General features: G+C 46.1%; 43 protein-coding genes (1 of these 43 running past the window's edge). 14 read left to right on the top strand and 29 right to left on the bottom strand.

Translation table 11 applies throughout. The features are described from left to right. Nucleotides 1-313, bottom strand: partial view of an aminodeoxychorismate/anthranilate synthase component II gene (locus Q1A08_RS13400; protein ID WP_299773726.1) — the 5' portion only. The gene continues 266 nt to the left of window position 1, outside the view; the window shows 313 of its 579 coding nt (coding positions 1-313); the start codon lies at nt 311-313; its stop codon lies beyond the left edge, outside the window. Between the two features lie 316 nt (nt 314-629). Here Q1A08_RS13400 and Q1A08_RS13395 point away from each other — a divergent pair, with 316 nt between their 5' ends. Then, nucleotides 630-1,049 carry a DUF6515 family protein gene (locus Q1A08_RS13395; protein WP_299773724.1) on the top strand — a complete coding sequence of 140 codons (420 nt, stop codon included), beginning with the start codon at nt 630-632 and terminating at the stop codon, nt 1,047-1,049. Nucleotides 1,050-1,173: 124 nt separating this feature from the next. Here the strand turns inward: Q1A08_RS13395 and Q1A08_RS13390 are convergent, their stop codons facing one another. The 5 genes from Q1A08_RS13390 to Q1A08_RS13370 all read right to left on the bottom strand — a co-directional run bounded on the left by Q1A08_RS13390 (nt 1,174) and on the right by Q1A08_RS13370 (nt 7,404). Then, on the bottom strand, nt 1,174-1,935 hold the full coding sequence (locus tag Q1A08_RS13390; RefSeq protein ID WP_299773722.1) for a hypothetical protein: 762 nt from the start codon (nt 1,933-1,935) through the stop codon (nt 1,174-1,176). A gap of 335 nt (nt 1,936-2,270) precedes the next feature. Beyond that, nucleotides 2,271-2,993, bottom strand: a complete 723-nt coding sequence (locus tag Q1A08_RS13385; RefSeq protein WP_299773720.1) for a CpsB/CapC family capsule biosynthesis tyrosine phosphatase — start codon at nt 2,991-2,993, stop codon at nt 2,271-2,273. Continuing rightward, nucleotides 2,990-5,278: a polysaccharide biosynthesis tyrosine autokinase gene (locus Q1A08_RS13380; protein ID WP_299773718.1), complete on the bottom strand. Its 2,289-nt coding sequence runs from the start codon at nt 5,276-5,278 to the stop codon at nt 2,990-2,992. Before Q1A08_RS13380 ends, Q1A08_RS13385 begins: the two co-directional genes overlap by 4 nt. Nucleotides 5,279-5,338: 60 nt before the next feature. After that, nucleotides 5,339-5,923, bottom strand: coding sequence for a polysaccharide biosynthesis/export family protein (locus Q1A08_RS13375; RefSeq protein WP_299773716.1), 585 nt, complete (start codon nt 5,921-5,923; stop codon nt 5,339-5,341). Nucleotides 5,924-6,177: 254 nt separating this feature from the next. After that, nucleotides 6,178-7,404, bottom strand: a complete 1,227-nt coding sequence (locus Q1A08_RS13370; protein WP_299773714.1) for an outer membrane beta-barrel protein — start codon at nt 7,402-7,404, stop codon at nt 6,178-6,180. Between the two features lie 630 nt (nt 7,405-8,034). On the opposite strand from Q1A08_RS13370, the gene galU reads away from it, so the two are divergent. From galU to Q1A08_RS13350, 4 genes are all read left to right on the top strand, one after another. Continuing rightward, nucleotides 8,035-8,949, top strand: coding sequence for a UTP--glucose-1-phosphate uridylyltransferase GalU (gene galU, locus Q1A08_RS13365; protein WP_299773712.1), 915 nt, complete (start codon nt 8,035-8,037; stop codon nt 8,947-8,949). Between the two features lie 39 nt (nt 8,950-8,988). Continuing rightward, on the top strand, nt 8,989-10,638 hold the full coding sequence (gene pgi, locus Q1A08_RS13360; RefSeq protein ID WP_299773711.1) for a glucose-6-phosphate isomerase: 1,650 nt from the start codon (nt 8,989-8,991) through the stop codon (nt 10,636-10,638). A gap of 122 nt (nt 10,639-10,760) precedes the next feature. Next, nucleotides 10,761-12,053: a nucleotide sugar dehydrogenase gene (locus Q1A08_RS13355; RefSeq protein ID WP_299773709.1), complete on the top strand. Its 1,293-nt coding sequence runs from the start codon at nt 10,761-10,763 to the stop codon at nt 12,051-12,053. Nucleotides 12,054-12,275: 222 nt separating this feature from the next. Then, on the top strand, nt 12,276-12,842 hold the full coding sequence (locus Q1A08_RS13350; RefSeq protein ID WP_299773707.1) for a UPF0149 family protein: 567 nt from the start codon (nt 12,276-12,278) through the stop codon (nt 12,840-12,842). A gap of 118 nt (nt 12,843-12,960) precedes the next feature. On the opposite strand, the gene Q1A08_RS13345 is transcribed toward Q1A08_RS13350, so the two are convergent. The 9 genes from Q1A08_RS13345 to Q1A08_RS13305 all read right to left on the bottom strand — a co-directional run bounded on the left by Q1A08_RS13345 (nt 12,961) and on the right by Q1A08_RS13305 (nt 25,057). Continuing rightward, nucleotides 12,961-13,695, bottom strand: a complete 735-nt coding sequence (locus tag Q1A08_RS13345; RefSeq protein ID WP_299773705.1) for a WecB/TagA/CpsF family glycosyltransferase — start codon at nt 13,693-13,695, stop codon at nt 12,961-12,963. Beyond that, entirely contained in the window at nt 13,682-14,860 is a 1,179-nt protein-coding gene (locus Q1A08_RS13340) for a hypothetical protein (RefSeq protein ID WP_299773703.1), read from the bottom strand. Before Q1A08_RS13340 ends, Q1A08_RS13345 begins: the two co-directional genes overlap by 14 nt. A gap of 2 nt (nt 14,861-14,862) precedes the next feature. Continuing rightward, the gene (locus Q1A08_RS13335; RefSeq protein WP_299773701.1) at nt 14,863-17,034 is read right to left on the bottom strand and encodes a bi-domain-containing oxidoreductase; all 2,172 of its coding nucleotides are present in this window, start codon (nt 17,032-17,034) and stop codon (nt 14,863-14,865) included. Between the two features lie 26 nt (nt 17,035-17,060). Further along, a complete protein-coding gene (locus Q1A08_RS13330) occupies nt 17,061-18,131 on the bottom strand; it encodes an acyltransferase (protein ID WP_299773699.1) in 1,071 nt (356 codons plus the stop codon). Further along, entirely contained in the window at nt 18,128-19,375 is a 1,248-nt protein-coding gene (locus Q1A08_RS13325; protein WP_299773697.1) for a hypothetical protein, read from the bottom strand. The genes Q1A08_RS13330 and Q1A08_RS13325 overlap by 4 nt, the downstream gene beginning before the upstream one ends. Continuing rightward, nucleotides 19,369-20,574: a hypothetical protein gene (locus Q1A08_RS13320; protein ID WP_299773695.1), complete on the bottom strand. Its 1,206-nt coding sequence runs from the start codon at nt 20,572-20,574 to the stop codon at nt 19,369-19,371. The genes Q1A08_RS13325 and Q1A08_RS13320 overlap by 7 nt, the downstream gene beginning before the upstream one ends. Nucleotides 20,575-20,723: 149 nt before the next feature. Next, nucleotides 20,724-21,971: a UDP-N-acetyl-D-mannosamine dehydrogenase gene (gene wecC, locus Q1A08_RS13315; RefSeq protein WP_299773693.1), complete on the bottom strand. Its 1,248-nt coding sequence runs from the start codon at nt 21,969-21,971 to the stop codon at nt 20,724-20,726. Then, entirely contained in the window at nt 21,968-23,107 is a 1,140-nt protein-coding gene (wecB, locus tag Q1A08_RS13310) for a UDP-N-acetylglucosamine 2-epimerase (non-hydrolyzing) (RefSeq protein ID WP_299773691.1), read from the bottom strand. The genes wecC and wecB overlap by 4 nt, the downstream gene beginning before the upstream one ends. Before the next feature lie 15 nt (nt 23,108-23,122). Next, nucleotides 23,123-25,057 carry an exopolysaccharide biosynthesis polyprenyl glycosylphosphotransferase gene (locus Q1A08_RS13305; protein ID WP_299773689.1) on the bottom strand — a complete coding sequence of 645 codons (1,935 nt, stop codon included), beginning with the start codon at nt 25,055-25,057 and terminating at the stop codon, nt 23,123-23,125. Nucleotides 25,058-26,198: 1,141 nt separating this feature from the next. On the opposite strand from Q1A08_RS13305, the gene Q1A08_RS13300 reads away from it, so the two are divergent. Further along, complete coding sequence (locus tag Q1A08_RS13300; protein ID WP_299773687.1) at nt 26,199-26,660, top strand: hypothetical protein; 462 nt, start codon at nt 26,199-26,201, stop codon at nt 26,658-26,660. 69 nt (nt 26,661-26,729) lie between these two features. Further along, the gene (locus Q1A08_RS13295) at nt 26,730-28,109 is read left to right on the top strand and encodes an O-antigen ligase family protein (RefSeq protein ID WP_299773685.1); all 1,380 of its coding nucleotides are present in this window, start codon (nt 26,730-26,732) and stop codon (nt 28,107-28,109) included. A gap of 183 nt (nt 28,110-28,292) precedes the next feature. Here the strand turns inward: Q1A08_RS13295 and Q1A08_RS13290 are convergent, their stop codons facing one another. The 7 genes from Q1A08_RS13290 to Q1A08_RS13260 all read right to left on the bottom strand — a co-directional run bounded on the left by Q1A08_RS13290 (nt 28,293) and on the right by Q1A08_RS13260 (nt 39,003). Further along, on the bottom strand, nt 28,293-29,756 hold the full coding sequence (locus Q1A08_RS13290; protein WP_299773683.1) for an SH3 domain-containing protein: 1,464 nt from the start codon (nt 29,754-29,756) through the stop codon (nt 28,293-28,295). A gap of 96 nt (nt 29,757-29,852) precedes the next feature. Continuing rightward, nucleotides 29,853-31,271, bottom strand: coding sequence for a mannose-1-phosphate guanylyltransferase/mannose-6-phosphate isomerase (locus Q1A08_RS13285; RefSeq protein ID WP_299773681.1), 1,419 nt, complete (start codon nt 31,269-31,271; stop codon nt 29,853-29,855). A 351-nt stretch (nt 31,272-31,622) separates the two neighbouring features. Beyond that, nucleotides 31,623-32,204 carry a transposase gene (locus tag Q1A08_RS13280; RefSeq protein WP_299773679.1) on the bottom strand — a complete coding sequence of 194 codons (582 nt, stop codon included), beginning with the start codon at nt 32,202-32,204 and terminating at the stop codon, nt 31,623-31,625. Between the two features lie 836 nt (nt 32,205-33,040). Beyond that, complete coding sequence (aceF, locus tag Q1A08_RS13275) at nt 33,041-34,690, bottom strand: dihydrolipoyllysine-residue acetyltransferase (RefSeq protein WP_299773677.1); 1,650 nt, start codon at nt 34,688-34,690, stop codon at nt 33,041-33,043. 12 nt (nt 34,691-34,702) lie between these two features. Next, nucleotides 34,703-37,366 (bottom strand): pyruvate dehydrogenase (acetyl-transferring), homodimeric type, encoded by a 2,664-nt coding sequence (gene aceE / locus Q1A08_RS13270; RefSeq protein ID WP_299773675.1) that lies wholly within the window; start codon nt 37,364-37,366, stop codon nt 34,703-34,705. A 270-nt stretch (nt 37,367-37,636) separates the two neighbouring features. Next, nucleotides 37,637-38,713, bottom strand: a complete 1,077-nt coding sequence (locus tag Q1A08_RS13265; protein WP_299773673.1) for an AI-2E family transporter — start codon at nt 38,711-38,713, stop codon at nt 37,637-37,639. Nucleotides 38,714-38,757: 44 nt separating this feature from the next. Beyond that, nucleotides 38,758-39,003, bottom strand: a complete 246-nt coding sequence (locus Q1A08_RS13260) for a sulfurtransferase TusA family protein (RefSeq protein ID WP_363323535.1) — start codon at nt 39,001-39,003, stop codon at nt 38,758-38,760. 256 nt (nt 39,004-39,259) lie between these two features. Here Q1A08_RS13260 and Q1A08_RS13255 point away from each other — a divergent pair, with 256 nt between their 5' ends. Beyond that, entirely contained in the window at nt 39,260-40,714 is a 1,455-nt protein-coding gene (locus Q1A08_RS13255; RefSeq protein ID WP_299773671.1) for a M48 family metalloprotease, read from the top strand. A gap of 65 nt (nt 40,715-40,779) precedes the next feature. Here Q1A08_RS13255 and Q1A08_RS13250 read toward each other — a convergent pair whose 3' ends face one another. Together Q1A08_RS13250 and Q1A08_RS13245 are read right to left on the bottom strand one after the other, a co-directional pair. Beyond that, the gene (locus Q1A08_RS13250; protein WP_299773669.1) at nt 40,780-41,025 is read right to left on the bottom strand and encodes a SlyX family protein; all 246 of its coding nucleotides are present in this window, start codon (nt 41,023-41,025) and stop codon (nt 40,780-40,782) included. A 55-nt stretch (nt 41,026-41,080) separates the two neighbouring features. Further along, nucleotides 41,081-42,220, bottom strand: coding sequence for a serine hydrolase domain-containing protein (locus tag Q1A08_RS13245; protein ID WP_299773667.1), 1,140 nt, complete (start codon nt 42,218-42,220; stop codon nt 41,081-41,083). A gap of 241 nt (nt 42,221-42,461) precedes the next feature. On the opposite strand from Q1A08_RS13245, the gene Q1A08_RS13240 reads away from it, so the two are divergent. Further along, nucleotides 42,462-43,286: a UDP-2,3-diacylglucosamine diphosphatase gene (locus Q1A08_RS13240; protein WP_299773665.1), complete on the top strand. Its 825-nt coding sequence runs from the start codon at nt 42,462-42,464 to the stop codon at nt 43,284-43,286. Nucleotides 43,287-43,577: 291 nt separating this feature from the next. On the opposite strand, the gene Q1A08_RS13235 is transcribed toward Q1A08_RS13240, so the two are convergent. Further along, the gene (locus tag Q1A08_RS13235) at nt 43,578-44,435 is read right to left on the bottom strand and encodes an ion transporter (RefSeq protein WP_299773663.1); all 858 of its coding nucleotides are present in this window, start codon (nt 44,433-44,435) and stop codon (nt 43,578-43,580) included. A 195-nt stretch (nt 44,436-44,630) separates the two neighbouring features. On the opposite strand from Q1A08_RS13235, the gene Q1A08_RS13230 reads away from it, so the two are divergent. Genes Q1A08_RS13230 through lnt form a run of 3 tightly spaced genes read left to right on the top strand, consistent with a single transcriptional unit; the run spans nt 44,631 to nt 46,830 of the window. Continuing rightward, a complete protein-coding gene (locus Q1A08_RS13230) occupies nt 44,631-44,978 on the top strand; it encodes a hypothetical protein (protein ID WP_299773661.1) in 348 nt (115 codons plus the stop codon). After that, on the top strand, nt 44,971-45,294 hold the full coding sequence (yciH, locus tag Q1A08_RS13225; protein WP_363323534.1) for a stress response translation initiation inhibitor YciH: 324 nt from the start codon (nt 44,971-44,973) through the stop codon (nt 45,292-45,294). The genes Q1A08_RS13230 and yciH overlap by 8 nt, the downstream gene beginning before the upstream one ends. A gap of 6 nt (nt 45,295-45,300) precedes the next feature. Further along, nucleotides 45,301-46,830 (top strand): apolipoprotein N-acyltransferase, encoded by a 1,530-nt coding sequence (lnt, locus tag Q1A08_RS13220; protein ID WP_299773659.1) that lies wholly within the window; start codon nt 45,301-45,303, stop codon nt 46,828-46,830. On the opposite strand, the gene Q1A08_RS13215 is transcribed toward lnt, so the two are convergent. Beyond that, nucleotides 46,813-47,208, bottom strand: coding sequence for a hypothetical protein (locus tag Q1A08_RS13215; protein ID WP_299773657.1), 396 nt, complete (start codon nt 47,206-47,208; stop codon nt 46,813-46,815). The genes lnt and Q1A08_RS13215 overlap by 18 nt on opposite strands. Nucleotides 47,209-47,535: 327 nt before the next feature. Between Q1A08_RS13215 and Q1A08_RS13210 the strand changes: the two genes are divergently transcribed. Continuing rightward, nucleotides 47,536-48,384, top strand: a complete 849-nt coding sequence (locus Q1A08_RS13210) for a DUF6279 family lipoprotein (protein WP_299773655.1) — start codon at nt 47,536-47,538, stop codon at nt 48,382-48,384. Nucleotides 48,385-48,386: 2 nt separating this feature from the next. Here Q1A08_RS13210 and Q1A08_RS13205 read toward each other — a convergent pair whose 3' ends face one another. Genes Q1A08_RS13205 through Q1A08_RS13195 form a run of 3 tightly spaced genes read right to left on the bottom strand, consistent with a single transcriptional unit; the run spans nt 48,387 to nt 51,286 of the window. Continuing rightward, the gene (locus Q1A08_RS13205; protein WP_299773653.1) at nt 48,387-49,022 is read right to left on the bottom strand and encodes a TetR/AcrR family transcriptional regulator; all 636 of its coding nucleotides are present in this window, start codon (nt 49,020-49,022) and stop codon (nt 48,387-48,389) included. A 41-nt stretch (nt 49,023-49,063) separates the two neighbouring features. Then, nucleotides 49,064-49,657, bottom strand: a complete 594-nt coding sequence (locus Q1A08_RS13200) for a 1-acyl-sn-glycerol-3-phosphate acyltransferase (protein ID WP_299773651.1) — start codon at nt 49,655-49,657, stop codon at nt 49,064-49,066. A gap of 42 nt (nt 49,658-49,699) precedes the next feature. Beyond that, complete coding sequence (locus Q1A08_RS13195; protein WP_299773649.1) at nt 49,700-51,286, bottom strand: peptide chain release factor 3; 1,587 nt, start codon at nt 51,284-51,286, stop codon at nt 49,700-49,702. Nucleotides 51,287-51,667: 381 nt separating this feature from the next. Here Q1A08_RS13195 and Q1A08_RS13190 point away from each other — a divergent pair, with 381 nt between their 5' ends. Further along, entirely contained in the window at nt 51,668-57,262 is a 5,595-nt protein-coding gene (locus Q1A08_RS13190; protein WP_299773647.1) for an AAA family ATPase, read from the top strand. Nucleotides 57,263-57,671 lie beyond the last annotated feature (409 nt).

The raw sequence follows: 57,671 nt of genomic DNA, 5'->3' as shown, positions 1-57,671 counted from the left end.
AGGTTTTGCCGTGCATCACTTGGGCTGCACGGACAACATCGCCACCAAAGACCTGACCGATGCTCTGATGCCCTAAGCAAATGCCTAAAATCGGCAATTTACCCTGAAAGTGCTCGATAACCGGCATAGATACGCCCGCTTCGTTAGGGGTACAAGGGCCCGGTGAGATAACGATTTTCTCGGGGTTTAGCGCTTCGATACCCGCAATATCCACCTCATCATTGCGCAGCACCTTCACATCCGCCTTTAACTCGCCCAAATATTGAACAATGTTATAGGTAAATGAATCGTAATTATCGATCATCAAAATCATGGCTAGTGCTGCATCCTATCTAAGACTGTTTAGCTATTGGCTTGTGTGGGCCTGGGCGCCCTATTATCAGGGGCGCTATTTTCCCCCGAAACGGCCTAGGAATAAAGAGGCATAAGCTTATAAAGATCCGCCCAGAACCGGGGTCAGATCCCTAGGGATCTGACCCCACACAAACAAAGGGGTCAGGTCCCACGGGACCTGACCCCGGCTCGGAGCCGAGATCTACCCACCACAACCCCTTTCCACAATTCCTACACACTCACTCCACAATCCCCCCTTAAGGTAGACCATGACTAAAACAACAGGAGATAGCCCCATGAAGCCATCATCCAAAGCTAAACTAGCCGTTGTAGCATCTGCCTTTGCGCTAAGCCTCGGCCTAAGCCAGCAGAGTATCGCCCATAAAGCCAAAACCGTTACGGTGCATAAACACAAGGCGCACCATCACCACCACTTGCCTAAGGCTCACCATAAATTCACTTGGAATGGCCTAAGTTATTTTGTAGCAAGCGGTTTGTTTTATCGATTTGTTGATGATCACTACACCGTAGTTGCAACCCCACATGGCGCAAGGCTTAAAGTCTTGCCAGGAAAAGCAAAGGTGGTGGTAGTCAATAAAAAACACTATCACATAGTGAATGGCCACTATTACCGATACAGCAAGAAGCACCATGACTATGTATTGGTAAAACAACCACACAAGCATAAGCACGTAAAAGTAGTAGCACACTTCTAGACCCTGCCGGGCACAACCGGGGTCAGAACCCTAGGGTTCTGCCCCCTTCTTTTTACATAGAATTGCGGCACTAGGGGTCAGACCCCATGGGGTCTGACCCCGGCTTCGAAGCCGAGATGCTCACTCACCCGCACACAGTTTTATACTGCTTAAATTCCCTAGAAAGATGAGCACAAATAGAATAGCGATGCGGGCTTTGTTTTAAGTTTCTAGCAATAACCTTTGCATTACGACGAATGCCGCGATTGTAGTTTTCTATGATGGTTGCTTTGAGTTTTTTGGCTTCGATACTGGGGTCAGAACCCTCTGGGTTCTGACCCCGGCTTTGCAACTCTGGCCAAACAATCTGCCCTACCAAAGCGAGCTGAATATTCACTGTATTCTCCCAAGGCCCAAAGCGCGCAGCTTGCAGCAGCGCTTGTTCGAACTCTTGATCAAACTTCTGTTGATAAGCTTTCATCAAGGCAATACCAGACCAACTATAAGGCCATCGCGGGCGCAGCTCGATGGCGGTTTTATGTAAGTCTATTGCCTGCTGAGCAAGAGAGTTAATACGTGCTTGGCTTTCTGATTGCGGCTCTCGTTGTTCTTTCAAAATAGCTAGCCATAAAAAGTAGGCTTTTAAATCGTGGTATTCGGCGTGATAAGGATTCCAGCTGCGAGCACTTTCGGCTTCTTCTAAAGCTTTATCTAGTTCTTCTTTGGTGGGCAAGCGATCTTCTTTAAACCAACGATCAGATGCGTAGCGTGCAGGGTATGAAGCCGCATCTGCCATAGCGAAACGAAAGGCAAAAATGATAACCACAAGAATAATAAGCACCATTGGCACAAACCAAAGCCAATGCTTATTAAAATTTGATGCTGTACTAGCTGAAAAATCGCCCATTAAAAAACACCAAAACCAAACTAAACAAAGGGGCCACAACCTGGGGTCAGATCCCCTGGGATCTGACCCCGACATCGGAGCCGGGATCTAAACCGCAACTACCCAAGCAATAAACGGCAACACCTAAAAGATCATCTAAACCAAATACACCGTGCCCTAACAAGGGGTCAGATCCCTTGGGATCTGACCCCGATATCGGAGCCGGGGTTTAAATCGCAACTACCCAAGCAATAAACGGCAACACCTAAAAGATCACCTAAATCAAAAACATCGTGCCTTAACATGGGGTCAGATCCCTTGGGATCTGACCCCGGTATCGGAGCCGGCCTTGGTCGCTAGCCGCTTAGGCCTGCAATTCTTCCCGGGTTTGCGACAAACAACTGCTCTGCCATCTCATCCCCATAACGCTCAGCCACCGCAGCAAACGCTTCCGATAAAATCGGCGGTCGCGACTCACAATTATGAGCATCACTCGCAACAATCGTCGCCCACCCTTGTTCTAGAATAGTATGTGCTGTCTCGTACGCATAATCACCAAAGCGATCACAAATACTCATTGCGGTTAACTGCAACAAACACCCCATTTCTAAAAACGGATACAAGCGGCTAATATCCGCTGCTATGCCTTTGTTCCTCTCTGGGTGCGCAATCATCGGCAACACCCCCCGATCAATCAGCCACTTGGCTAACTTATCGCTCCCCGGCGGCACATTACCGTGGGGCAACTCCAGCAACATTACCTGCTTACCTTCCCATTCACCCAAATACGGTAAGGCTTGGTTAGCAAACAAGGCTAACACCTCAGCTGACAAACGCACCTCACCCGCCATGGCTAAACTCAAGGGAATATTTTCTGCCACTAACTGAGATTGCAAATGCTCAAAAACAGGCTGAATAGATTGGCGAGTATTTTCCCAGCGGCCTGGGTGAATATGAGGAGTGGCGGTCATATGGCGAATGCCATCAGCTGCCGCCATTTTGCATAGCGCTAAGGCATCTTCAAGATCGCGGGCACCGTCATCGATGCCCGGTAAAATATGGCAGTGTAAATCAATCATGCCGCCCGAATTTTCTGCTCTTCTTTTTGGTTTTTATTGGCCTTAGCCGTTTCTGCTGCGTAGCCGTAACTATCATAATAGCCCGCATAATAATCGGAGCCGTAATAACGTGAAGTTTTATCCAAATCTACTTGATTCAAAATTACGCCAACCAGCGGCGCATTAATATCGCGCAAACGCTTTAAGCCAGCTTTTACTTGGGTTGCCGAGGTAGAATCAGCTTTTACTACATAAACCATCGCACCCACCAAAGGCGCAATCGCCAAAGCATCACTCACCGCCTGACACGGCGGCAAATCAATAACGATACGATCGTATTTATCCTCAAGTACTTTCAAAGCCTGAGCAAAACGTCTTGAGGATAACAACTCTAAAGGATTCGGTGGAATCATACCGGCCAGCATCACATCCACATCGCCTTCTTCATAACGCTGAATACAGTCACTGAGATCAGCCGTACCAGCTACGAGTGCAGACAAGCCTGGCTTGGCACGATCTAAGCCCAATACTTTACCAATGGATGGGCGGCGCATATCGGCATCGATCAATAAGGTGTTTTCCATTTGCGATAATGCGCAGGCAAGGCTGATGGATGTCGATGTTTTACCTTCTGAAGGTACTGTAGAGGTTACAGAAATTGTTTTTTCTGGCGAATCCAAAGAGGACAATACAATACCTGTACGTATTGTTCGCACAGCTTCACCAAAGCCTATATCCTCACCCTCAACAAAAGCACGATAACTCTTGATGGCTTTGTCTTTGCCCTTAGACTTAATAAGCGGCAGTAAGCCCAACATGGTGCTTTGTAATTTCTGTTCAATATCTTCCGTTGTTTTGATAGTGTTATTTAGGGCTTCCAGCAAGAAAGCACACATCACCGCAAACATACCGCTCACCACCATAGCCAATACGGCAATCAAGCCTTTCTTTGGTTTAGCGGGTAAAACAGGAACAACCGCCGGATCTACAATACGAGCATTAGCCGTATTCAAGTCACCCGTTGCACTGGTTTCATTAATACGCTGTAAAAAGGTATTGTAAATAGCGCGCTTGGTTTCTACGTTTTGCTCTAACTCGCGCAATTTAAAACGCTTGCGACTTAAGCTTTGCAAATTGCCTTTTGTTCCTGCCAGTGCATTATCTAAACTACGCTCGCTAGCCACGGCTGCACGATAATCTGATTCAATACCTTTGGCTACAGAAACCACCTGCGCATCTAAAGCCGCTTTAGCTCTTAAAACCTCCGATTCTACAGCAATCATTTTGGGGTGCTTATAACCATAGCGCTTTGCTAACTCAGAACGCTTTAGCTCTACCTCTAACAGCGATTCTTTATAGTTTTGCACAGACTTATCACGTAGAACGCCAGAAATACGCTGCAAGCCCTCACTATTGTTGCTACCAACTGTGCGTATCTGCTGATACACACCCTCTAAGGCCAAGCGCTCTTTGCGGGCATCAACCAATTTATCTGCGACCAAATCGACTTCTTTATTCGCGATATCCGTGCCGCCCTGCTTACCTACAAGACCTTCTTTATCTTTATATTGCTGCAAGGCCAACTCTGACGCGTTTAGCTCAGCCTTAATATTACCCATACGATCATTCAGCCAGGACGAAGCCTGCACGGTAACTTCCAACTTTGCCTCAAGGCCACTTTCTATATAGGCCATGCCCAATTCATTTGCCACATCGGCTGCTAATTGAGCATCATTGGCCTCAAAAGAAACTTTGGCCAACTGGGTTTTACGCACTGGCGAGATGGCTACTCGCTCTATAAAGCCATCTACAAAACGATTAAAGCGAGCGCTTTCAGATAACTCTTCCGCCTTACCTGGCAACTCAAAGGGCAACAGCCCCTTCCAATCAAACCCCTCTTCTTCTTGAAACTCAGGGTGCGATTGCAAGTTTAATTTAAGAATCACTTTCTCGGCCAAGCTTCGACTTTTTAGAATTTCAAACTGTGTTAAGAAATATTCTTGGTTGGTACTTTCTAGACCATAGACCTCTTCAATAGAAACCACATTGGCATTTTGATTTTCAATTAACAGGGTTGCTGTAGCCTTATAGACAGGCTTCATAGAGAACAAAACCAGCACAGTAAGTACTGTCACCACAAATGAGAAACCCACTATCCCCCAGCGATAACGCATCAACGTGCGCCAATACTGACGAAGGTCGATCACCTCTTCATCATATGCAGCCCCCATAGCAGGCTGATTTAGTGCCATCGGTGAGGCATGCACCGCTGTGGGTACATGTGAATTATGAGCAGGAGGGTTCATAAAATTATTCCGTTTTTGCTAGTGCCACTGCACACCTTGTGCTTCGCCTTGCTTTTATTGTTAGAAAAAGCTCTGTTCTATATCGATAATATCGCCGGGCAAAATTTTACTGCTTAACTCGCCCTTATAAACACTGCTTGTGCCATCGGCTTTTTCGCGAGTAATCGTAATTTTGCTTTTGGATGCACGCTCAGTAAAGCCACCCGCTAGAGCTACGGCTTTTTGCAGTGTTAAGCCTGGCAAAAAGGCAAAACCGCCCGGCTCTTCTACTTCGCCATTAATAAAAAACTGGCGATACTCCACAACAGACACATTTACACTAGGGTTTATCAAGTAACCGTCTTTTAATTGTGTAGTGATGTATTCGCTTAACTCACCAGTGGTAAGACCCTTAACTTTAATTTCACCTACAAACGGGTAAGAGATGGTACCCGCATCACTTAAGCGAGTTTCAAGGCTTAAATCGTCTTCACCAAAAACCTGAATACTCATTAGATCACCCGAACCTAAACGGTAATCGGACAGGCCTGCCTCTTGAGCACTAATTTGTGGGGCAATAGCAAAGCAAACTAAGAATAAAAACAGAAAAGAAACATTAAATTGACGCTGCAGAAACCACAGCTGCGAAGAAATACGCTCAACCACAATACACCTCTATCCTTGAATTGCCATAGCGACTGCACACTAGTTGCCACTGGCCAAACATCAAATATTCGGCACTGGCGCATAGAGCCACATTATGACACAGGAACACCCAAGTAAAACTACCGTTTGGCAGGCGCACCAGATTTAAAAATGATACACAGCCAAAAATTTAGAAACAAAAGTGGGCGACAATAAAAGCCGCCCACTGATATTCAAAAACCCAAGCAAATTAACTTTATGAAAGCGCTCAGCTCTTATAAAGAAACATCCGCTCGCAAATAAATCGTATTTTTATCGTAATCTAAACCTGAAATATTGGAGCTACGATCACTGTAATCATAGTTCAAGCTTAAATCTAACCAGCGACGCATGTTATACATTAAGCTAATACCCCAAGTATCTTCTTCGTCTTCTCGGGCATTGCCAATGTATTCACCATCACGACGGCCAGCCGTTAAGCGAGTACTGAAGCGATCACTCCAGTTATGCATCCAGCTCACACTCAAGCTGGTGCGATCAATATAAGATCCTGTACCATCGGTTTCTTCTGGTAGTTTTGAGGTTGCCAATGTAAACACAGAACGCTCAATCGGAGCCCAATCCACACTTACTTCCCAGCTAACGTTATCATCATCTTGAAGATTGGAGTCGAAATCCTTCTCAGCCAAACCGACTTTAACGGTACCTGTTGTTTGTGCTGTTGCTTCCCAAGTCGCACCCACTAGGTAAAACGTTTCAGTGCTATCCAATGGCGAAGTTGTTAGATCGTAATCGATCTTTTTACGCTTAATCTCAAAAATAGCTTGAGTTTTAGGCGCTACGCGATAATAGAAAGTACCGGCGACATAATTGTTCTTGCGATCACGGGCTGCATTTTGATCCAAAAAGTTGGTGTACTCTTTATCCAAAAAACCAGCCGCAACTTTTAGGCGGCCATCGGCTTCTTTACCGCCGTAGGTATACGCCACATCAAAAGTGCGCTCGTCATACTCTGCTGGCACCGGGTTAGATGTTGCATCGTTACCTTGGTTGGCACCGGTACCACGTGGCTCGTGATTCTTGGTAAAAGCAGCACTAACATCAAGATAGTTACGGCTATTTAGCTCTAGATTGATATCACCACGCAAGGAATGATCGGTGTAATCATCATCTCGGCTATCTTGCACGATACCGTGATTTACACCATAGGTGATGGAGTAGCTGTCATTGCCATTTTCAGCAATAAACTGCACTTGAGGGTTAATAATAGTTACCCAGGATTCCTTCTCGTTGCCGTCTGTTAAGAAAAGGTTGCTATCGTAACCATTGCTTATACCTAAGGTAGGTACAAGCCGAAAAGGCCCCATATCTACAGCGGCAGGCTCCAGTGCATTAACCGGCAGCGCCATTGCAATAGCTAAGGGCAGTGTGGCGAGCTGAACGCTCTTTTTTCCTAAGATCAGCTTAGCCTTATGGCCAATACAGCCGGTACGCGTCGTCATGACGTCCTCCATGATTATGTCCTTCCTTTTTGCTCCCTAAACCCGCCATTGCGCTCTCTACCGGCTACGCCACAATGACCGAAACAGACCCATTTGTTTATTTGTCGTTATAAAAACACCACGAGCTCAATAAATCAGGATGACTACTTAAGCACAACTAAAAGGACTTAGTTCGTAGTTTGGGGGCAGACTTTATCACACTTTTGGGGTATTTCTAATGCCGCTAGCGCCAAAAAGCATAACATTTCACCAATTAAACGATTTGCGCGCCAATTATTTGACTAACGCTGCCCCATCAACTACATGCAATGCGAGATCTTTGTTTGCACAAAAAATAAGCTTAGCAAGCCACCATGTCAGATATATAACAACGATAAGGCAATAACTCGAAAGTCTTTGCTTGGGCGACATAAAATAGACATGTTAGACTACTACCGTGTGCTGGATGCAAGTGCCAACCAGATAGGAATGCACATCATAAAAATAAGACGCGCGTCTTAAGAGCCAACCCTAAATGTTTGAACGCAAGGGTTTGAGCTGGCTAGGGTGAACGCCAACTCAGTTGGGCGAAGAATGCAAGGGCTGCTGTTATTCGCGTAAATCAAATATGGATATTTAAGGGTCTTTCAAATGCAAAGTAGTACCTCTTTAGTGATCTCAAAACCATTACGTAAAGTGATTATTCCAGTGGCCGGTTTAGGCACCCGTGTGCTACCCGCCAGCAAGGCAATCCCCAAAGAAATGCTGCCCGTTGTTGATAAACCAGTGATTCAGCATGTGGTGGAAGAAGCGGCAGCGGCAGGATTTACCGATATTATTTTGGTGAGCCGTAGTGGCAAAAGCGCCATTGAAGATCACTTTGATGTGCACTATGAGCTGGAAGCTGAGCTTGCCCGCAAAAACAAAGATGCCATTTTAGAGAGCGTGCAAAGTACCTTGCCTGCAGGTGTAAATATTAGCAGCGTGCGCCAAGCAAAAGCCCTTGGCCTAGGGCATGCCGTGCTATGTGCAGCACCGTTGATTGGCGATGAGGATTTTGCGGTGATTTTGCCGGATATGCTTATCCCTACCCCTGTCAAGCAAGAGGCTGATTTAAGCCAAATGGTCGCCGCCTATAAAGCTCACGGCTGTGGTCAAATCATGGTGGAAGCCGTGCCAGAAGATAAGGTAGAGCGCTATGGCATTGTTGATTGCAATGGCGAATCGCCAGCGGCTGGTGAGTGCGCCGACATTATAGGCATGGTAGAAAAACCAAAGCCTGCCGATGCCCCTTCTAATCTCAGCATTAATGGCCGCTATATTTTACCGGCGCGCGTAATGGAGCTATTAGTAGACACCCAACCTGGCGCTGGCAACGAAATACAGCTTACTGATGCCATGGCCAACCTTATAGCCGAAGGCGGTAAGCTAATGGCCTATACCATGCATAGCAAAAGCTACGACTGCGGCAATAAGGCCGGCTTTTTAGAAGCCAATATTGTTTATGGCTTAGAGCACCCGGAAACTAAAGACAGTTTACGCGCTCTATTAGCCAACATAATTTAAAACGGCACAGCCCTTGCGAACTAATTACAAATAAAAACTATGAATACTATTAGCGCAGGCCCTCATTGGCAGGCCTTGCAAGCTCTGGCAGAAAACCAGCGTTTGCAGCCCATTCACCAGTTGTTTAGCGAAAATCCCGAGCGTTTCAGCCAGCTGAGCTTTCGTCTTGGGGCACTATTGGTGGATTTTTCCAAACAACATTATCAGCAAGAGACTATTGATCAGCTGATTGCATTAGCCGAAGAAAGCGAGCTGCCCAATTGGATAGATAAACTCTTTGCAGGTGCCGAAGTCAACCACACCGAAAACCGCCCAGCACTGCATACAGCATTACGCTTACCCGAGGGGCGCGAATGCTTTTTAGATGGGCACAATATCAGTATCGATGTGCAAGAAAATTTAAAGCGCATGGAAGAGCTGGTTAATCATATTCATACCGGTCAGTGGCGCGGCTTTAGCGGCGAAGCAATCAATACCGTTGTGAATATTGGCGTGGGCGGTTCAGATCTTGGGCCACTGATGGCTTGCAACGCACTTGCCGAAACTCCCGCCCGCGATGACAGCAGCCAGCTTGCACAGCAAGCCGCTATTGATGTGCACTTTGTAAGCTCTATGGATGGCAGCCAGCTGGCGGACCTACTAAAGGTGCTTAACCCTGCCCGCACATTGTTTGTAATCGCCTCTAAAAGTTTTACCACTATCGATACCATGGCCAATGCCGCCACCGCAAAAGAGTGGCTATGTAAACATGCCAATTGTAGCGATACTGCTTTAGTAGCTAGGCACTTTATTGGGGTTTCGTCTAAGCCAGAGAAAATGCTGGATTGGGGCATCCCCAAACAAAACCAACTAGAGTTTTGGGAGTGGACTGGCGGACGCTACTCCATGTGGTCGGCCATTGGCTTACTTATCGCCTTAAAGCTAGGCATGAGCACCTTTAAAGATATGCTGGCCGGTGCTCACAATATGGATGAACACTTTCGCCTAACGCCATTAAAAGAAAATATTCCTGTTTTACTCGCATTAACCGGCATCTGGAATATTAATTTTTTAAATATAGGCGCCCATGCCATATTGCCATATGACGGCCGCTTAAAAAACTTGCCAGCTTATTTAGAGCAGCTAGAGATGGAAAGCAATGGCAAAAGCGTAAACCGCCAAGGCGAAACCGTCGATTATAATACCTGTCCTATTTTATGGGGCGAAATTGGCACCAATGCACAGCACGCTTTTTATCAATTGCTGCACCAAGGCACTGAAGCCGTGATGTGTGATTTTATCGTAGCCGCTAAGCGCTACGGCCCAGATGCCAGCCAAGAGCTACGTCACCAACATCAATTAAACCTAGCCAACTGCTTTGCCCAAAGCCGCATTTTAGCCTTGGGCGATAGCGTACTTGAGGATGCCCATACCGCACCTGCCCATAAGCGGTACCAGGGCAACCAGCCTTGCACCACCATCATGCTGAATGAGCTCAGCCCATTCACTTTTGGCCAATTGATCGCCATGTACGAACATAAAGTATTTGTGCAATCGGTTATTTGGGGGATCAACCCCTTCGATCAATGGGGTGTAGAACTTGGCAAACAGGTTGCCACCAATCTGCTCGGGCAACTCGACGGTGAAAACCTAGAAACACTTGATGCCTCTACCGCTGGCTTAATCAAAACAATTAATGGAGATAAGTAGATAAAGAGCTAGATGCAAGATGTGAGATGTAAGACGAAGGCAAACTGAAGAGCCTTGTACTTCCCTCAAACTAGGCACTCACATCTACCGCCTCACCTCTCACATCTTACTTTTTATATATTATGAAAATAGCCATTTGGGGTAATGAATTAATCGCTTGGACAGCGGCCGCCTGTTTTGCCGAAATGGGTAACGAGGTTTTGTTTGTGCCGCATTATAAAGGCGGTAGTGAAAACACTCGCAAAAGCAGCAGCAAAGATGCGCCTGCAAACGTAAAAGAAGAGCCAGGCTTAATTAAGCAATTTGAAGAACAAGAAAATAGTGGCCGCCTACAATTTAGCGACAGTGGCAATGCCAGCGAAGCCATACTGCATCTACTTGCTTTTTTACCTAAGCAAATTGACCTGGCCAACTCTCTATGTGAACTATTAGCCATTGATGAAAGCCGCCAACTGGTGCTCATCAACACCAGTAACTTTGGTATTGGCGCCAGTGACAAGCTGCAGGAACAGTTTAAAGGCCAGCAGCAAATTATGGCATATATTCCCGATCAACTGCCTGCTGGTAGCGCACTTAAAAATTTTAAACAACCGGATCATCTGATCATAGGCTGCCAGCACGATTGGGCGCTAATGCATATTCGCGCCTTATACCGCCCCTTTAGCCAAAACCTAAACAACTGGCTAATAATGAGTGCCAAAGAAGCTGAATATACCAAGTTCGCTATCACCGGCATGTTGGCACTGCGCCTAGCCTATATAAATGACCTAGCAAACTTAGCGGATGAGCTAGATGTCGATATCGATATTATTCGTGAAGCCATGGGCAGCGATGAACGTATTGGCCAGCATTACTTAAACCCAGGCTGCGGCTTTGGCGGTGAACACTTTCCGCAATATATTGAAGGGCTAGCAGGCACTTTAAGCGAAGCGAGAAACTCCAGTTTGCTAAGCACAGTGCTAGAGCAAAATGAAAAGCAAAAAGAGCTTCCCTTCAGAAAGCTGTGGCGCCATTACGATTGTGACCTACAAGGCAAAACCATCAGCATTTGGGGCCTAGCCTTTAAACCCGGCACCGCTAGCATAAGCAATGCACCCAGCTTAAAAATTATCGATGCCCTATTAAACCAAGGCTGCACAGTACAAGTGCACGATCCAATGGCGCTGGAAAATATACAGCAGCATTTCGAGCAGCATATATACCGCAATCAACTACAACTATGCCAACATGAAATGCAAACCCTAGAAAACAGTGACGGCCTACTATTACTCACCGAATGGCCCCAATACTCATCCCCCGATTATCAGGCTATGAGTGAATTGATGAATACTCAACTAATCATCGACGGCCGCAACCTATTCGATAAAGAATTCCTCCAAGAACTAGGCTTCACCTACCAAGGCGTAGGCCGCTAAGTATAAAGCGAGACCGAAAGCGGCAAAGCCCCCCACCCAACGGGGTCAGACCCTCACAGGGTCTGACCCCAAACTCATGCACAATCTAAACGCCAAAGCTGAACTGGGGTCAGAACCCAAGGGTTCTGACCCCTAGCCCCTGCACAATCCAAACGCCCCCCACTCACAACCCCACCACATAGTCTAAGCTTAAAAAATCACCACCAAACAAAAAGCCCAACCATGCCCATAAAAACCATCCACCTCCCCAGCGACAGCCAACAACAGGTCCTAACCCAAGAGCTCGCTCGCTTCCAAAAAATCCCAGGTGCCCTAAACCTAGAGCAACTAGACGGTTACTTCACCGCCCTGCACCTAAGCCCTACAGATTACGACATCGCCGACTGGCTAGAACTAATATGGGGCGGCGGAGACCTACCAGTAGGCGGTCTCTTCTACAGCACCGATGAAATCCAACAGTTCTTCACCACAATGATCCAACACTGGCACAATGTACGCACACGCTTAGAAGAAGATGAGCTATTTATGCCACTCACCTTTATCACCAGAAACGACGCCAGCTACTGGGCACAAGGTTTTTTATTAGGCACAAAGCTCTACGAAAAGACATGGCAAGAATACTGCGAAACAGACGAACAAGGCATAGAAACCACACTACTAGCGCAGGCCTACCTACACCACAAAGACGAAAACCTAAAAACCTATCAAACAGAAGAAGAACATCAAAAGTACACCGCTGATTTAAACCAACAACTAATCATCACCCTAAATCATTTCATAAAAAACTAAACCAAAACAAAAAAAGGGGTCAGAATCCAAGGGTTCTGACCCCACATCGAAGCCGAGATATTTAAGCCTCAACAGAATTCGCCGCCAGGCACTAAATTACAACCACAGCCTACTAAAACTACAAACGCTTAAACTTTTCCTTAATCAACAACCAAGCATACTGAGTATTAGTCATAAGATAACGCTTCCACATACGTCTAGGCTCCTGGAAAACCCTAAAGAGCCACTCCAAACCAGACCGCTGCATCCAAATCGGCGCCCTTTTAACTTTACCAGCCACCACATCAAATGTACCGCCTACACCCATTACTAAATTTACACCAAGCTCTTCACGCCATTTATTAATAAAGTTCTCCTTCTTTGGAGAGGTAATAGCAACAAAGAGTAAATCTGCACCAGAATCTTTTACCGCTTTAACCAAAGACTCCTCGTCATCCCAAAAGTAACCATGGTGGAAGCCCGCAACTTTTAAATTAGGATGCCTTGCATTCATTATAGAAGCTGTCTTCTCAACAACTTCTTGCTGGGCGCCGAGAAAGAAGACAGAATACCCTTCCCGCTCCGCCATTACATTCAATTCTAGAAACAAATCAACGCCCGCAACTCTTTCTTTTACCTCATGTCCTAGAAAGCGAGCCCCCCAAACAACACCCATCCCGTCGATATTTATGATATCGCACTCAGTTACAGAACTAGCCAATTCAGAGTCTTTGCGCATATTCACTAGCTTTGCGACATTTACCACCACATGCTGCGTAAACAAATTATCCTTCAAGCGGCACGCAATGGTTTCGACTGTTTCCATCATGCTACCAGCATCCATTTGGGAACCTAAAAATTCAATCCTTTTCATTTTGCTCAGCCAATTTTCGACAATAATATGAGAATGAGTAATAAACCCAAGCTTGAGTCCAGCGGGTATAGTTAGTTTTGTTCACAAAGTGCTTAGTCTTCTGGTAGACAAATCTTTTTTTGTCCGACATGTACAATTCACTAATAGACCAATTTATAACCTTTTCAGCCATTGAATAGTCGCTTGCTCCTCCACCTACTTTAATGAACGTAATTATTGCCTGAGAAACAGAATGCATATCTAGAGGATAAGGGTTATTGCTATAGTATTTGGCCAGCCCATTTTTCTCGAAGAGCTGATCTTTGTAGTACTCATACCCTTTAGCAATTGCTCCGTCAAACTCCGATGTACCCAAACTAGTCCGCAACATATCCAGAGCTTCAAGATTATAACCTGTATGAAACCCATCTATAAATTGATGATGGTGCCGGCTACCATAAACCCAAGACCCATCGCTTGCCTGTTCCGAAATAGATTGTCTAGCTACAGAAAGAGCTAGCGCACTGTATTTCTCATTTCCAGTCTCATTTGCCACAAATGCAACCCAGGCAGATCCCCAGAGGCTAGCATTATGTACGAATGCTGCCTCTCCTGGAATATAAGCAAAAAATCTCCGACCACCTTCTTCAACGTAAAGAGTCTTTACAATAAAATTCGCCGCATCAAATGATGCATCGATATATTCTTGCCTTTTAAGCTCTGTCCCTATACGGTATAATGCTTGCGCCACGTATATCGTTGTAATCACATTCGGCTTTCCTCTAGGTACAAAGAAAGCTCTAGCATTCCAGTCGAAATGATATCCCCAACAAGCGTGCCCCCACTCTCCTGGATCACTCACTTGGCTAAGCAACCAGTCAGCCAAATATTCACATTCCTTTAGCAGCTGAGGGTCGCTTGAGTGTTTATATTGCTCCAACATTCCCAATATAAACAAAGCAACACCCTTAGGATTACGCTTTTCAGGAACCAGTAATAATCTTCGTAGATTGACGATTGAGCGTTTGTGAAATTGTATCCAAGCTAATCCAAAGATGCCCCGTTTCAAGAAAGGAACAACATTAAAAAATCGGCTATTTAGGCCATCAAAAGGGTCATACCCCCGAAAGCTATTTTCTAACGAAGCTCTAAATATATCGTGAGTCACTCTGGGTATTTGTTCCATATCTAAAATTCCAATGTCGCTAAATCGACATTCAAAGAAACACCAGAAGAGATAGATTCAACCGCCATAATAGTAGCCATACTATTACTCATCAAACAGTCATATGGTACACATTGCTCTCCAGCCTTTAGAGCCTTCAACCAAGCCTTAAGCATATTCGCCTGCCCTTTATCTTGGACGCCCTGCTTAATAGTTTTCACTTTAGAGTCGCCAGAGTAGAGCCGAACTAGCTTAAAGTCGTCAATTTCGGCGCTCAGCCCCCCACCTAAAACCTCAACGCGCTCTTTCGCCATCGACTTTGAGCCATCCGCGCAGTAAATAATATTAGCAACGCTACCACTTTCAAATTTCAAGCTCACAGACACACTATCATTTAAAAGGGCAGACTTTTCTTCTTTTCTAACAGCCATAGCAGAAACCAGAACAGGGTTAGATTTTGCAATGGCAGACGCCAAATCAACAAAGTGACATCCTTCACCAATAATCCTTCCGCCGCCCGTACGAGGGTCCTGAATCCAGTGATCTCGAGGAATTTCACCTGAGTTCACTCTAATATTAATCATCAATGGCGAGTCAATATACTCAAAGTGTTTAAGAACATGCTCGGTTGAAGGAGCAAATCTACGATTAAACCCCACCATCAAAGAAGCACTGGAGCTTTCATACAACCGATGAATTTCGCTTAATTCTTCGATAGACAAACCAAGTGGCTTTTCTACATAAACATGCTTGTCTTTCTTGAAAGCCTCACAAACAGCAACAGCATGAGAGTCATGGCGACTTGCCACAACTACCGCATTTGTATCTCTTTCTAGAAGCTCAACATAGTCTGACACACAAAAATCAAAACCAAACTGTTTCGCTACACTTTGGGCAGTACGACCACTAGCAGTTGCCAGCCCCCTCAGTTCCACATCAACATCTGCTTTCATCGGCGGAAGTAAGCTAGCAGTAGCGTAGTTGCCCGCACCAAAAAATGAAATTCCAATCCTTTCACTGAGAACCGCTTTCTTGCCCAGCTCTATCCTATTCATATTGGAAAATTCGTTCTCGTCTGGCTGATACCTCATCACTATCCCGAGATAAGGTTCTGTTTTCCTCCCTTCGATTAACTGATAAGCCTCTGCAGCCTTATCCACATCAAACCTATGAGTTATTAAAGGCTTAACATCAACACTCCCCTTGGAAACAAGTTCAAGAAAAGCTTGCATATTGCGCTGCTCTGTAAAGCGCACATAACCTAATGGGTAATCATTTCCATTTTCTTCATAGAAGGGGTCATATCGGCCAGGACCATAAGATCTAGAAATAACTACACTGATCTCCTTCTTAAAGTAATCCTCACGCGGAATATCCATGCGAATAGCACCAATCACCACCACTCGCCCTTTTTCACGCGTAACCTGCCCACATAGCTCGATTGGTTGATTGCTAGTGCTACCTGCACAGACTAGAACACCGTCAACCCCATGACCGGCAGTGATACCCTTACAAACCTCATCAATATTTGAGCCTGGATATGCACCTATTGCACCAAAGCCTTCAGCCCGCTTTACAAGCTCTACATCTAAATCAGTGGCGATCACTGTACAACCATTGGAACGCAAAAGCTGTACAGCAATCTGCCCAAGCAACCCTAAACCCAAAACTAAAAAAGTCTCCCCTAATTTGGGATCTGCAAGCCTGAGGCCTTGTAATGCTATTGACCCAACTGTAGCAAAAGAGGCCTCATCGTCAGAGACATTCTTTGGGACTTTCACAGCGAGATTCTTAGGAATCGCGACGTAATCTGCGTGATTTGCATAGCCAGCTCCTCCGCACGCCACTCTGTCTCCCGGCTGAAGTCCCTCCACTAACCCACCGACAGCCACAACTTCACCTGCGCTGCTATAACCCAACGGTGAAGGAGAGTCGAGCCGGGAATTAATAGTCTGAAGCGTTTTCTTGACACCCTCCGTTTTTACTTTATTAATTACTTGCCTTACTAAGTCAGGGCGGGCCTGAGCTTTTTGCAGTAAGTTTTTTTTGCCCATGTCAATTTTAGTTTTTTCCGTGCCAGCGCTAATTACCGACACCCTATTTTTCACTAAAATGAATTTATCCGACAATGTTGGAATCGGAACTTCATCGACTGAGACAACACCAGTTCTGAGAGTTTGGGTTACTTGTTTCATATAGTATTACTTCTATTTTTATTAATTTACACGGGGCGAATTGACTTTTTCTTGAGCTTCATAAATGGTTTCTCAACTGCAAACCATGACAAAATAGCTACTGTTAGTGTTAGCAAGGAAAACCCCAAGAAGGCCATATTTCCAGTGAACTCAATATAGATAAAGAAACTCACAACGGGCATGTGATAGATGTATATCCCGTAAGATATATCATGCCCCGACAGTAATTTTCCACTCAATGTTCTATAGCTAAACGCAAAAGAGAATACAACCAAGCTAAGGATCATAAACAATAACGGCCCTATTTCATTGTGAAGATGAAAACCTGAGTACCCCGTCAGAACTAACGCAGTAAAAACATAAACCAAAAAAACCAGGATAAAACGGCCAGCCAACAAATTATGAAAAAAATCAAACTTCCTCTGAAAAATAACCCCAACTATGAACATATATAGATATGGCAAAAAAGTTTTTTTAAACAACTCTGGATATACTAGAATTTCATTGTGCAGGTAAAAAATTCTATTGAAGACAAGAAAAATAACAGCCGAAAAAATCAACAACAGAAGCGACCACTTATCACTCAATCTAGACAACACAAAAATGTAAACCAACGGGATCAACACATAGAACTGAATTTCTATGTAAACGGTCCACAAGCTACCGTTGGTTTGACCAATTCCATAACCCGCCAAGAAATCAGGGTCGTAAAACTGAAAAACCGTCAACTGCGCTAATAACCAAATCAAAAAATCAGCAACGGGAACGTTGACCTCGCCAAAATATCCAGAACATACGATAGTGACAATGGTCACAAAACTGCAAACGATAAGTGCAGGGAACAACCTTATTACACGACTTCTAACATAAAGACCTAAATCACTATTACTTTCAAATGACCTACTAATTAAAAACCCACTTACGAAAAAGAATACAGGAACTCCCGGAAACAACTCAAGCAACCTAAAACCCCAAGACTCTTGCCCATCTAAGCCAAGGTGAACACAAGCATGATAGACAGCCACCTGAATTGCCGCCACTAGCCTTATTAGGTCAAAATTATTATCTCTAAATTTCAACACCCCACAGGAGTTCATCTGGCCACCTTCTTTTTATAGTTTACACTCGACCCGGCGGATACCAGCATCCCAAAAACTAGCGCTGCCGTCATCATCCAAGGCGGGGATTCCAGTCCCACATTCAATGAAATATTTAACAAAGCAATAACAAAAAACGGAAGAACAAACCGAGCTTGGGGACTGCTGGACACAGCCACTCTGGTAAACCCGGAAAATATAAGATACAAAAACAAAAGGAACCCAGCAGCCCCTAACCGGAAAACAACATTAACTAATGATGAATGCTGTCCCCTAATAAACATTTGATCCAGCACACTAAATTTCCCCTCCCCATCTTGGTAGTACCTATAGGCAGCCTCTATAGAGTCATTAGTAAGCGGAAAGTAAGAAACACCAAACCCACTACCAAACCCCCAATTTCCGATCATTGCGGAATAGTTGTTCCTCCAAGACTCCAATCTCCAATACGTATTTATATCCGATACAAAAACCTCAGAAAAGTATGGCGCCACTGTCACAAACAGCAATACAAATGCTATTACGGAAAGGTAAAGAACGGTACCTAACCTACTTTCGACCTTGAACTTAACTATAAGAAAATACGCCAGCATCAAAATAGCGCTCATGATGCCAGTAGCAGAATTAAACATAGATCCATAACCCGTCATCTTTTGAATCAGGGCAAACATCAATACTCCAATAATGGCGCTCCCCCTTAAAGACTTGAACGAAACTACGTAAAAATAGAACATGGACACAAAAAACCAAAGAATCCCTTTCTCTAGGTAAAAGGTGTATCCGTTATTTTCTCTAAAAACGACATCACCAAATAGAGCCGCTAGGACCACATCCAAACATAGGAAAACAAATAGGCCAATTAAAAAGGCTTTCGCTAGCGCTATACTAGGTGTTGCTAGATAGCATCTATAAGCAGCAACCCCTACCAGCAAATAGACTGGAAAGAGCAATACAAAGTATCCTTGCCGGAAAATATATCGCTCATTAAACAAATACCCTTCGGTCCACCCTCCAAATGCTAATGAAAAAAGCACATACACCAATCCCAGCATTGAAAATAGGAAATACCCCAATATTCCCGACAACCCATATTTTACGATTTGGATAATAGATACGTAGATTGCCAGTAAAGAGACAGATGCAAAAACACTCATCCCCCGCATAAACTGGGGAAAAAACATTGAAAAGACTAAAGCCAGCAGAATCAACTTCAATACAGAATTGACCCTAAGATTTATCACCATGTTCTTACCTGAGAAACGCTAGACATTCGATCGAGAGCTTTCCAATAAAGAAATACGGATCGCATTAAGGAGAACATGAAATAAGCTACTATTAGCATGAAAATATGAATCCCCTCTCGTGCTAGAAGGTAAAAAATAGTGGTCGAAATCGCTGAGAATATAAATGTAATAACACTCCACTTGAACGTCACCACCACCTCCTCAGAGGCCAAAAAATAATCTGTTACTGGTATAGCAACAGCCACAGAAACTAGCAAGAGCAGCAACGCTATCAATATGTAAATCGAAGAATCTAATTTTAGCAATTGAATGTCCATGAATTGATAGAAGCCTGCCACTACCCCTCCAATCACCACAGAAAGAACAAAAACAGAAATACTATTTATTCTAAGGTATCTATTAAATGTTTTGACCACCCCATATTCTGCAGAAAAAGCCCTAGCTAACCTAGGGAGGAACACAGAGCTAATTCCCCGAGGGGCCAAATTTAACAAGAACAAGTATGATATAGATACACCAAGCAATGCAGAGTAGTCAGATCCAAATTTAGCATTCACTACAAAAGGTAACGACAATAGCGGGGCGCTTTGAATAAAATTACTCACCGCCACCTGAAATGATTTAAGCTGATCAAAACATCTCAGCACACTGAACTTAATATCAAAATCCATATTTCTTAGAAACAAGATTACCGACGTAAAATAGCTTAGGCACAAGCAAACAAGGGGCGTCATGGAAAACGAGAAAGCTATAAAAACAAGTATAGATAGAATATCTACCAGCACAATTTCTAAAAACTTACCTTCAACTATTTTTTTGTGCCGAAGGAGCTGATAATACATCAGCATAAACGTGACTAAAATTGCCCCTTTTATATCAAAAACCATCCCCCAACAATCTAAAAGCAGTAAGCCAAAGCAGAATACCGAACAGTAAAGAGTACTGGTTAGAAATAACTGAAACTGAAACTCCCCACAGTCACCCTTCAATTTTGGCGTTCTCGTCATAACCAAACCCGCCCATCCAACCATAGTGAAGCTTGCTAAAACCTGCAGTAAAGAAAAGTCGCTAGCAAACTTACCCAGCTCTTCAACAGACATAGAGTTCTGGACAACCAAAAAGACTATAAGCTTATGAAGTCCCGGCAAACCAGTAGCGATTCCAACTATCAACTTTCTTGTGATTACTCTACTATCCAAATTCATCTCGCATAACTTACACATCAACAATCTTACAAGGTCTCATTTTTATACCGACAATCTGTATATGTTGAAATAAAACGGAGTTTTTCACAGCCATGAACACTACAGTTCACTCGACAACATTAAAATTTTGGATATACTCAATATTAAATAATTCCTCGACTATCGATTACCACCTTTGTAGAAAATAGTGATTTATCAGCTGTTTTAAATTCCTTGTGATCAACCAATACGACTACAACGTTAGCTATTTCTAGAGCAGCCTCCAACCCTATCAAAGGGATTTCTGCATTAGTCAATGAATCTGGCATCTCATGAGCCAAGATATTCGGCTCTACCGCTATTACCTGGCCCACTTTACGCTCTATTAATGATTCGACAATTTGTACAGCTGGGCTTTCGCGTAAATCATCAATATCTGCTTTAAAAGCCAATCCTAGACATGCAACAACGGGGCTCTTAAACTGATCTGCGGCTTCAGAAATCTTGTCGATTACATATACAGGTTTAGAATCATTTGTATGACGAGCCTGCCTTATAATATTGGCCTCTTCTGGACAGCTATCAACGATGAACCATGGGTCAACTGCTATACAATGTCCTCCGACACCTGGACCAGGGTTTAATATGTTGACACGGGGATGGCGATTGGCTATTCGTATCAACTCCCACACATTGATTTTCAACTTGTCACTAATCACTGATAACTCATTTGCGAATGCTATATTTACATCCCTGAAAGCGTTTTCAGTTAACTTTGCCATTTCTGCTGTGCGAGCATTTGAAATTATGCAATCTGCCTTAACAAATATTTTGTATAACTCTACCGCCCGCTCACTGCAGGCTTCTGACATACCTCCGATCACCCGATCATTTGAAACGAGTTCCTGCAAGACATACCCAGGCAATACTCTTTCGGGGCAATGCGCTATTTTTACATCTGCGGAGTTACCTGCATCTTGGGGAAAACTTAAATCCGGTCTTGCTGTTTTTAACCAATCAGCTAATTTTTCTGTCGTACCCACGGGGGAGGTGCTTTCAAGGATAACTAGATTCCCCTTTTCCAACACTGGCGCTATGGATTTCGCGGCTGCTTCGATATAGCTTAGATCTGGTTCATGATTATTACCTTTAAAGGGCGTCGGAACTGCCACCATAAATGCATGCGCAGGCTCAGGGGTATTTGTTGCCCTGAGCTTGCCAGTAGCAACCGCAGCACGCACCACAATATCTAAGTCAGGCTCAACTATATGAACCTCCCCATTGTTTATGGTGGCAACCGTTTTTTCACTGACGTCTACCCCAACTACATTTAACCCACGTGAGGCCAAGATCGCTGCTGTGGGAAGACCAATATAACCAAGCCCGATAACGGATACTGTTTCAAATTTCATATGTTGACTACTTGTTTTTCTTCTGGTTTTAGTGAGTTTGAAATTCTTGAACAAGCAAACCCATCCCCATATGGATTTGCCGCCTTAGCCATATCCTTGTAACTTGATGCAGATTCCATCAACCCACTGACCGCGTTTACTATTCTTGCTACATTTGTTCCTACCAGCCTAACGGTTCCTGCATCTACAGCCTCGGGACGCTCGGTATTTTCTCTCATCACTAAAACAGGTTTACCTAGCGACGGAGCCTCTTCCTGAACCCCCCCCGAATCTGTCAATATTAAGTAGGATTTATTCATCAAGTACACAAAGGGAAGGTAATCAAGCGGCTTAATTAGATGTACATTCTCAAACCTACTCAGAAGTCGGTTAACAGGCTCCTGTACATTTGGATTTAAATGGACTGGATATACTATTTGAGCATCAGGGTATTTTTTCGCTATCGTACTTATAGCCTCACATATCCTCTCGAAACCGCCGCCAAACGATTCCCTTCTATGGCCAGTAACAAGAATAAGTTTTTTGTTTTCGTTCAAAAAACCAAAACACTCTGCAGCCGTATTACTGAGCTCCTTATCCGTTTCCATTCGAGCGACCACCCACTGCAAGGCATCGATCACTGTATTTCCAGTTACCAAAATATTTGCTTCTGGTATTCCCTCAGCTAGAAGGTTCTGCTTTGACTTTTCTGTTGGGCAAAAATGATATGATGCGATTGCACCAGTGAGTTTTCTGTTCATTTCTTCTGGCCAGGGCGAGTAGATATTCCCTGTGCGCAATCCCGCCTCTACATGACCTACTGGTATTTGCTCGTAGTAAGCTGCCAAACTCGCAGCAAAGGTGGTAGATGTATCACCATGTACTAGTACAACATCTGGCTTACAGTCACGTAGCACTTCTCTCATTCCTAAAAGAATTTTAGAGCTAATGTCATATAGATCTTGCCCAGGCGCCATAATATTTAAATCATAATCTGGCGTAAGCTCAAACAAGCTCAACACTTGATCCAACATCTCTCTGTGCTGGGCCGTTACACACAACACACTTTCGAAATTTGGATTTTCTTCTAGGGCACGGACCAGTGGCGCCATCTTTATTGCCTCTGGTCGAGTGCCAAATACAGTTAAAATTTTCATTAAAGATCCCTCTACTTAGTAGATATCCTTCGCAAAAAGCGTAAACGGCGTCTTAACCAATATCTTCATATCCAGCCACAGCGACCAGTTATTGATATAAGCCATATCGAACTCCACACGCTTTTCCATTTTATCTAGTGTTTCTGTTTCGCCACGGCAGCCGCTCACTTGGGCCAAGCCTGTAATGCCTGGCTTAATTCTGTGGCGGGCTAAATAGCGGTTAATTTTTTTGCTGTAAAAATGATTGTGGGCTACTGCGTGTGGGCGCGGGCCCACTAGGCTCATGCGGCCTTGCAACACATTTATTAATTGCGGTAGCTCATCGATAGAGGTACGGCGAATAAATTTACCTATGGGGGTTACTCTATCGTCGTTTTTGGTGGCTTGCTTTACTTCTCCGCTCGCTTCATCGTGTTGGCGCATGCTGCGGAACTTCCACACTTCAATAATGCTGCCATCCCAGCCGTGGCGCTGCTGCTTAAAAATTACTGGGCCTTTCGAGCTTAGCTTTACCATTGCCGCAATGGTAAGCATGATGGGCGACAGCGCAATTAGTGCCAGTAACGCGATGCTTCTATCCATTAAATCTTTTAGCACGGTGGACAGGCGCGAGCTGGTTAGGGGACTTTCATTTAGTGATATAAGTGGTACGCCGCCTACCTCACGTACGGAGTGGTTTACTAGGTTTAGGGCAGAGATATCGGGTGCCCAGATGATGTCTACATTGGCATCCATCAGCTCGATGTTTAGTTTGCTTACCTGTTGGGATAGCAGCATGGGTAGGGCTATGTAGATACGTTTTATGCCACAGGCTTCTACGATTTTTATTAGCGAGCTGATGTGGTTTATTTCTGTGTAGGCTGCTAGTTCTTCTAGTTTTTGTTTTTGGGCTTGGTTTTTGTTGTGGTTTACCACTAGGGATAGGCGGTTTGTAAAGCTTTCTGGGGCCGCGTGATTTTTGGTGGCTTCGACTTTGGGGTCAGATCCCGTGGGATCTGACCCCGGGGTTTGTGGCGTTGCTTCGCTCGCCCGAAATTCTGTGAAGGCGGGTTTGTTTAGGTAGGTGCTGCTTAGCTTGCCGATGATTGGGACGTTGGCTAGTTTGCGGTTTAGGCGTACGTTGAATAGGCGCTTGCGCTTTTGGGCGAATACATCGAGTGTTTTTTCTTCACCTAGCTCTTGTGCGGCGGCGTATTCGCTTTCAGCTACACTGATTTGTAACCCTGGCTGCAAATCCGGCTCGCCTTCTACTTTTATTGTGGCCACTACATTATCGCGCACCCATGGGTTGCGGTTTAGGCTGTTTACCAATTGCTGGGCGATTGCTCCGCTACCAATAACCAATGTGGGTATAGAGTGGGAATGGTGAGCGCGATACATACGCGTTAAATAATGGAAAGTAAAGTAAGCGGCTATTTGGCCTGCCCATGCTGCTGCAAACCACATTAATAAAACTTCGCGCGAATAGGTGGCGCTGGTTTTGGTGATAAAACCCAGCACTGCCAACAAGGCAACCGTTGTAGCCCAAGCAATACTAATGCGCAGTACACTATTAAAGTGCCCTGTCGATCGGCGGTGTATACCTTGGCTGCTATATACAAAGGCAATGGCAAATGCACTGAGTACGGCCAGCACACGATAATCGGAGCTGATAGCACCCATCTTTATATAGGCAAGCGCACACAAGCTCGCAACTACCCAAGCGATATCGCAGGCCAGTTGTAAAAACGCCACTAGGTTTTGATTGTTTTTCAGCAGGCGCCGGCCTTGAGGCACATCTACCCCAGCTTGGGGCAAGATCGCTTGTTGAATGGCGGCAGGGTTTACCGTGGCGCCAAATGCAGGATCGCCTAGCCCTGCCTGCTGTATGCTGTTTTTGCTATATGCTCGCCAGCCATATTGCTGGCGCGATTTCCTTGTGACTCCATGTTCCGCTCCAAGCGTTGTCACATTCCTATTAATCCGTTACATCCTGGATTTATGTCAGCCGTCTGTGCAGCCTTTTACATCTACCTACTTCTTTTGCTTATAACTTACCGATCTTGTAACTGTCCGTTTTTATAAATGCTGGCATATATAAAAACAGGCAAAAAAATGCGTAAAACATGAGTGCTTATGGTCTTTTCTGCACTCTTGTTTCGCTCTTGTTTCTTTATATGGTTTGGGGGCTTTGTTTGCCGAAGGCTTGCTCTTATTCTTTCGCTAGAGCTAATAGCTTCGACTGATTGGAATAGTTGGTTGGCTTTGTGCTGTTTTATACAGCTATTTACCGCAGCGTTATGTCAGTAAATCACCCTCCCGGTGTACCTCTTACCGACCGCTGCTTGTAAAGCCAACCTTGCAGTATTTGATGTCCCTTTAGCGGCCTATGCTTGTGGCGCGCTAATCCACCCTTCACTGCGAGAACACCCTATTTCCCTTGGCCTTTTCCAAACTCCGTTTTAGAAATCTCCCTGGTTCTTTATGTTGAACCTAATAAATTTGATCCAAAATACTTAGCTGGCTGAATATTATCTTGCCACTATGTAATTTTTTTTACGGATTTAATTTTATTACTTTTTAACTATAAATCCTTAATAATTGGCGAGCAGTCTAAGTAATTAAGTTGATGTGAGCAACATTATTAATGTGAGCTGAATCACGCTTTTGTGGTTTTTGGTGTTTTAAGCGACAAAATGTCGATGGTCGGCTGGACAAAGAAGTTTTTATAATATCTAGGTATTTCAAGCTGATTTTCTAATAACCAAATTTATGTTAAATCGACACCAGTAGTTCATAAGGCCATATGTTTAATAAACCGAGATTACGTTGCTTTCTTAATTAAGGGGTCAGTTTTTGTAATTCTCATTCTTAATGCCCAAGATTTATTGTCGCCTATTGTCGCTTTATCAGCCCAAGTGTTTACCTTTTAAGTTTTGTTTTGTTACTATTTACGTAGGGTTTAACCGCGCTATCTATTTTGATTTGCTGGTAAGGGAATCACGCTGGTCTTCTTGGGTGTAATAAAGATGGCGTAGCTAGCATTCGCGGTGACCATTTTTTAAATGACATTGCTTTTACACACTCACCGGTGAATAGCTAAGGAGAGACTATGAGCCCGAAAACTCTATCTGCTCTGCTGTTATCAGCAGCAGCAACATTTGGCCTACCAGCCCAAGCCAGTATTACTGACGATTTGAACGCGAATATGAGCATTAAAGACGCTCTTATTAAAAACGTTCAGAATAGTGAGAAGACTCAAGAAGTTATTGAGGAAGCGCTTAAGGTTTTATGCCCTGAACTTGCGACCGATAACAGCTGTTTAGCGGGCGCAAATCTACTAAAAGCTGCTCGTGATGAGAAGTTATTACCAGAAGGTACTGATCTTACTCAGTTGGCACTTTTAACTGGCCTTAACCCTGATTTAGTATCGCAAGCTTCGGCTGCTGGTGGCGGTGCACCTGGTGCTGGTGGCGGCGGTGGCGGTACTGCTGGTGGCGGTAGCTCCTTCGGCGGCGCTGGCTTTGGTAGCGGTGCTGGCGGCGGCGGCGGTAACCAAGCCAGCCCACAGTAAGCTTTAACACCTAAGTTTGTATTTTTAACAGCACCCTAGTGGTGCTGTTTTATTTTGTGCCTAGCATTTATGAATACTTACCTTTCTAGTGAGGGTTCGCGCCCTGCTGATCATCGTTTTTTTATTGGCTTTTTGGCAATCTTAATTTGGCTACCCTTACCGCTGGCTAGCAATCGTGTTTGGTCTGAAGGCCTATTTATTATTGCGGCGCTGTTACTGGCTGCAATGTATGGCCTGTGGTTTATTCGCCAAAAGGCAGAGGCCAGCCATGTGTTTAATAAAACCAAAGCGGTCTTGCTGCTTTTAGCATTGCCTTTGGTTTGGCAGCTTTATCAAGTTTTTGCCTTGCCACTTATTGATCATTTTAGCCAGCTGCAGGCTTTGTTTTTAAGTGTTGCTTACGCCACCCTGTTTATTCTTAGCTTGCAGTTAATAGATAGTAAAGAGCGTATACGCCTTACTGCTACTGTGCTGGTGGCTAGTGCTTTGTTTCAAGCCCTGTATGGCAGCTTTATGAATTTAACAGGCGTGGAATATTTATTCTTTGTGCCTAAGGATTCTTATTTTGGTGTGAATACTGGCACCTTTGTAAACCGCAATAGCCAGGCAGGTTATTTGGTTATGTGCTGCGCAATTGGTATTGGCTTGATGATTTCTACTCTAGCAAGCACACCAGCTAAAAGTATTCGCGAGCATGGCCGACGTTGGATGCAAGCTATTTTAAGCCGCAAAATAGTTTTGCGCTTAAGCTTGGTGATGATTGTTGCTGGCTTGGTGATGACCCATTCGCGCATGGGTAATACTTCGTTTTTTGCAAGCTTGATGATTATTAGCCCACTGGCTTTGATTCTTGGGCGTTTTAATAAGCGAGTGAAGAATAAAGGATCTTGGAAAGGCTTGTTTGTGTTGCTCGCAAGCTTGGTGATTATTGATATTGCAGTGGTGGGTACTTTTTTTGGGGTGGATAAAGTTGCGCAGCGTTTGGAAGCTACCTCAGTAGATAAGGAAAGCCGAGATGATATTGTTGCTGATGCGGCGCCTTTGTTGGGGGAAGCGCTTTATAAGGGGCATGGGGTTAGTACTTTTTATACCACCTTTCCTGAGTTTAGGAGTTATGAGAGTGGTGCGGGTTTTTATGACTTAGCGCATAATGATTATCTGCAGTTTGTTAGTGAGTTTGGCTTGATTGGTTTTTCGCCGTTACTGTTGCTTTGTATGGTGGTTTTTTATTTGGGCTTGGCAACGCTGCTTCGGCGTGGGGATCGATTGTTGCGTGGTATGGGCTTTGGTGTGGCCATGGCGGTTTTGGCGATGGGGATGCACGCTACGGTTGATTTTAATTTGCAGATGCCGGCGAATGCTGGGACGTTTATGGTGGTGTTGGCGCTGGGGTTGATTGTTTATTATTTTCCGAACCAGGGGAAGAGGAAGCGTCGGGGCTTGAGTTAGGACTTTTGGTGTTTGATGGGGGGTTGGGGGTTTTAGATCTCGGCTTCGATTTGGGGTCAGAACCCTTGGGTTCTGACCCCGGGTTGGGTTTGGGCACTTTGCTTGGGGATTTGGGATCCCGGCTTCGAGGTGGGGTCAGAACCCTTGGGTTCTGACCCCGGGTGGTTTTGACCCCGTTTTGGTTTAGTTCTTTTTACTGCGGCCGAAGGCGGTTACGGCGCAGCGGTGCGAGAGTAGATCTACGGTGCGGATGTTGTAGCTGCCGCCGCTAGCTTCTAGGGTAGTTACCATTTCGTGGCTATTTGGTTCTTGCCCTACTTTGTAAATTTTCTCTTGGTTTAGCGGGTAGCGTACTGGGTCGCCTTCGGCCATGCCTACTAGCAAATCAGCTTCGCAACGCACTTTTGCACGGGTGATATCTGGCTCGCCCTGTAATGCGAAGCGCATGGTTAGCTCGCAACCTTTTACTTCTTTGTCGTCTGTGCGGCGACAGGCTAGTAGCTCTTTTTCTAGGGTTAGAAGAACGGGCTGGCCTGTTGGGTTTGATTGTCTTTTTCTTGTGCTTCGTGGTTTGGTTTGTTCGGGTTCTGCAGGGGCTGCGCTGCCGGCTAGGCGATCTTTAAAACTTGGCAAAGCGGGCGTTGGCAGCTCGGTTTTTGCGCTTTGTTTTTGCATGGGGTGGGTGCTGGCGAAGCTATCTGGGTTTTCTTCTGGCCATGGGGTGTCGTTAGCGGGCTGGTTGGGCTTCGCTTTTGCTTTTGTGCTTGCTGTTGTTTGGGTGCCGGTATTAGGGTCAGAACCGATTGGGTTCTGACCCTGGGTTTGGGCTGCTGCTGTTTTTGTGCTTGCTGCGGTTTGGGTGCCGGGTTTAGGGTCAGAACCGTTTAGGTTCTGACCCTGGGTGTTGCTTAGCTTGGTGGCGGGTTTGGGGTCAGAACCCTTGGGGTTCTGACCCCGGTTTGGGAGGCCACGTTTAGTTTTTGCTAGGGCGTTGATGGTGGCCCAGTCTTTTTTTAGAAAGTGGGCCGCTACCCAACCGTGTAGGCGTTTGCCATCGTTGTTTGGATCTATGGTGGTTATTCTGGCCCAGCCATTTTCTTTGTTATACACCATTACCGGGTGCTCAAATGGTATGGCGCTTAGACGGATGTGTTTGGTACTGGGGCCGCTGCGTACTTTTAAGGATTTTATTTTTACTTGATGTGGTACAGCTTCCCCTACGGGGTTGGGTTGTACTAGCTCGGTAAATTCTGCAGCGTTTGTTTTTTTATTTCTTTTTGGGCGATTAGAGACCGGGTCTACTTTTATATAACGTGATGACATCCAACCGGTGCGCTGCTGCTTGCCCTTGGGTAGGTTCTTATTGATAAAGCTGACTTCTGTCCATTCGCCTTGCACACGCAAGCGAGTGACTACGTGACCTTTGTTTAGCTGGCTAATGCCTGGATAATCTGAGCCCGGGCCTTGGCGAACTTTGACGAAGTTGGCGGTGATTACGCCGTATTCTGCGGCTTGGGCTTTTGGGGTTGTTAGTGGGGTGGTTAGTAGGGTGACTAGGGTTAGTGCCAGTAGGTAGAATGGGGGCAGACCCCATGGGGGTCTGACCCCGGTGGTGTATTTGGGCTGGTCTTTTGTTTTTGCTGGCATTTTGTTCCCTTGCCTTGTTTTGGTTTTTTGGCTTCGAGGTGGGGTCAGACCCTATAAGGGTCTGACCCCGTGCTCGGCGTCCGCTTTGCTTGCCTTTTATTCTTTTGTTCTGCCGTAGTCGTCTTGTAGGCGTACGATATCGTCTTCACCTAGGTACGAGCCGGATTGTACTTCGATCATTTCTAGAGGGATCATGCCCGGGTTTTCTAAGCAGTGTACTACACCGATTGGGATGTAGGTGGATTCGTTTTCGCTGAGTAGCAGCGTGTTGTCGCCATTGGTTACCTTGGCGGTGCCGCTGACAACTATCCAATGCTCGGCGCGGTGGTGATGTTTTTGCAAGCTAAGTTTTGCACCTGGGTTTACGGTAATACGTTTTACTTGGTAGCGCTCGCCTGCGTCGATGGAATCGTATTTACCCCATGGGCGATACACTTCGCGGTGCTGTACATGTTCGCTGCGGCCTTCTTTTTTTAGTGTGCTTACGATATCTTTTACTTCTTGCACTCGGCTGCGATCAGCAACTAGTACAGCATCTTTGGTATCAACGATGACTAAGTCATCTACACCGATAGTGGCGATTAGTTTTTCTTGGGCGATAACAAAGTTATTGTGACTGTCTTTATCAATCACATCGCCTTGGTGAACATTGCCATCAGCATCTTTTTCTTTGATATCCCATAGGGCCGACCAACTGCCAACATCGCTCCAACCAGCATCTAGTGGTAATACTACCGCTTGATCGGTTTTTTCCATTACTGCGTAATCGACGGAATCATCTGGGCAGGCTTCGAAGGCTGCTTTGTTAATTCTTAAGAAGTCTAAATCAGCAGCAAGGTTTTGCGAAGCTTGTTCGCAGGCTTGGTAGATGTCTGGGCGATATTCTTTTAGCTCTTCTAGATAGCGATCAGCGCGGAATAGGAACATACCGCTATTCCATAAGTATTCACCGCTGGCTAGGTAGCTTTCTGCGGTGGCTAAATCGGGTTTTTCCACGAAGGCATCTACTTTAAAGGCATCGGCCTGAGCTTCGCCTTGGCGAATATAACCATAACCTGTAGCGGGGCTATCGGGTACGATGCCGAAGGTGACTAGCTTGCCATCGCGGGCAATGGGCAAAGCCTGTTGTACGACACGTTGGAACTCTTGAGTGTTTTCTATAACGTGATCGGCCGCCAATACCAACAAAAGCTGACTGCCCTCGCCTTTCTGTTGTGCCCGAAAAGCAGCCAAAGCAATAGCCGGGGCGGTGTTGCGGCCTATGGGCTCTAACAAGATTTCTGCTTTGGTATCTAACTGGCGTAAGTGCTCGGCAACCAAAAAGCGGTGTTCTTCGTTGGTGATAATGGTGGTTTGGTGATCGGCCAAGCCCTCAAGGCGCTGTACGGTTTCTTGCAGCATACTGCTGTCGCTATTGAGGTTTAAGAACTGCTTCGGATAGGCCGTGCGGGACATAGGCCACATCCGAGTACCCGAGCCACCAGCCATGATGACGATATTCAGATCTGCAGACATTTTTCAATCCTTTGTTTTATGTTGGTTGTTTAATGGACTTTCGCTATTCCTTACACACTGTTAGCGAGTTACTGCGTCCTGCATAGCACTGTAGAGGTTAGGCCTCTTTTATTGCTGTTTAATTTAACATTTCATGGGCTAAAGCCCAATGACTGAAATTGATCAATTTTGGTGGCTAGATTGGAGGTAAGAAGGGGTCAGAACCCACGGGTTCTGACCCCGGGTGTGTGCGTGATGGCTGTGGCTTTGCTGCATTCCATGGAGGGACTTTAGGTTCGTTTTAGTACTGGCTTTGAATTTTAGATCTCGGCTTCGACGTGGGGTCAGATCCCTTGGGATCTGACCCCGGTGTTAGGTGGTTTGGATTGATTGGATTTGTTTGGGGTTTAACGCTTCTTGGAAGAGGTTTTGGTAGGTGTTTTGCTTTTGTTCTTTGGTAATTCCTAGCGAGTCGTATATGGAATGCGCTTTGGTAAGATTGTCACTTTTGCCAAATGCATTGCAGTTGTAGCTAGACCATTTGTATTGACTTGGGTGATTCACTAAGCCGGCACGGACTGGGTTTAGCTCTATGTAACGATAAGCACACAACAAATAGCTGTCGTGAGTGATTTGTTTTGAGCGGTAGCGGCCTTGCCAGAGGGTACCGCTGCGTTGGTATTTTTTGTTGTAGTAGTTGCTGTAAGCGATGCTTAAGGTTTGCATCATTTTTGAGGGGCTTGTTGAATGCTCTGCTGTGCATAGTAAGTGGATGTGATTGCTCATTAGTACCCAGGCGTGGATGTTTACTTTGTAATGGCCAGATTTTGTTCTTAGTAGGTTTAGGTATTTGAGGTGGTCTTGTTCGTCGTGGAAGACTTGTTGACGATTGCAGCCGCGCTGGACGATGTGGAGGGGAATACCTGGGGTTGTTTGGCGGGGCTGTCTTGGCATTTTGGGCTTACCTTTGGGACTTGGTATTGAGCCTTTAGATCTCGGCTTCGATATGGGGTCAGATCCCTTGGGATCTGACCCCGGTGTGTTTTGGGTACTGGGGTTCTGCTTAATTGGGTTTTATTGTGGTACTTTTGGTTGGTGTTTTAGCGTAAATCTTAGCGTTTTAAATCACGGCTTCGATGTGGGGTCAGATCCCGAGGGATCTGACCCCGTTTTGGTTTTAGGTTTTGATTTCGGCTTTTTGTTTGGCTAGGCCATATTTTATGAAGGCGAAGTTGATGGTTTTGTAGGGGAAGATTGCTTTGCTTTTGTCTGTGCATTGAATGACATGCAGTGGGATTATTTGGGGTCTTTGTTTGCTAGGCATGGTGTTGTTCTCTTTTTTGGGTTTGTTTTAGTTTGGTGGTTTGTGGAGTGGTGGGTATCAGCCAAGTGGGTGGTTTGGGGGATTGGGCTTGGGTAGTTTGGTTTATGGCGTTGTGTTTTTGGTGAGGGTTTTTGGGGTGGTTGTAGATTCAGGATCTTGGCTTCGAAGTGGGGTCAGATCCCTTGGGATCTGACCCCGTGTGTGTGGGCACTTGGGTTCTGCCTCTACTGTTTTTAATGGTGGAGGTTTGGGTGGCGTTTTGGGGATAGGTTGTGCGCTTTGGGATCTCGGCTTCGAAATGGGGTCAGATCCCTTGGGATCTGACCCCGCTGTTTTCTAGCGGGCATAAAAAAACCAGGCCGGGGCCTGGTTTGGAAGGTGTTAAAGAGAGAGAAAATCTTTAATCGTTTTGCTGTTGTTCTAGCTAACCATTAGGACAAGCTAGAACAACTATCTACTTCGCTAACTAGAGTAATAAGCGGCGGATGTCGCTTAGTGTGGCTACTAGGTGAGTGAAGAAGCGGCCGCAATCGGCGCCGTTGATGGCGCGGTGATCGTAGCTGAGTGACAGCGGTAGCATTTGTCTTGGCTGGAACTCTTTGCCATCCCACACTGGCTGGATAGAAGCTTTTGACACTCCCATGATCGCCACTTCAGGCGCATTGACGATCGGGGTAAAACCTTTACCGCCCATGGCACCCAAGCTCGAAATAGTAAAGCAAGCGCCCTGCATATCTTTTGGCATTAATTTGCCATCGCGGGCTTTACCAATTAGCTCGTTTACTTCATCAGCAATTTGCCACAAGCCTTTTTTATCCACATCGCGTAATACCGGCACCAATAAACCTCGCGGTGTATCGGCCGCAATACCAATATGCACATAATCTTTGCGTACGATGTTTTCGCCATCGCTATGCAAGGAAACATTAAAGCTTGGCTCGGCGCGCAAGGTAGCGGCTACGGCTTTAATTAAAAACGGTAGCGGTGTTAATTTGCTGCCACGCTTTTCAGCTTCGGCTTTCATGCCCTTACGGAAAGCTTCTAGCTCGGTGATATCGGCATCGTCAAACTGCGTTACATGGGGAACATTCAACCAGTTACGGCTCATGTTCTGGGCAGTAATTTTCGCAATTTTGCTAAGCGGCTCAATCGTTACCGGGCCAAACTGGCTGTGATCAACGTGAGGGATTTCTGGAATACCCGCACCGGAAGACAACTTGCCAGATTTAACATCTTCGATAATAGTCTTAGCGTGATTGCGAACATCTTCTTTGCTTAGGCGTCCGCGTGGGCCACTGGCTTTTATTTCAGAAAGCTCTACACCTAATTGACGTGCTAGCTGGCGCACTGCAGGGCCTGCATAGAATGCCGTTTCAGGGCCAGGCTCAATAGTGGCTACTGTTGCTGGCGGCGGTGCTAGCTTTGCTTCGCCGGAGCTTTCTGCAGCGGGTGCTGGCGCAGCCGTGGCTGGTTCGGCTTTAGTAGGGGCAGCCGCTGTAGGCGCCGCAGCCACTACAGCCTTAATGCGACCAATGCTCTGACCTTTGTTTACCTTGCCACCTTCGCTAACATCTAAAGATACGATGGTGCCAGCATGCTCAACAGGAATCTCCATCGAGGCTTTATCGGTTTCCAATACGATAATGGAATCGCCTTCGGCAACTTCATCACCGACTGCTACGCAAACTTCAATAACATCGACATCTTCTGCGCCACCAAGATCGGGCACAATGATATCAATTTCAGTTTCTGTTGCAGCGGCTTCGGCAGCTGGTTCTGCAACTTTCTCTTCGGCTTTCTTTACAACAACGGCCTCTTCAACGGCTGGTGTTTCTACAGCAGGCTCCACCACCTCTTCGGCAGGCGTCACTTCAGAAGCAGCCACTTCGATATCAACTAAGGCATCGCCTTCATTTAATTTACCACCTTCAATGACATGCACAGCGGTTACTTTACCGGCTTTGGTGCATGGCACTTCCATGGTGGCTTTATCGGTTTCTAGTACTACGATAGATTGCTCAAGCTCTAGCTCGTCACCTACCGCAACACAAACCTCAATTACTTCTACGTCGCTGGCTCCGCCCAAGTCAGGTACGGATAAAGTTTCAATACTCATATCCACACCTCCTTAAACTAAGCACGGGTCGACTTTATTAGGGTCGATGCCGTATTTCTTAATCGCTTTGGAAACCAACTTGATGTCCAACTCGCCACGATCAGCTAATGATTTAAGTGCAGCTACCGTTACAAAATAACGATCCACTTCAAAGAAGTGACGCAACTTCGCACGCGTATCACTGCGACCAAAACCTTCGGTACCCAGTACTTTGTAATCACCAGGAATATAGCCACGCAATTGCTCGGCATAAGTTTTTAGGTAATCGGTTGCGACTATAACCGGGCCCTGACGATCTTTAAGCTGCTGAGTTAAGTACGGTAACTTAGGCTCTTCTTCAGGGTGCAACATGTTCCAGCGCTCAGCCGCTTGACCATCACGGGTTAGTTCGTTGATGCTGGTTAAGCTCCAGATATCGGCTTCTATACCGAAGTCATCTTTTAGCAATACCGCTGCTTCGCGAACTTCACCTAAGATAGAACCCGCACCCATTAACTGTACGCGTGGTTTTTGTTTTTTACCTTTTGGCAACTTACCTTCACTTAATAGATAGCCACCTTTGATGATGCCTTCTTCGGCACCTACTGGCATATCTGGGTGAACGTAGTTTTCGTTCATGGTGGTGATGTAGTAGAAGCAGTTTTCTTTATCAGTAAACATGCGCTTCAAGCCATCTTGAATAATGACCGCCAATTCAAAAGAGTAAGCCGGATCATAACTCTTACAGTTTGGAATGGTGTTCGCCAATACATGGGAGTGACCATCCTGGTGCTGCAAGCCTTCACCGTTTAGGGTTGTACGGCCAGCGGTGGCACCAATTAAGAAACCGCGCGCTTGTGAATCACCAGCTGCCCATGCCAAGTCACCAATACGTTGGAAACCAAACATGGAATAGAAAACGTAGAACGGCACCATTGGGCAGTTACTATTGCTGTAGGCGGTTGCTGCTGCAATCCAGCCCGACATCGCACCGGCTTCGTTAATACCTTCTTCAAGGATCTGACCTTTTTTGTCTTCCTTGTAGTACATGATCTGATCGTGATCGTGCGGGGTATATTTTTGGCCGGCCGAAGAGTAAATGCCTAACTGACGGAACATACCCTCCATACCAAAGGTACGAGCTTCATCAGGAACAATCGGTACGACGCGCTCGCCCATATTTTTATCTTTCACAAGCGAAGACAAAATACGAACAAAGGCCATGGTGGTCGAGATCTGACGTTCGCCAGTGCCTTTTAGCTGCGCTTTAAAGGCATCCAAACTTGGAATATCCAAACCTTCAAAAGTCGGGCGACGCTTCGGAAGCTGGCCACCCAATTCTTCACGACGCTTGCGCATGTACACCATCTCTGGTGAATCTGGCGCTGGGCGATAGTAAGGAACGTGTTTTAGTTCTTCATCGGAAATTGGAATACCAAAGCGATCGCGGAAACGCTTCAAGCTGTCGATATCCAATTTTTTCACCGAGTGGGTTTCGTTCGCCGCTTCACCGGCAGCACCCATACCGTAACCTTTTACGGTTTGCGCCAAAATTACCGTTGGCTGACCTTTGTGCTCTACCGCTTGCTTATAAGCTGCGTACACTTTAAATGGATCGTGGCCACCGCGGTTAAGGTTCATAATGTCGTCGTCCGACAAATCTTTTACCAGCTCTAGCAGCTCTGGGTATTTACCAAAGAAATGCTCGCGAGTGTATGCGCCACCGTTGGCTTTGTAGTTTTGCAACTCACCGTCGCAAACTTCATCCATACGCTTTTGCAACAAGCCCGAGGTATCTTTTTCCAGCAACTGATCCCAGAGGCGACCCCAAACAACTTTGATCACGTTCCAGCCAGCACCACGGAAGACACCTTCCAGCTCTTGAATAATTTTACCGTTACCACGCACTGGGCCATCTAGACGCTGCAGGTTACAGTTGATCACGAAGATTAAGTTTTCTAACTTCTCGCGACCTGCTAGGGAAATTGCACCTAGAGATTCTGGCTCATCGGTTTCACCGTCACCCAAGAAAGCCCAAACCTTACGATTGCCACGTGGTGATAAATCACGGGCCGATAGATAACGCATAATATGCGCTTGGTAAATCGCTTGGATCGGGCCTAGGCCCATAGATACGGTTGGGAACTGCCAGTAATCCGGCATCAACCATGGGTGCGGGTAAGACGATAAGCCAGTGCCATCTACTTCACGGCGGAAGTTGTCCAGCTGATCTTCGTTGAACCGCCCTTCCAAATAAGAGCGCGCATACATACCTGGCGCCGAGTGGCCCTGGAAGTAAATAAGATCGCCCTCTTCTTCGCCGTCACCGCCGTGGAAGAAGTAGTTAAAGCCTACATCATATAAGGTAGCCGCCGATGCAAATGAAGAGATGTGACCGCCTAGGCCCTCATCATTATCGTTTGCACGCATAACCATCGCCATCGCATTCCAGCGAATCAAAGAGCGAATGCGACGCTCCATAAACAAATCGCCCGGCATGCGTTTTTCTTTGGCGGGCGATATGGTATTGCGATAAGGGGTTACGATGGCGTGAGGCAATTTAACGTCGTGCTCGCCGGCACGTTCGGCGAGCTGCCGTAATAAGAATGCGGCACGATCTTTACCGCCATGACGAATTACGGAATGCAAAGCATCCAGCCACTCTTTGGTTTCGAGGGCATCGATATCTTCTTGCATCTAGGTCTCCCTTGGCCTTTTGGGCAATATATGTCGAGGTGAACTGAGTATAGGCAATAATTTAATCGTTGCTTGGTGAATTATGCAGCGAATAGCCTAAAATCTGGCACACAAACTTGGTTTTTTGTGCGCTCAGCAAATTTAATGTAGCAATACTACAAAAATCGGACGATTTTTTAAAGATTAGACAACATATCTGAACAAAACTGTCCAAAAAACCTGCAGCCTCGTCCAGAAAGGCCAAGACTGCCATGTAAACAAACTACAAGACTACTCTTCTAGCTGTTCTGCCTGTTCGGCATTGGCCACCGGCCAGGCATTCAATACGGCTTTGATCAAGGTGGCTAATGGGATGGCGAAGAAGACGCCCCAGAAGCCCCAAATGCCACCAAATACCAGCACCGCCAAGATAATCGCTACCGGGTGCAAGTTTACGGCCTCAGAAAATAGCAAAGGCACTAAGGCGTTGCCATCAAGGGCTTGGATAACACCGTAGGCGATCATCAGGTAATAGAACTCGCTGCTCCAGCCCCACTGTAAAAAACCAATCATCGCTACTGGCAGAGTGATCACTGCAGCACCTATATAAGGCACCAATACCGATAGGCCCACCCCCACGGCAAGCAATAGGGCATAGTTCAAACCCAGGAACTGGAAGCAAACAAAGCTTACCCCACCCACGATCAAAATCTCGATCACTTTACCGCGTACGTAATTGGCCACTTGGATATTCATCTCATGCCAAATGCGGCTCATAACCGGGCGTTTACGGGGCAGGAATGAAGACATCCAAGCACGAATTTCACCGGCATCTTTTAAGAAGAAAAACACCAAAATAGGTACCAGTACCAAATACACCAGAACAGCGATAAGTACAGGGGCCTTAGCCAGCGAGAAAGATAAGACGCTCTGCCCTAAACCACCTAACTTGCTGCCCATAGCGGCAACTATCTGGGATACCTGCTCTTCACTGATGAACTGCGGGTATTTTTCTGGCAGCGCCAACATGATCTTTTGCCAATCAGCCAACATACCCGGCACCTCAGAGAACAAGGTAGCCGTCTGGTGCCAGATCAGCGGAAACAGTACAAAAATGCCGGTTAGCAGTAAGCCAACTAGCAACAAAAAGGCGATATTAACTGCCATGATATGCGGCAAGCCCCAGGCGGTTAGGCGCTGCACCACCCCTTGTAGCAAGAAGGCGATAATCAAGCTGGCAATCATTGGGGCCAAGATGCCCCCCATGGTAACCACAACCACTAGGCCCAAGCCTAAGATAATAAGTAGCAATACCGCCTCTTCGCTGGCTAAATATCGCTCCATCCAATTTTGAAAAATACGAATCATAAGCTTCTCATAACACTCCTAGCGCTTTTGCCATAAGGCCAGCCCTAGGATTTTTGAATCACATAACAATAGTCATCGCCCTGCTGTTCGGCCAGTAGCAATTGATGGCCAGCAATATCGGCAAAGGCTTTAATATCACGCATTGAGCCTGGGTCGGTGGCAAGCAAACCTAAGGACTGGCCTACGCTAAGATTGTTCAGAGCCAACTTCATTTTAAGTAGTGGCATGGGGCAATCTAAGCCTCTGGCATCCACTTCGGTGCTTAATTCGGTAAACTCTGAATAAGCCACGCTTATCGACTCCAATATAAAAGGTACGCTGTTATATCAAGCATTATCCCCTATGGACACTCTTTTTTCATTGATTTAGAAACGCGAACTTTTCTTAGCAGTGTCACTCTAGGATAGATGTTATAGTCGATAACCAGTTTTTGCGCGGTTATTTGTGATTATATTAGGACTACATTGTGAGCACAGCAGAACTACATTGGAACTACAATGTGGCTGTTTTGTAATTACAGCCGCGAACCAGCGATAAGAGAGTATTATGGGTATATCCAGCAAGCCACTGGCCTGCCTAACACTAAGCTTAAGTTTAGCTTTAGCCGCTAGCCCTTTAAGCGCTCAGAAAAAAGAAATTAAGCTGCCGAGTTTAGGAGATGCCGCATCGGGTATCGTTTCGCCACAGCAGGAATATAAGCTTGGCCAAGCTTGGGCTCGTTCATTTAGGGCCCAGGTTCCCACCTCTATTGACGCTCAACTGGCCGATTACACTGAAAAGCTGATGAGTAAGCTGGCTGAGCACAGCGAGCTGCACCATAAGCAGTTAGATATCATTATGGTGGATAACCCCACCTTGAACGCTTTTGCGGTTCCTGGTGGTGTAGTTGGTGTACACACGGGTTTGTTTAGTTATGCTCAAAGTGAAGGGCAATTAGGCGCGGTTTTGGCCCATGAATTGGCTCACCTTAGTCAGCGACATTTTGCCCGAGGCGTGGAGCAACAGCAGCGCAATACTTTGCCTATGTTAGCGGCATTGATGACCAGTTTGGTGTTAGCCGCTACTACAAGTGGCGATGCTGGTTTGGCGGCACTTTCGGCCACTCAAGCTGCGGCTATTGATGCTAAGTTGCGCTTTAGCCGTCAAAACGAGCAGGAAGCCGATCGCATTGGTATTCAAACTATGGCGGCGGCTGGCCTAGATCCTTATCAAGCCCCGGCGATGTTTGAGCAGATGCTTAAGGCCACTCAGTTTAGTCGTCGCCCCCCGGAGTTTTTGCTTACTCACCCGGTGACGGAGAAGCGTGTTGCGGATACTCGTAACCGCGCCCGTCGCTATGTAGAACGCCCTTTGCCTCCTTCGCTTGATTTTCATTTGATGCGCTCGCGAGTCAGGCTGGCTCTTGCCGAAACACCCAGCAGGGCGGCTAAGTCTTTTACCAGTGAACTGGAAGGCCACAGTCTTTTGCCGGAAGCCAGCCGCTATGGCTTGCTACTTGCGCTTATCGATATGAAGGAGATTAAGCAGGCCCAGGAGCAGTTGGATATTCTGCTAGAAAATAATCCTGAGCATATAAGCTACTTGATTGCCAAGGCCGATTTGATGGCCGCTAATGGTAATTATGATGGTGCGCTGATGGATTTGCGTTTGGCGCTTAAGAAGAATCCGCACAATCATCCTATTACAGTTCGCTTAGCGGAGCTGTATATGGAATCTGGGCAGTACCATCGTGGTGAGCAGTTGTTGGTTAAGCATTCACGTCAGCGGCCGCACGATACTTATGTGTGGTATTTGTTGGCGGAGATTCATGGTCTGACTGGGGATATTTTGAATCTTCATCAGGCGCGTGCAGAATATTTTGTGTTGAATGGTATTTACGATAAGGCTTTGCATCAGCTTAAGTTGGCTCAAAAGATGGCGCGTGGTAATTATCGTTTGAGTACGATTTTGGAAGAGAAGATTCGGCAGGTTTATAACATGATTGAGGATCAGCGGGGCTGATAAATTTAAAGACTTGCGAGCCGAAATTTCGAGAACTTGACTCTCAAGTCTTTTATAAATTCAAACTAATAATGTGGCGGGCGCTCTTGGGTCACTGTGCCCGGAGCAGCTTGCTCTACCGCGTATTGCATATCATCAATCTTTTTGGCCAGGTGGCTCAGCTGTAATTGCAGAGCTGCAATTTCTTTATCCTGCTGGGCCACTACATCATTGAGCTGGGCAATGGTATCTTCGCTGTAAACTTGCCTTGCTTCCAGCTCAGCTAATCGCTCGGCTTGCGACTCTAGCGCCGTTTGTTCATTGCCACTCATGTTGTTCACCTTCAAATATAAAACGCTCGCTATTATAGCGGCTGCAAGAACTCGATTACAGGCATTGATAAGCTGCTTCGATTAATCGAATAGCACGCGGGTCAATCAGTAAGCTTTGCCCCATATCTCGGGTGGTGTAAGAAAAGGCGATATCGTATTTAGGGTCGGCAAAACCTAAGCAGCCACCGGCACCCGGGTGGCCAAAACCTTCACGGCCAAAGCGACATTCATCACGCTCATCGCTCAACATAAAACCAAGGCCAAAAGACAGCGGGGTTTTTAACACGCGATCACAGTCGCTATGGCTATGCTGCTGCCTAAGGGCCAGTAGCGATTCTTCGCTTAATAGACGACCTGGCTCCAATAAAGCCTGATAGAAGGTGGCCATGCTACGTGCGTTACTGGTAGCGTTACCGCCAGGTATTTGCGCTTGACGCCAGGCTTGGGAGTTAGTGCCTACCATGATAGACATGGGGTTGGTAAAAGCTTTTTGGGTTACGCCGCCCGGCTCGTCTTTAAAAATGCCCATTAACTTGGCGGCATCTTTCGGCACATGGGCTGGCGCCAAGCCTCGAACATCGGCCAGCAGAGCTTGTTGATCTTCAGGCAAGCCAAAGCCCGCACGGATAGCTAGCGGCTCTGAGATATCTTTTTGTACCACATCATTGAAGCGCTCAGCCGAAGCAAGGCGACGACTAATCTCGCCCCCTAACCAACCAAACAGCATGGGTGAATAACCCTGATCTTGGCCCGGCTCCCACCAAGGCTGATCTTGAGCGATAGCTGCTGTTGCTTGCTGCCAGTCATAGATGCTTTCATCGGCCATAGTTTGGGTGAATGCACTGTAGCCAGAGCGGTGGCTTAAGACGTGCTTTATGGTAACGGCGGAGTTTTCAAACTCGGGCCAGATTTCTTGCAATGGCGTATCTAGGCTTAGGCCGGTGCGCTCAAGCTGTTGCAATACGGTAACCGCGACCAAAGCTTTACCAGCCGAGAAGATGTTTACGCAGGTATCTTGCTGCCAGTCTTGCTGATCTTTTTTATCCTGTTTGCCGCCCCATAGATCGGCCTGTAATTCGCCGCGATAATAGACCGCCAGCGCCGCGCCGGTATCACCATGTTGATTAAAGCTTTGGGCAAATGCCTCCGCCAATGGGGCAAACTGACCACTAAAATTACCAGCAACTTCAACCATCTCGATACCTTTTATATTCTCTTTATGCGCTCGTTACGCGTTATTTATGTTATGCGCTATGTCTATTGTTTGGTGTATATCTCTAGCTTGAATTATTCCACAGGCCTCTGCGGCTGTTAACCCAAAAGATACGGTTTAGGTGGTCATCAACTGTTCATATTTCCATCACAGTGCAGTCATATTCCCAAAGCATGCTGCCAGCTAATAAATGGAAGTCAAGCAACAAAAAAGGGCCCGCAATATGTCCATTAATAAACATAGCCCCAGCATGAACCCGGTACAGTGGCGCACTCTGTGGATCTCGGATGTCCACCTTGGTACTAAGGATTGCAAGGCTGAGTTACTTAATAATTTTTTAAAGCATCACCAGGCGGAGCAGCTGTATTTGGTGGGAGATATCTTGGACGGCTGGCGTATGCAAAATGGCGTTTACTGGCAGCGCTCTTTCACTCGTTTGATTCGCCGTATTTTGAAGCTCTCTAAACAGGGCGTGCCAATTCACTATATCACCGGCAACCATGATGAGTTCCTACGTAAGTACGCCAATAACGCTTTGGACAATATCCGTTTGGTTAATCGCTGTGTGCACACGACGAAGGATGGCCGTCGTTTATTGGTCATTCACGGCGATCAATTTGATGGTGTGGCCCGCGCTACTCGCTGGTTAAAGTTTATCGGTGATAAGGGCTACGATTTATTGATGTTTCTTAATCGCTGTTATAACCGCTGGCGTGAAAAGTCGGGCCTTGGTTATTGGTCGTTGGCGAGCTTTTTGAAATCACGCATTAAGCGCGCAAAAACCTATATTGAGGAATATGAGAACGGTGTGGCTTATGCAGCCGGTCGCCAGGGTTACGATGGGGTTGTCTGTGGTCATATCCACCATGCGGCCCATAAAACCATTAATGGTATTGAGTACTACAATACCGGTGATTGGGTGGAATCCTGCACGGCTTTGGCGGAAGATCATCAGGGGCAAATACATTTACTGCATTGGCCGGAGATGAAGAGTTTGGGTGGTAGTGATGACGCAAAGGAAATATCAGAGCAGGCCAGCGCAGCATAGCTAACCCTAAAAAATGTACAAGGAATTCTATCTGAGTATGCACAGGCCAGACCGATTGCCGTAGCTAGGGGTTGCTATGCCAGGGACACAAAAAGCTGGGTGGATTCGCGCCATCCAGGCGCTCAGCCTTCGGCCAAGCCCAAAATCAATCCAATTGATTTGGTCATCCAAGTTCGCCTTCTCCTCTAAGTCGAAGACGCCCTGGCATAGCAACCCCTAGCTACGACACTCTGCATTCGTTATCTTTTAGAGAATAATAGAGCCCGTATTCAATATTCTGAGTGAAATGCTTTACCCGGGTGGCGGTAACTCATGCCCGCAAGCTTTACAGTGCTTCGAATCATGCTCATGTCCAGCCTTACCACACTCTTCACAAAAGCGATGATCGCGGTGAGTTTGAATCTCCCGAGATAGCTCGGCCGTTAGAATGCCCGTCGGCACCGCGATAATGGAATAACCCGTCAGCATTACAAAACCAGCCACCATCTGCCCCGCCGTTGTTTGTGGGGTGATATCACCGTAGCCTACTGTGGTAATGGTAACGATACACCAGTAGATGCTCTTTGGAATCGACGTGAAACCGTGGGCCGGGCCTTCGACGACGTACATCAGAGAACCGAACATCATTGCCAGCACCAGCACTGTCGCAAAGAAAACAAAGATCTTTTGTCGTGATGCCAGTAGCGCCCGAATAAGAACATTGGCTTCAGATAGATAATTAGCTAATTTGAGAACTCGGAAAATCCGTAAAACACGCAGGATACGAATCATCAATAGATAAGTAGCATCACCACTGATCAGTGATAAATACATCGGTAGAATAGAGAGCAAATCGACAATGCCGTAAAAACTACTGACATAGGCCCAACGACTTTTGGCGCAGTATAGGCGTGCCACATATTCAACCGTAAAGATCGCAGTAAAGGCCCACTCCAAGCCCCAGAATACCTCTCGATAGGCCTCACCAATCCAGCTTACCGAATCCAGCATAACCACCAGCACGCTGAGCAGGATTACATAGATCAGTACAATATCGAAGGTTTTACCTTCCGGGCTGACTGTACCAAAGATAATACGGCGCAGCTTTAGCTTTAAACTGTCGGCCGCTGGCTCTTGCTTGTCATCGACTTGATTTGCCCCAGACACCATTTGTTCCCTTCTAGCAATAAGCTGCTCATTCTACCCAAACTCTGGTGTATCAGCCAAACCAGCCTAAGGCAGCTCTGAATAATGCAGATTAGCTCAGGCCTCCGCTGAGCAAAACCTGCATTATTCAGAGCTGCCCTAAAGCTATGAATTGCCATAGGGAATTCATACAATAGGGCTTTTTATAAGGAACACGCTGTGCCTTTAAACCTCAAAGCACTGCAATGCCCGCACTGCCAACATAAGCTCAGTAAAGCCGAGCAGGCCGATAAGCAGTGGCGTAAGCAATTGCTAGCCCGCGAGCCGGTAAGTTGCCCTAATTGTGGCGGCTCTAGCAAGTTACCAGAACAAGCTGAAAAGCTGATCTCGGTTGGGGTGTTATGCTGCCTGATTATTGCGCCACTGTTGGCCTATTGGCGAGATAGCGCAATGCCAGCTTTATCATTGTTTGCCCTCGGTATAGCCATGATAGTGATGGGTGCCGCTCAACAGCAGCTGCAAGCTTGTGACCACAGCCAAAATCAGAAAGAAGATCATCATGAGTAAAAATTCCCGCCTCGTTTATTCCACCGATCAAGGTCGCGTGAAAGAAGAAAAAGAAGTTGCTAACGCACCTGAGGGTGATGGCATTGTTCGCATCATGCGTGAAACCAAAGGTCGCAAGGGCAAAGGCGTTACCTTGATCACCGGTTTACAAATGGAAGCGGCGGAGCTTAAAAAGTTAGCCAAACGCTTGAAGCAACTTTGTGGCACTGGCGGCAGTGTGAAAGATTTTGTGATTGAGATTCAAGGTGATCAGCGTGAAGTCATTAAGGCCGAGTTAGAAAAACAAGGTCACACGGTTAAGCTGGCCGGCGGATAAAACACAATGATGAAACTGCTTCGCGAGCAGAAAAAACTGCCCTACTTATTTTCTCTTGCTTGCGGTGCAAGCCTACCTTTGGCAATGGCTCCCTTTGATATCTGGCCCATTGCCATTATCGCTTTAAGCCTATGGTTCCGCCTGTTGCTTGATAAACAGCATTCGCTGGGTTGGCACAGCTTCTTTTTTGGTAGCGGCTTGTTTGGCATCGGCGCCTCGTGGGTGTATACCAGCATTCATGATTTTGGGCTGTCATCTGCGCCCTTAGCTGGGGCTTTAACCGGAATATTTGTTCTCGCCTTAGCGTTTTTGTTCTGTATACCTTTTACTATTTTTCAACGTATCGTAGAAAAATTTAGCTCCGCAGCTCCGCGTGATGCCAGCTTTGTATTGGCGCTAGCCGCGGTATACGTTTTAGGCGAATGGAGCCGTAGCTGGTTGTTTACTGGTTTTCCTTGGCTATATGTGGGTTACAGCCAGATCACAACGCCACTTGCCGGCTGGGCGCCTATCGGGGGTGTTTTCTTATTAGACTTTGCTTTGGCGCTTTCGGCCGCAGCACTGGCCTTAGGTTTAGCGAAGCAAGGCTTAAGCCGCAAAGCGAAGTACCTAGTGTTGGCACTGCTGCCTTGGTTGACGGGCTTAGCCCTGCAAACCCTGCAATGGGCCGCTCCCCAGGGCGATAAGATTAAAGTGGCGATGATTCAAGCCAATATTCCTCAAGAGTTAAAGTGGAAGCCGCACTTTCTGCAAACCACCATTGATCGTTACCTAAGCTTAAGTGATGAGCTCTGGGAAGACAGCGATTGGCTTATTTGGCCAGAGGCCGCTATTCCACAGCCGCTACATCGAGCAAAAACCGTATACGATTTTGTAGAAGAGCGCGCGAAAGCTAGTAAAACCTTATTTATTACGGGCAGCCTAGTGCGTGAGAATGGCCGCTATCATAACTCCGCTGTGGCACTTGGCATGGGTGATGGCGCCTACCACAAGCGCAAGCTTGTGCCCTTTGGGGAATATGTGCCTTTAGAGGAATGGCTGCGCGGCACGATTAGCTTTTTTAACCTGCCTACCTCGATTATTAAACCGGGCCCAGAAAATTACAGCCGTTTAAATAATCATTTGCAAGCAGGCACTCAGCTTACGCCATTAATTTGTTATGAGATTGTGTACCCAGAGTTGGCACGCGCGAAAGATAATGAACACCCAGTTTTGATTACCCTCAGCAACGATGCCTGGTTTGGTAAATCAATTGGGCCTTTGCAGCATATGCAGATAGCGCAAATGCGTGCACTAGAGAATCAACGCTTTTTATTAAGGGCGACCAATACGGGTATTACCGCAATCGTCGGCCCCAATGGAAGGATCATTAAGCAAGCCGAACAATTTAAGCAAACTTACCTCAGCGGCGAGATCTATCAAATGCAAGGCAGCACACCTTTTGCACGTTTCGGCAATTTATTTGCCTTGCTGTGCTGCTTGCTATCGCTGGCTTTGTTTGGCCTAAAGCAGTGGCGTTTAGACCGCTTGGCGTAACTCGCCTTGAGGAATCACTTCCAGCAATTTCGAAACATGATCAAGCTCGATTTGGCTCAACATTTTCATCGAATAGCTGACTGGTTTTTCGCCAGATAACTTCAAGGAAAAACGCCCCAGAATCGGCCCGCTGGTTGGAGAAAAGACATAGCGATAGAATTCGCAGTCACTCGCCTGCAGCTCGAACTTATCTAATAGTTGCTGGATATAGGTCAAGCTATTGGCAGCAATTGCCTGTTGACCATGACGGTTGTGCTCGGCCATAAATACCATTTTGTGGCCATGGTTATCGTACAAGCTAACTCGTATTGTAGCTGCTTGCTCCGTTCGATCTAAGAGCTCAACATCCTCCAAATTTGGAAGAATATCTGCTTTCACTTATCGTCCCCCTAGACAAAAAGCCTTGTACCCAATTTCTTTTAGCCATTTTGCATACACTTTTAAAGTGCTGTTATTCTGCGCTTTTAAAAGCTGTGGCTTTATATTGTGGTTTTAGTTTTATGGCATTCTATTAGTTTAAAGGCTTACTACATTACCCCAAAGCCAATAAACAACGGCCTCTACCCGCATTCTGACCCGATCAAGCGACAACAAAACTCAAAGGACATTGCACTAAATGAAATTTTTATCGTCTAATGCAATGGCGGATATAACCGCATGTTACTTACTAACGCCAAACTTAACAAGAGCTGAACAGGATAATCCATGGCCATCTATCGTCGCCTTATACTTCTTATCGGCATTGTGCTGCTCAGTGCTTGCAGCAGCCAATATGCATATCGATTAGCCGATTGGTGGCTGGAAAACCAAATCGAAGAGTACCTCGACTTAAACCGCGAGCAGCAGCAGAAGCTGGCAGAAGCCATTGATGACTGGCATGTTTGGCACCAGCAAGAAGAGCTACCGCGCTACCAAGAATTACTGGCAAGCCTGCAGCAAAACCTAGAACAAGGTGAAATCTCTCCCGAGCAAACTCTGAAGCTTGAAGAAGAGGCTCAATCAGCCTGGAAGCGCCTGTTGAATAAAGGCGGCCCCTTACTAGCCGAGCTCACTTTGGATCAGGATGACAAGCAAAGGCAGCAACTATATAAACAGATCGAGGAAAACAATGAGGAACTTAGCGAAAAATTCAACGATCGTAGCGCCGAAGAGCGCCGTGAGCGCGGTCGTAAAGGTATGGAGAAGCAAGCCAAAGAGTATCTAGGCAAGCTCAGTTCAGAACAAAAAGCCAGAATTAAGCAGTGGTCGGAGGAGTTTCAACTGGGCGCCGAAATCGAACTGACTGAGCGCTTGCGCTGGCAAGAGCAATTTAGGGCTGTCTTAGAAGCGCCAAGAGATGAACATAGCCAAGCAAAATTAATGGCCTTATTTGATAACCCTAGGGAAAATTGGACCGAAGAAAAGCGCCAATTAACAGATATCAATCGTCCCTTACAACGCCAGCTATTTAGCGATCTATTAAAGTTGAGCAGCGACAAGCAAAAAACGCGCTTGCTGAAAAAACTGAATAAATATCAAAAGTTACTGGAGAAAATGGCCCAGCAAAAACTCTAAACTTAAACTGGGTTTTGGGCTTCAATAGCGGCCCAAATATAGGTGAAGCAGTCTTCAGCATAATCCGACAGCTGATCTGCTTTGCCTTCATACAGACACCAGCTGATCACACGGTTAATACCACCCGCGATCATTTCTGAAATAACATCATCGCGCAAATCACCCCTTACCAAGCCCTGCTCCAAAGCTAGGCGATATACATCACGACCAATTTGACGGTGCTGAAAATGCGCAGGCGACGCACTTTGCAGCCAATAGGCGATAGGGATATTCAAGAAGACCATACGTGCGACTTCTGGCCTTTGCTGATAAAAGCCCAAAATCACATCAACTTGAGCACGAACCTTGTCACGGATGGATACAGCTTGCTCTACTTTCTCAGCGGTGAGATCCGCCAGATCCTGCAAATCTTGCTCTACACAGGCCGCCAGTAGCTGTTCTTTATTGCCAAAGTACTTATAGACAGTTTTCGGGCTAACCTTCGCTTGAGTGCAAATATCGCGAATACCCACCTCATGGAACAAGCCCTGAGAAAACAAGCTAACCAATACTGTGCGTAGCTTTTCAAGAGCAGCCGGAGAGATTAAACGCTTGTCCGCATTCTCTTGCTCTGTGTTTGCTACTTGGCTCTCGCTCATTTTGTACCTTTTAACCTTTGGCCTTCATACGTTTTATGAACTTACTGGTGTTCCGGGGAAATACCAACAAACTTCTCGTTGACGTAATCTCGCAACTCATCGGCTTCAGCCTCATAGTTACCTTGGCTGTAGTAGCTTTTATCAATCACGATTCGCTTTCCGGGGCCATCAAAGCCAATCACAACTACAGGAACCTCGCAGCGATGGGCAATGCGAATAAAGCCTGTTTTCCACTTATCCACCTTTGAGCGTGTGCCTTCGGGAGTAATGGCTACCCAACATTTATCATGCTCGGCATAGTAGCTAGCCACCTGCTCTACCACACCACCAGCTGCGGAACGATCGGTAGGAATACCGCCTAACCACCTCCAGGTACCCGCCATAGGCCAGAAAAAAGCTTCTTTTTTCATTAGGTAAGAGATTTTTACGCCCAGGCCCATAATGGCTGGCATGGCAACTACGAAATCCCAATTAGAAGTGTGCGGCGCTAGTGCCACCATGATTTTCTTTTCATTGGGCAAGGTGCCCTCAAGAGTCCAACCAAACATACGCAATAAGCACCGGCCTAACCAACGGCTAAAGGTGTTACCTAGGCGGGGCATATTCTCGGGGGCTTCAGTTTTAATCGGTCCCATTACTTCACCTACTTACTCTTCACAGTCACAGCTATTTTATTATTAGTGTTCTCGGGTTGAGCGGAATACTACCTCAGGGTAGCGCTCTTCGCTCAAGGATAGATTAACCCTTGTAGGTGCCAAATACGTTAAGTGACCACCACCATCGAGCGCTAAATTGTCTGAACATTTGCGCTTAAATTCTTCAAACTTTTTATCGTCTTCTGATTCAACCCAGCGCGCGGTATTCACATTTACCGATTCGTAAATAGCATCTACCTTGTATTCATCTTTTAAGCGATAGGCTACCACTTCAAACTGCAGAACCCCCACCGCACCGACAATAATGTCATTGGAGTTTAGCGGGAAAAATACCTGGGTAGAACCTTCTTCCGATAGCTGCTGCAAACCCTTTTGAAGCTGCTTGGTTCTTAGAGGGTCTTTCAATCGAATACGGCGAAACATCTCCGGCGCAAAGTGTGGGATACCGGTGAACTTCAGCACCTCACCTTCTGTGAAAGTATCACCGATTTGAATGGTACCGTGATTGTGCAGGCCGATAATATCACCCGAGGTAGCTTCTTCTAATAGCTCACGCTCACCAGCTTTAAAACTAACAGCATCGGCAATTTTTACATCTTTGCCCAATCGCACATGGCGCATTTTCATGCCCTTGGTATATTTGCCAGAGCAGATACGCATAAAAGCAATACGATCTCGGTGCTTTGGATCCATATTGGCCTGAATTTTAAAGACAAAACCACTGAACTTTTCCTCAACCGGATCAACTTCACGGGTTTCAGTATTGCGAGCCAATGGCGCTGGTGCCCATTCAACAAAGTCATCCAGCATTTCACGCACACCAAAGTTGGCCAGTGCGGTACCAAAGAAAACCGGAGTTAACTTACCCGCCAAGAAAGCGTCTTGATCCCATTCATGGCTAGCGCCACGTACCAACTCAATTTCTTCTAGGTAATCTTCGTAATAAACACCCAACAGCTCTTTAGCTTCGTCCGATTCAATACCCTCAATGCGTACATCATCGGTTAACACGTAGTTCTTGCCTTGTTCAAAGACATGAATGGTATCGGTGTAAAGGTTATAAACCCCTTTAAACTCTTTACCCATGCCAATTGGCCAGTTGATCGGAGCGGCTTCGATTTTTAGAACTTCTTCGACTTCGTCCAATAGCTCGATAGGGTCGCGGATATCACGGTCCATCTTGTTTACAAAACCAACGATTGGAGTATCGCGTAAACGACACACATTCATCAGCTTAATGGTGCGATCTTCCACACCCTTGGCGCCATCGATGACCATCAAGGCTGAATCCACAGCTGTTAGGGTTCGGTAGGTATCTTCAGAGAAGTCTTCGTGACCTGGGGTGTCCAGCAGGTTGACCATACGTCCACGATAAGGAAACTGCATAACCGATGAGGTTACCGAGATACCACGCTCCTGCTCCATGCCCATCCAGTCGGAGGTGGCATGACGATCGGCCTTTTTGCCTTTAACCGAGCCCGCCACCTGAATTAACTGACCTAAAAGCAGTAGCTTTTCAGTAATGGTGGTTTTACCCGCATCGGGGTGAGAAATAATGGCAAAGCTACGGCGCTGCTGGATAGCTTCGGTAGTTTCAGTGGTCATCAATAAGGCTCTCGGCTACTGTCGATCCCGCAGGGGATAAAAAACCGTGCATTATAACGGCTTGGCGCCAAAACCCCAGCAAATTGCGACCACTAAGCGGATTAGCAAGCACTATATTGATCTAAACCGCTACCAAAGCGGATCCGGCACCCCCTCTAAATTAGTACGCCTCACAAGAGACGACTCAGGCCTTAAAACTAATAAATTGGTACGAATTTGCTAAGCGGCGACTCCGGCTACCCGATCCCTGCGCTAAACTAATGCCGTTCACACTCATTGAGAAGTAGGGAAGTAAAGCGCCAAGCCGCCGTTAACACAATGCGAGAGGCTGATTGCGCACGATATGCCTATTATAAAAATAGCAAAGGCATTAAGGGGATAGCGGTGCAGGAACACTTTGAGATTAACGGCCAAATTCATAGTGGCCGTTACTGCAATATATATCGGGCTATCCGTCGCTCCGATGGCATCCCTGTGATCTTAAAAACTTGCCATGTGGAACATCAACAGCGCCACTTTGAACAATTGCAAAGTGAGTACCAACTATCACAAAAGCTCAGAAGCCGGCGCTCTGTAAGACCCATTGATATCCACAATCTTAGCAATCAGCTAGTTGTCGTTTATCGCGATGACGCACTATCTCCACTAAGCGAACACACCCCTGCTACAGGTTTGCAACTAGGTCGTTTTTTACGTATTGCCCAAGAGATTTGTAAGGCCCTGTTTGAGCTTCACAGCCAAGGCCTTGCCCACCGCAATATCAGCCCCGACAATATTGTGGTTGATGATAGTTTTGAAACAGCAAAGTTGATCGACTTCGGGCAAGCCAGTCGCTTCACCGAGCACAATATTGAATTTGAGTTGCCGCCTAGCCTACTCGACTCTTTAGCCTATATCTCACCTGAGCAAACCGGCCGCACTAATACGGCTGTCGACTGGCGTAGCGACATCTACTCTCTTGGTTGCTGCTTCTACTATATGCTCACCGGCGCCCCGCCCTTTAATCCCAATGAGGCCGCCGATCTTATTTATGCTCATATTGCCCACGATCCCAAGCCAATACATTTACTGCGCGAAGACTCGCCGCAGGCTCTGTCCGCTCTACTGAATAAACTCTTGGATAAAGAGCCGGAAAATCGATACCAAAATCTAAAGCTGGTGTTAGAGGATTTCAAACGCATTGAACAAAGCCAACTGATTGGACAGGATATCAAGAACTTTAAACCCAGCAGTGATCGCAATGATCAACCAATTCGTCTAAGCCCCCTGCTCTATGGCCGTGACGAGGAGCTCGATCAACTAAATAGTTTACTCAGCCGCTGTCGCCACAGCGCCCATGTCATTGAAATTACCGGCGCAGCGGGCATCGGAAAAACCGCACTAATTCGACAACTATTCACCGCCATAGGTGCAGACAAAGGTTTATTCATCAGCGGGAAATTCGACCAGCTTAATCGAGGTAAAGCTTATAGCGCCATTGCCGATGCCCTAGCGGAATTCAGCCGCCAATGCCTACAACTCCCAGCCGCCGAGTTGGATTTGATTCGAGACTCTATTCAGGATGCCGTCGGCTCACTCGGCAAGGTGCTGTTAGAAATAGCACCACAAATGGAAGCCATCATCGGCCAGCAGGCCGAACTAAGCTCGGCCTCTCCTAAGGAAAACACCCAGCGCCGCAACCTACTGATGCAAAACTTCTTTCGCTGCATTTGCTCACAGGGTTTTACCATTGTTCTCTTCTTAGATGACTTACAGTGGGCCGATAGTGCCAGCATCGCCCTCATGGAAGCCATGATAGACGCTCCTAAAAAAGGCTTTATGTGTTTTCTCTCTTATCGCAATCAAGAGGTAAGCGACGTACACCCTGCAAGTAGCTTCTTAGAAAAACTGCCTCGACGAGTAATTGAGCACCATAAAATTGAGCTGCAGGATTTGAGTAGCCAGGCGATTCGGCGATGGCTGGGAGAGCTGCTAGAAAACAATCAAAGCCAGCTAGATACATTATGCACACAAATCACCTTGCGCTCGGCTGGCAACCCCTTCCATATTCAAAGCTTGCTTAACAAACTTATTCGCGATGAAAACATTTATCGTAACGAGCTAGGCATCGTTGAAGTTGATATCGATCAGCTTAAAAAGTTAGCGGCAGGCGGTATTATTAATCACCTCCAAGAGCAGATCGAACAACTTGACGAAGATAGCAAAGTCTTCCTAGAACAGCTGGCTGTACTGGGTAACCGTTTTAGCATTCAGCAAATTAACATCGTCAATAACTGCATACTGTCTAGCTACGAGGAAACGCTGGCAAGCTTAATCAAGGCAAAGCTGCTGATCAAGGTTGAACAGAATATTCTATTTGTTCACGATCGTATTCAACAAGCGACAGTTGAAGGCTTAAGCAAAGATAAGCTTTGTCACTACCACCTTAAAGCTGGTCGCAGCATTCTTGCCAAGCTACAAAGCCAGAACGAGGAAATCGCTAAAGCGGAACAGTTTATTCAACACTTCAATGCCGCCGAGTCTTATATTAAAGAGCCTGATGAACGCTTGCTTTTGGCCAGATTGAATATTCGACAAGGTGAACAATACAAGTTTAATGCCGCCTACCAGCTTGCTTTAAACAGCTTTGAAATGGCATTAAAGTTTATTCCTGGCTCACCCTTCAACACAGATCATCACTTAGCGATTGATTTGTATAACAATCTAGGGGAAGTGCTGTTTTTAAACCAGCAGTATGAAAAAGGTGAAAAGGCCTTTGCCAAGGTATCAAAGAACTCGAAGTCACCCATTGAAAAAGCCAATGCCTCAATTATTCAGTTTAGGCATTTTGCTTCCAATCAAAATTTACCCTTAGCGGTTAAGACAGTAAAGCAATCATTAGCCGAGCTTGAAATTGAATTGCCCTGTGAAAACTTTGAACAAAGGGCCATTGAAGAATTCGGCAATACAGTCGATGCCATTATAGAATACGGCATCCACGACATGGTGAGCTTGCCGCTATGTGAAGATCACCTCGCTATAGCACAGCAAGAAGTTTTAGTTATCGGTAGTCTTCCCGCTTATTTGGGCGCACCTGAAATCTTTCCCTTTATGATATATCACAGTATTGATATATCACTTACAAAGGGCATGTCAGACCATTCGCCTTTGGGCATGATGGCCATGGCAGGCATTCTATTTGCCGCTGAGCAGGTCGAAATAGGTATAGAACTGGGCGAGGCCGCGTTAAACCAATCTACTATGATTGATGACCGAAGCATTCGTACACAGCTGTATACCATGTACGCTTGCAATATCTTTCACTTCCATGCGCCAGGCCGAGACGTTTATGAGTACTTTGATATGGCGGCCGAGTTTGCAATGGAGGCCAGCGACTACGACTACGGCTCGATGGCCGCCTCCCAAAGACCCTATTACGCTTGGAACTTCGACCCTAATTTAGATGATGTTCTGCAGAGCCTACCTAGCGTGCATCGAAAGCTAGAAGAATTTGGCAAAGATGACCCCATCTTCATGAATAAATTCTTATGGCAGTTCCTAAGCACATTAATAGACAAAAACAGTGATGGCATCAGTTTCTCTGGTGAGCACATCGACGAAAAATGGCTGCACGACTATCTTAGCGAAAGAAAACACTATACCTACTTAGGCATCTACACCACTCTAAAGCTGCAAGCGATGGTCATAATGCAGCAAATAGATGAAGCCATTGCTTACAGCCCCACGGTAAAGGGTTATATCGATACCATGCCCGGAGCCATGGTAGTGTTTCTATATCACTTATGCAGCTCCTTAGCGCTACTACAAAAAGGCTTACAGCAAGGGCTCAACGAAGAGCAGTACCAACATGTGAATGACAGTATTCGACTGCTCGGCAATTTCGCCCCGCACTGCCCTGATAATTTTTTAGGCAAGCAAAAGCTGCTAGAAGCCGCATTGGCCGCACAAGCTGCGGAGCTCGCCGATGCTATCCCTTTGTTTGAAGAAGCCTTAGAAAGCATACAGCAATCACTGATTCCAATCGATCAAGCACTAGGCCATGAATTTTTTGCCCGCTACCTGCTAAGCAAAAACGTCAACAGCTATGCCTTTGTACAGTTAGAGCTTGCCTACAACTGCTATGAGAAATGGGGGCATCTCAGTAAATGCTCAGCGCTAGAAAGAGAATTCCCTAAGCTCACAAGAGATGAGCACAGCAGCAGTCAAAATCTAAATGCTCAGCTGAACCTAGACGCATTAAGCAGCAGTATTGAACTGCTTTCTGAAGTTAAGGAAATAGATACTCTACTGACCAAACTATTAGAAACCATTCAACAGACCTCAGGAGCCACCAGCGCTAGCATTATTCTTCACCAAAACCTGGTGACTGAGCTAAAGGCGTATAAGTCTCTCGACGACATAACCATAATATGTGCCGACAATAATAAGAGTTTAAGCCAATATCAGTTTAAGCATGAGATTATTAAACACTGTCTACTAGAGGAAAAAGACTATGTACTGGAAAGTTTCGACAACTCTGAGACCGCCTTCGCTGAACGGGAGATCAGCAAATCCCTATCGGTGCTAGCAATTAGCCTGCGCCATCAAGCTAAAATCATTGGTTTGATTTATCTAGAGAACAAACATCTTAGCAACGGCTTTAATCGCCAACATATTCAATTTCTTTCCCTGCTGGCCGGGCAAGCCGCGATTGCTATTGAAAACGCACAGGCGTTTACCAACATCAATAGAGAAAGGGACTACAGCGCTAATATTATTAATAACTCCTCCAATATGATTTGCGGTCTAGATAGCAATGGCAAGGTGTTATTTAGCAATCCAATTACTGAGCATATAACAGGTTTTAAGCAACAGGATTTAGTCGGCAAAAACTGGTGGCAACTGCTTTTTCCTGGGGGTTCTTATGAACAAGTCGACAACTTATTCAACAATATGAATAACGGCTTTATCAGCAACATCGAGATGCAAATCACTCACCGTGACGGCAGCCATCGAGACATCCTTTGGAACAGTTTTGCCAATAGTGATGACAATGGACAAATCGAGGAAATTATTGGTTTTGCAACTGACATCACCATGCAAAACAAAGCCAAACGCAAGATCATGAGTTTTAACAAAGAACTTACGCAAAAAGTCGAAGAGCGTACCGAAGAGCTACGTGCCTCCAATGAGGAATTAACATTCACCATTGACCACCTAAAAGAAACTCAAGAGCAGCTCATCGAATCAGAAAAAATGGCTTCACTAGGTAGTTTAGTGGCAGGCATAGCCCATGAAATTAATACGCCCATTGGTATTAGCGTTACTGCCGTCACCCACTTTAGGGATAAAACCACCCGGGTAAATGACGATTATCGCAATGCCCGCATGAGCCAACAGCAGCTCGAAAGCTACCTTAAAGAAGGCCACAATGCAGCGGATTTAGCCTATAAGAACTTAAAGCGAGCGGCCGATCTTATTGCCAGCTTTAAGAAAATCTCAGTCGATCAAACCAGCGATAGCGTACGCGCCTTTAATCTTCAGGAATATATGGAGGAAATGCGATTGAGCTTAGAAACCCAAATCAGCTATCGCAAAATTACCCTCCATATCGACTGCCCAATCGATAAAGAAATTACCTCATACCCCGGGGATTACTCACAGATATTTACCAATCTTTTAAGCAATTCCTTGAAACACGCCTTCAAGGAAGAGGAGGAAGGTAAAGTCACCATTGGCGCAAAAATTGAAGAGGAGCATATCGTCTTTGAATATTGGGATAATGGCTGCGGCATACCGGAAAAGAATTTAAAACGTATTTTTGATCCGTTTTTCACAACTGGCCATGGCAGTGGTGGTACAGGTTTGGGCTTGCATATTCTTTATAATATTGTCAGCCAAAATCTCAGTGGGACTATTAAATGCCGGAGTGAAGAAGGTGAGTGGACAAAGTTTACCGTACGCTTGCCGTTGGAGTTGCCACAGCAAAACACTTCTTAAAAAGGCCAAGGCAGAATGCCAAAGGCGGGGTCAGAACCCAAGGGTTCTGACCCCAGGTTCCTGCACGATTTGCATTTCTGTGCCTAAACCCAACAATTTTGCTTCAGCTAATCTTTATAGATCAAATAAGACCGGAAAAACCTACCACTTAGAGGCGGGGTCAGAACCCAAGGGTTCTGACCCCAGGTTCCTGCACGATTTACAATTCTGTGCCTAAACCCAACAATTTTGCTTCAGCTAATCTTTATAGATCAAATAAGACCGGAAAAACCTACCACTTAAAGGCGGGGTCAGAACCCAAGGGTTCTGACCCCAGGTTCCTGCACGATTTGCAATTCTGTGCCTAAACCCAACAATTTTGCTTCAGCTAATCTTTATAGATCAAATAAGACCGGAAAAACCTACCACT

Origin of the sequence: uncultured Pseudoteredinibacter sp., assembly GCF_947500695.1 — a bacterium.
In the GTDB taxonomy this organism is placed as follows: Bacteria; Pseudomonadota; Gammaproteobacteria; order Pseudomonadales; family Cellvibrionaceae; genus Pseudoteredinibacter.
The sequence above is the reverse complement of the archived record's forward strand: the minus strand, read 5'-3'. Positions and strand labels throughout refer to the sequence as shown.

What these genes read in the sequence shown, in the direction of transcription:
- Q1A08_RS13200 (WP_299773651.1), bottom strand. Translation starts at nt 49,657, where the DNA reads ATGGGACCGATTAAAACTGAAGCCCCCGAGAATATGCCCCGCCTAGGT.
- Q1A08_RS13370 (WP_299773714.1), bottom strand. Translation starts at nt 7,404, where the DNA reads ATGACGACGCGTACCGGCTGTATTGGCCATAAGGCTAAGCTGATCTTA.
- Q1A08_RS13390 (WP_299773722.1), bottom strand. Translation starts at nt 1,935, where the DNA reads ATGGGCGATTTTTCAGCTAGTACAGCATCAAATTTTAATAAGCATTGG.
- Q1A08_RS13330 (WP_299773699.1), bottom strand. Translation starts at nt 18,131, where the DNA reads ATGAACTCCTGTGGGGTGTTGAAATTTAGAGATAATAATTTTGACCTA.
- Q1A08_RS13325 (WP_299773697.1), bottom strand. Translation starts at nt 19,375, where the DNA reads ATGGTGATAAATCTTAGGGTCAATTCTGTATTGAAGTTGATTCTGCTG.
- Q1A08_RS13255 (WP_299773671.1), top strand. Translation starts at nt 39,260, where the DNA reads ATGGGTATATCCAGCAAGCCACTGGCCTGCCTAACACTAAGCTTAAGT.
- lnt (WP_299773659.1), top strand. Translation starts at nt 45,301, where the DNA reads ATGATGAAACTGCTTCGCGAGCAGAAAAAACTGCCCTACTTATTTTCT.
- Q1A08_RS13345 (WP_299773705.1), bottom strand. Translation starts at nt 13,695, where the DNA reads ATGAAAAGGATTGAATTTTTAGGTTCCCAAATGGATGCTGGTAGCATG.
- Q1A08_RS13285 (WP_299773681.1), bottom strand. Translation starts at nt 31,271, where the DNA reads ATGTCTGCAGATCTGAATATCGTCATCATGGCTGGTGGCTCGGGTACT.
- Q1A08_RS13245 (WP_299773667.1), bottom strand. Translation starts at nt 42,220, where the DNA reads ATGGTTGAAGTTGCTGGTAATTTTAGTGGTCAGTTTGCCCCATTGGCG.
- Q1A08_RS13355 (WP_299773709.1), top strand. Translation starts at nt 10,761, where the DNA reads ATGAAAATAGCCATTTGGGGTAATGAATTAATCGCTTGGACAGCGGCC.
- yciH (WP_363323534.1), top strand. Translation starts at nt 44,971, where the DNA reads ATGAGTAAAAATTCCCGCCTCGTTTATTCCACCGATCAAGGTCGCGTG.
- aceE (WP_299773675.1), bottom strand. Translation starts at nt 37,366, where the DNA reads ATGCAAGAAGATATCGATGCCCTCGAAACCAAAGAGTGGCTGGATGCT.
- Q1A08_RS13240 (WP_299773665.1), top strand. Translation starts at nt 42,462, where the DNA reads ATGTCCATTAATAAACATAGCCCCAGCATGAACCCGGTACAGTGGCGC.
- wecB (WP_299773691.1), bottom strand. Translation starts at nt 23,107, where the DNA reads ATGAAAATTTTAACTGTATTTGGCACTCGACCAGAGGCAATAAAGATG.
- Q1A08_RS13385 (WP_299773720.1), bottom strand. Translation starts at nt 2,993, where the DNA reads ATGATTGATTTACACTGCCATATTTTACCGGGCATCGATGACGGTGCC.
- Q1A08_RS13280 (WP_299773679.1), bottom strand. Translation starts at nt 32,204, where the DNA reads ATGCCAAGACAGCCCCGCCAAACAACCCCAGGTATTCCCCTCCACATC.
- Q1A08_RS13340 (WP_299773703.1), bottom strand. Translation starts at nt 14,860, where the DNA reads ATGGAACAAATACCCAGAGTGACTCACGATATATTTAGAGCTTCGTTA.
- wecC (WP_299773693.1), bottom strand. Translation starts at nt 21,971, where the DNA reads ATGAAATTTGAAACAGTATCCGTTATCGGGCTTGGTTATATTGGTCTT.
- Q1A08_RS13350 (WP_299773707.1), top strand. Translation starts at nt 12,276, where the DNA reads ATGCCCATAAAAACCATCCACCTCCCCAGCGACAGCCAACAACAGGTC.
- pgi (WP_299773711.1), top strand. Translation starts at nt 8,989, where the DNA reads ATGAATACTATTAGCGCAGGCCCTCATTGGCAGGCCTTGCAAGCTCTG.
- Q1A08_RS13380 (WP_299773718.1), bottom strand. Translation starts at nt 5,278, where the DNA reads ATGAACCCTCCTGCTCATAATTCACATGTACCCACAGCGGTGCATGCC.
- Q1A08_RS13395 (WP_299773724.1), top strand. Translation starts at nt 630, where the DNA reads ATGAAGCCATCATCCAAAGCTAAACTAGCCGTTGTAGCATCTGCCTTT.
- Q1A08_RS13295 (WP_299773685.1), top strand. Translation starts at nt 26,730, where the DNA reads ATGAATACTTACCTTTCTAGTGAGGGTTCGCGCCCTGCTGATCATCGT.
- Q1A08_RS13290 (WP_299773683.1), bottom strand. Translation starts at nt 29,756, where the DNA reads ATGCCAGCAAAAACAAAAGACCAGCCCAAATACACCACCGGGGTCAGA.
- galU (WP_299773712.1), top strand. Translation starts at nt 8,035, where the DNA reads ATGCAAAGTAGTACCTCTTTAGTGATCTCAAAACCATTACGTAAAGTG.
- Q1A08_RS13300 (WP_299773687.1), top strand. Translation starts at nt 26,199, where the DNA reads ATGAGCCCGAAAACTCTATCTGCTCTGCTGTTATCAGCAGCAGCAACA.
- Q1A08_RS13250 (WP_299773669.1), bottom strand. Translation starts at nt 41,025, where the DNA reads ATGAGTGGCAATGAACAAACGGCGCTAGAGTCGCAAGCCGAGCGATTA.
- aceF (WP_299773677.1), bottom strand. Translation starts at nt 34,690, where the DNA reads ATGAGTATTGAAACTTTATCCGTACCTGACTTGGGCGGAGCCAGCGAC.
- Q1A08_RS13335 (WP_299773701.1), bottom strand. Translation starts at nt 17,034, where the DNA reads ATGAAACAAGTAACCCAAACTCTCAGAACTGGTGTTGTCTCAGTCGAT.
- Q1A08_RS13205 (WP_299773653.1), bottom strand. Translation starts at nt 49,022, where the DNA reads ATGAGCGAGAGCCAAGTAGCAAACACAGAGCAAGAGAATGCGGACAAG.
- Q1A08_RS13265 (WP_299773673.1), bottom strand. Translation starts at nt 38,713, where the DNA reads ATGATTCGTATTTTTCAAAATTGGATGGAGCGATATTTAGCCAGCGAA.
- Q1A08_RS13235 (WP_299773663.1), bottom strand. Translation starts at nt 44,435, where the DNA reads ATGGTGTCTGGGGCAAATCAAGTCGATGACAAGCAAGAGCCAGCGGCC.
- Q1A08_RS13210 (WP_299773655.1), top strand. Translation starts at nt 47,536, where the DNA reads ATGGCCATCTATCGTCGCCTTATACTTCTTATCGGCATTGTGCTGCTC.